Genomic DNA, 56,505 nt, shown 5'->3' with positions numbered 1-56,505 from the left:
GGTCGTGCTGGTGCTCGGCACCGACTACGCCGACACGAACCTGCCGGACGAGCTCGCGCTGAACGCCCGGATCGCCAACGAGCTGGGGGCCGTGGTCGTGCCCGTGGTGGGCGGTACGAAGCACTCCGCCGAGGCCGTCCGGGCCGAGGCCCGCAACGCCTACCGGGCGTACGAGGGCCTCGGCTGCCACGTGGTGGCCATGGCGGTCAACCGGGTCGCCGCCGAGGACCGGGACGTCATAGCCGAGTGGCTGGCCGCCCGCCTCCCCGTGCCCTGCTACGTACTGCCGGACGACAAGTCCCTCTCCGCCCCGACCGTCGCCGAGATCACCCGCGCGCTCGGCGGCGAGGTGCTGCTGGGGGACGACGCCGGGCTGGCGCGCGACGCCCTCGACTTCGTCTTCGGCGGCGCGATGCTGCCGAACTTCCTGGGCGCGCTGACCCCCGGCTGCCTGGTCGTCACCCCCGGGGACCGCTCCGACCTGGTCATCGGCGCACTGGCCGCGCACACCTCCGGCACCCCGCCGATCGCCGGGATCCTGCTGACGCTGAACGAGCGCCCCGGCCGGGACATCCTGACGCTGGCCTCGAAGCTGGCGCCCGGCACGCCCGTGGTGTCGGTGGCCGGCAACAGCTTCCCGACCGCCGCGGAACTCTTCTCGCTCCAGAGCCGTTTGAACTCCGCGACCCCGCGCAAGCTGGAGACCGCGCTCGGCCTGTTCGAGCGGCACGTGGACACCGCCGAGCTGCGGGACCTGCTGTCGGTGGCCCGCTCCGAGCGCGTCACGCCGATGATGTTCGAGAACGAGCTGCTGGAGCGCGCCCGAGCCGAGCGCCGCCGGGTGGTGCTGCCCGAGGGCACCGAGGAACGGGTGCTGCGCGCCGCGGACGTGGTGCTGCGGCGCGGGGTCTGCGACCTGACCCTGCTCGGCGAGGAGCCGGCGATCCTCAAGAAGGCCGCCGACCTGGGCATCGACATCTCGGGCGCCCAGCTGATCGACCCGGCGACCTCCCCGCTGCGGGAACGGTTCGCCGAGTACTACGCGAAGGCCCGGGCCCACAAGGGCATGACCGTCGAGCTGGCCAACGACGTGGTGACCGACGTCAACTACTTCGGCACCCTGATGGTCCAGGAAGGCCTGGCCGACGGCATGGTCTCCGGCGCCGTGCACTCCACCGCCGCGACCATCCGCCCCGCCTTCGAGATCATCAAGACGGAAGCAGCCGCGCGAAGCGCGTCAGGCAGGGTGGCGGCGGGCGACGGGAGGGCCAAGCCGGAAGCGTCCATCGTCTCCTCCGTCTTCTTCATGTGCCTGGCCGACCAGGTCCTGGTCTACGGGGACTGCGCGGTCAACCCGGACCCGGGCGCCGAGCAGCTCGCCGACATCGCCGTCCAGTCCGCCGCCACCGCCGCCGCCTTCGGCGTCGAGCCGCGGATCGCGATGCTCTCGTACTCGACCGGCACCTCCGGCACCGGTGCGGACGTGGAGAAGGTCCGCAAGGCCACCGAGATCGTCCGCGCGCAGCGGCCCGACCTGCTCATCGAGGGGCCGATCCAGTACGACGCCGCGGTCGAGCCCTCCGTCGCCGCGACGAAGCTGCCCGGATCGGAGGTGGCCGGGCGGGCGAGCGTGCTGATCTTCCCGGACCTCAACACGGGCAACAACACGTACAAGGCCGTCCAGCGCTCGGCCGGCGCCGTGGCGGTCGGTCCGGTGCTCCAGGGGCTGCGCAAGCCGGTCAACGACCTGTCCCGCGGCGCCCTGGTCCAGGACATCGTCACGACGGTGGCGATCACCGCGATCCAGGCCCAGTCGCCCGCCCGGCCGCAGCCGTCGGCCGGCTGACCCGTACCTCCCCTCCGCCCCCAGTGAAGAAGGCATCCGCACCTGTGACCGCATCACGCATCCTCGTCCTCAACTCCGGCTCCTCCTCGCTCAAGTACCAGCTGCTCGACATGGCGGACTCCTCCCGGCTCGCCGTCGGCCTGGTCGAGCGCATCGGCGAAGGGACGTCCCGGCTCGTGCACGAGCCGCTGACGGGACCCGGCGCCGAGGGCGGCAAGCGGGAGCAGGCCGGCCCGATCGCCGACCACGGGGCCGCGCTCAAGGCGGTCGCGGCGGAGCTGACCGCCGACGGGCTGGGCCTGGATTCCCCCGAACTGGCCGCCGTGGGACACCGGGTGGTGCACGGCGGAATCCGGTTCACCCGGCCGACGGTGATCGACGACGAGGTGCTGGCGGAGATCCGCAGCCTGATCCCGCTGGCCCCGCTGCACAACCCGGCCAACGTGACGGGGATCGAGGTGGCCCGCTCGCTGCGCGCCGATCTCCCGCAGGTCGCCGTCTTCGACACGGCCTTCCACTCGACGATCCCGGAGTACGCGGCCCGGTACGCGATCGACGCCGAGACGGCGCGGAAGTACGGCATCCGGCGGTACGGGTTCCACGGCACCTCCCACGCCTACGTCTCGCGGGCGACGGCCGCCCTGCTGGGCAGGCCGGTGGCGGACGTCAACGTGATCGTGCTGCACCTGGGCAACGGCGCCTCGGCCTCCGCCGTCCGCGGCGGGGTCTGCGTGGAGACGTCGATGGGCCTGACCCCGCTGGAAGGGCTGGTCATGGGAACCCGGTCGGGAGACCTCGATCCGGCCGTGATCTTCCACTTGGCGCGGGTAGGCGGCCTCTCGGTGGATGAGATCGATTCGCTCCTGAACAAGAAGAGCGGTCTGCTGGGCATGTGCGGGGACAACGACATGCGCGAGGTGCTGCGGCGCGCGGGCGAGGGGGACGAGGCGGCGGCGACGGCGTTCGCCGCGTACGTCCACCGGCTGAAGAAGTACATCGGCGCGTACTCGGCGGTGCTCGGGCGGGTGGACGCGGTGACGTTCACGGCCGGGGTCGGCGAGAACGCCCACCAGGTCCGGGAAGCTGCGGTGGAGGGGCTGGCCGGGCTGGGCCTGGCGCTCGACCCGGAGAGCAACGCGGTGCGCTCGTCGCAGCCGCGGCTGGTCTCGGCGCAGGACGCCCGGGTGGCCGTGGCCGTGGTACCGACGGACGAGGAGCTGGAGATCGCAACTCAGGCCTACGCATTGGTTACCCGGTAGTCACTTTGGACTTTCCACCAGACGGAATATTCCGCTACGAAACAAACCGATAGGATCCGCTCCATGCGCCGTTCCAAAATCGTCTGCACGCTGGGCCCCGCCGTCGACTCGTATGAGCAGCTGAAAGCGCTCATCGAGGCAGGCATGAACGTGGCCCGATTCAACTTCAGCCACGGATCCCAGGCAGAACACCAGGAGCGGTACGACCGCGTCCGGAAGGTCTCCGAGGACACCGGGCGCGCGGTCGGCGTGCTCGCCGACCTCCAAGGCCCGAAGATCCGGCTGGAGACCTTCGCCGAGGGTCCCGTCGAGCTGGTGCGCGGTGACGAGTTCACCATCACCGTCGAGGACGTCCCGGGTGACAAGTCCATCTGCGGCACGACCTACAAGGGCCTGCCGGGCGACGTGGCCAAGGGCGACCCGATCCTGATCAACGACGGCAACGTCGAACTCCGGGTGATCGAGGTCGACGCCGTGCGCGTCAAGACCATCGTCATCGAGGGCGGTGTCATCTCCGACCACAAGGGCATCAACCTGCCCGGCGCGGCCGTGAACGTGCCGGCCCTGTCGGAGAAGGACATCGACGACCTGCGCTTCGCCCTGCGGATGGGCTGCGACATGGTCGCCCTGTCCTTCGTGCGCGACGCCAACGACGTCAAGGACGTCCACAAGGTGATGGACGAGGTGGGCCGCCGGGTCCCCGTCATCGCCAAGGTGGAGAAGCCGCAGGCCGTGGAGAACATGGCCGCCGTGGTGGACGCCTTCGACGCGGTCATGGTGGCCCGTGGTGACCTGGCCGTCGAGTACCCGCTCGAAAAGGTCCCGATGGTGCAGAAGCGGCTCATCGAGATGTGCCGCCGCAACGCCAAGCCGGTGATCGTCGCGACCCAGATGATGGAGTCGATGATCACGAATTCCCGCCCCACCCGCGCGGAGGCGTCCGACGTCGCCAACGCGATCCTGGACGGCGCGGACGCGGTCATGCTGTCGGCGGAGTCCTCGGTGGGCGCCTACCCGATCGAGACCGTCAAGACGATGTCGAAGATCGTCGCAGCGGCGGAGGAGGAGCTGCTCTCCAAGGGCCTCCAGCCGCTGGTCCCGGGCAAGAAGCCCCGTACCCAGGGCGGCTCCGTCGCCCGCGCGGCCTGCGAGATCGCCGACTTCCTCGGCGGCAAGGCGCTGATCGCCTTCACGCAGTCCGGTGACACCGCCCGGCGGCTCTCGCGCTACCGCGTGCAGCAGCCGATCCTGGCCTTCACCACGGACCAGAACACCCGCAACCAGCTCACGCTGAGCTGGGGCGTCGAGTCCTACATCGTGCCGCACGTGGACACCACGGACGCCATGGTCGACCTGGTCGACGGCGAGCTGCTCAAGCTCGGCCGCCACAACCCCGGCGACACCATGGTCATCACGGCCGGTTCTCCCCCCGGCGTCCCGGGCACGACCAACATGGTCCGTGTCCACCACCTCGGCGGCGCCACCGCCTGACCCGCCCCGCTCCCCTCTGCCGCACAGAGACCGAGGGCGGCGCCCACCCCCGCTCGGGGAACCTGGGCGCCGCCCTCGGTGTACGGGGGCGCACCGCGGGCCGGTGGCCCGTTCACGACCGCGGCCCGCACCCCCTTCCGGGGGCGCGGGCCGCGGTCGTGTACGGGGCGGGCTACTCCGGCGGGCCGACGTAGTTGTGCAGGCCCGGGACCGTGAGGTTGCCGCCGAACTGGCCGGCCTGGACGACCTTGACGTTCGTGAAGAACGCGAAGGGGACGTTCAGGGGCGGCGGGGAGTTCGGGGTGAACTCGATCGGGATCAGCCCGAAGAGGTTGCCCTTGAGGCTCTCGGTGTACATCGTCACCTTGCCGCCGCGGATGGTGGACGTCGAGCCGGGGCGGGACTTGAGGTGGGCGACGTTGCCCGTCTTGCCGACCGTCTGGTAGAGGTCCTTGATGTCCAGGGAGTCCGCCGTGAACTTGAGGACCTTCTTGGTCTTGCCGCCGGCCGTCTTCACCTCCACGATGCCCGCGTAGTCCAGGCCGTAGAGGGTCAGCAGGGAGCTGTCGAGGTACCACGGCTCGTCCGGCAGCAGCGGGATGCCCTGTTCCAGGGAGGCGTCGGCGAGGGCCTTGGCGTCGTAGGTCGGGCAGGGGAAGGGTTCCTTCCCGTCCGCGTCCTTCGTCGGCGAGGGGGATCCGGACGGGGAGGGCGAAGACGTCGGTTCGCCGTCGGCCGCCTTGCCCGCCTTGCCCGTCTCGTCCTTCGGCGTCTTGGCGGTGTCCTTGACGTCCTGCGGCAGTTCCTGGACCGAGGCGCCCGCCTTCTTGGCCGCGTCGCGGATCGCGTCCGCGGAAGGGTCCGGGGCGGGCGTGGCGGTCTTGGCGGGCGCGGGAGTCGCCGGGGTGGCCGGCTTGGCCGCGTCCTGGAGGGGCTTGGTGAGCCCGCCGACGAGGCCGGAGAGCGCGTCCCCCACACCCAGCGGGTCCAGCGGGTTCTTCGGCTTCGCCGCCGGCGCGGAGGCCGAGGGCGCGGTCGAGGCGGCCGGCGTCGGGCTCTGCTTCGTCGCGGGCTTCGAAGGCTGGGCGGCCGGCTTCGACGCCGACGGGGTCGGCCCGGGCTTCGGTGCCGCGCTCGCGCCGGGCGAGGCGGACGCGCCCGGCGAGGGCGAGGCGGAGGCGGAGGGCGAGCCGGACGGGGTCGGGGACTCCGAGGGCGTGGGCTCGTCGGAGCGGGTCACGCACGGGCCGGGCGCGAAGGGGATGTCCTTGTCGTCGGCCAGGGCCAGCTTGGGGGCGAGGCCCATGCCGACGAACACGGCCGTCGGCATCGCCGCCAGCGCCATCGTCTTGCCGACGGGTATCTGGATCTTGTTCAGCAGCGACTTCCGGGGCGCCGCGTGCCGCGGGCCCCTTCTTTCGCGGGACTGCGCGTCAGGGGCCACGCCCTGCTGCGTCTCGTCACCCCGCACTGTTCCTCCCGCCATCGGCGTGGGCAGTCGTCTCGCTCTGGTAAGCCGTTTCCATACCGCGCGGGCCGGGGACGCCGCCCATGGGGGCGTCCGCGTACGCCTGGGCGTGGTCCGGCACGCCGTCCTCTTCGGGCTCGGCCGGCCTGTCCGGCGCCCACGAGAGCGCGAGCGCGCCACCCAGCAGGGAGAACAGGAAGCCGATGAAGAAACCGCCGAGGTTGGACACCGGCAGGGACACCAGGGCGAGGAGGATCGACGCCACTCCGGCGAAGACCCGGATGCCCTGCTGGAACCAGAGGGCCACGCCGAGGGTCATCAACAGGATGCCGATGATCAGCGAACCCGCGCCGGCGGTGGTCGCCATGGCGATGGTGATGTTGCCCAGCCGGAGGTCCGCGTAGGGGAAGTACGCGATGGGAAACCCGCCGATGAGAGTGAAGAGGCCCGCCCAGAAGGGCCGGCCACCCCTCCAGGCGCGGAAGCGGTAGTACACCACGGTGAGCCAAGCGTCGTCTGCGGCGCGAACCGGGGCCTGGGGGTTCATGGACAACAGCTCCCTGGAAACGGTGGTACGGAAAACTCTGTGGCGCTCGGCGGGACGGGCGGCGACGGCAGCCACCGCCCGCCTCTGCCGGTCACCTGCCAGGAGTGACTACTTCTCGTCCTGGTAGCACGGCTGGTCACCGCTGAGCAGACGCAGCTTGAGGTCGGGCAGCGTGAAGGTGCCCGCCGTCGTCGCCCACGCCTTCTGGCGCACGTTCGTCAGCACGGCCTTCTTGGCGCGCTGGGAGAACAGGGCGCCGTTCGCCACCGTGCCGGCCTGCGGCGCGGTGGGGTGGGCGGCGTCGGCCGCCGCGTCCACCGCGACACCGATGTCGAGGTTGGTGAAGGTGGCGTCGGTGTCGAGCTCGGCGACGTCCAGGTAGATGTTCTCCGCGACCGCCGGCTTGCCCTTGTTGCCGGTCTGGAGCTTCATCGTGATGGCGCCGAGGCCGGGGATCGGCGTGACCAGCGACTGGCACATGTTGGTGATCTCGGCGTGCCGGAACCCGGAGATCGTGACCGGGTGCGCCGCGTCCTTGCCGTCGAGACCCTTGCCCTTGGCGACGCTGCCGTACTGCAGCAGGTCGTCACCGTCCAGCTTGTCGGCCGAGACCTTGAAGTCCTGGCCGGAGACGCTGAAGGACGCCGCGAGGGCACCCTGCGCCAGACCGACACCGACCGCGGCCGTGGCCGCGATGCTCGGCACCATGACGAGCGCGAAGCGCTTCCATCTGGTCCCGCCACGAACCTGAGAACTCATCTTGTTCCTCCTTCTCGGACGTACATCTCCGGTCCGGGCCGTGCCCGTCCTGGGATGGGAGAAGTGCTACGTCCTCGGGAAGGAGCGCAGGCGGCCGAGCCGCGGCGGAGCCGCGTCGCGTACACCGGCGTTCACCCCCGAGCGACAACCACTGGGCCACGCGTTCGCGCAACCAGGAGGACAGGCTCCGCCGGTGCGGCGAAGACCCCCCTGTCCTACGGCCGGTGCCACTGCCACCGGCCGGCTCGGTGGGGACCCTCCACCGCGGCTCCGGATGAGCGGCTCTGCGGGAAGGACCGAGCGTCGCCGATCGTGGTCCATTCCAGGCCGGTGCACAAGGGGGTTCGTTACTGGCGGGTAACGGCTGGATAACCGCGGTGGGGCAGGCCGTCGTCGGGCGGCAACACAGGGTGTTACCCAGGGCCACGACAATGAGGAGGAAAGAGAACCAACCGGACAGATCACGGGGTTCGATTTACTCGGAGTAACAGCAGCCGCGATTACCAAGTTTTGGCAAAGTGCGGCCGCTGTTTACCTCCGTGTCAACAAATCGCCGGTGGCCCACCGCCCACGGCGACCCGCCTAGAAGAGCACCCGCGCCAGCGCCGTCCGGGCCGCCGACACCCGCGGGTCGTCCGCGCCGATGACCTCGAACAGCTCCAGCAGCCGCAGCCGCACGGCGTCCCGGTCATCACCGAACGTGACGCGGACGGTGTCCACCAGACGGCTGAACGCGTCCTCCACGTGCCCGCCGACCAGGTCGAGGTCCGCAGCGGCGATCTGCGCCTGCGGGTCCTTCGGGTTCCCGGCCGCCGCCGCGCGCACCGCCTGCGGGTTCATGTGCTGGACCCGGGAGAGCAGCTCGGCCTGGGCCAGGCCCAGCTTCGCCTCGATGTTGCCCGGGTCGTCGACCAGTACGTTCTTGTACGCCTGCACCGCTCCGGCCAGGTCACCGGCGTCCAGCGCCACGACCGCCGCCTCCAGCAGCGCGTCGTACGGACCGGCGGCGGGTTGGGCGGCAGCAGCCGCGGCCGCCGCCGGGGCGCCCTCGGCGGCCGGGTCCACCTGGAGTCCGAGCAGACCGAAGCGCTCCTCGGCGACCTGGACCAGCTGGGCCAGCGTCGCCCGGATCTCCTGCTCCGGGGCCGCGCCCTGGAACAGCGGCAGCACCTGGCCGGCCACCACGGCGAAGACCGCCGGGATGCCCTGGATGCCGAACTGCTGCATCAGCATCTGGTTGGCGTCGACGTCGATCCTGGCCAGCACGAGCCGGCCGTTCGCCTCGACGGTCAGCCGCTCCAGCAGCGGGCCGAGCTGCTTGCACGGCTCGCACCACTCGGCCCAGAAGTCGAGGACGACCGGAACCTGGTCGGAGAGGCGGATGACGGTGTCGTCGAAGGCGGCCTCGTCTACGTCGATGACGAGTGCGGAGGGCGGTACGGCGCCGGCGGTCGCGGCGCCCGCGCCGCCACCCTGCCGGGCCGCCTCGGCGCGCGCCTGCTCGGCCTTCGCCTTGGCGTCGGCGGCCGCCTTCACCGCGGCGAGGTCTACGACGCCGCTCATGGACATGTTTCTGGGCTGCATGCGTACATCCTCCCCCGTGTGCGCGCCCCGACGAAAAAGATCGGACAAGCCGGCCCGGAAATTCCCGCGCCGGTGTTCCGCCGTGCGGCGCCGGGTCCCCACCTGGCGCCTGTAGCTTCGCGTGGTTGTCGCTCTTACGCTACGAGCCGTAGCGTAACTCCCCGCCCACTGCTCCTGACTGCCCGGGGGCCGTGATCTGAACCACAGCGATCGGGGTCCCGGGGTCTTGCCTACTGACGGGTATGGTCTCGGCCATGCGCAACCCCAGCCCCGGCACCAGCTCCCCGCCCGGCCGCACCGGCCGCCCCCGCAGCGCGGCGGCGGACGCCGCGATCCTGGCGGCGACCCGGGACGCACTGGTGGAGCTTGGCTGGTCGAAGCTGACGATGGGCGACGTCTCGGCCCGGGCCGGCGTCGCGAAGACCACCCTCTACCGGCGCTGGGCGGGCAAGAACGAGCTGGTGGTGGACGCGGTCGCGGAACTCTTCGACGCGCTCGAACTCCCCGACCGGGGATCGCTCGAAGCCGACATCGAGTACGTGGTGCTCCAGTTCGCGGAACTGCTGAGGCGCCCGGAGGCACGTACGGCCCTGATGGCGGTGGTCGCCGAGTCCACCCGGGACGCGGCGCTGCGCGACCGGATCCGGTCGGCGATCGTCGACCGGCAGAAACGTCTCGTCGTACTGGGCCGCGAACGCGCCCAGGCGCGCGGGGAACTCCCGTACGAGGAGGACGAGTCCCTCACCGGGCACACCACCGACCTGATATTCGACGTGATCGCGGGCACGGTGGTGCACCGGGCGCTGGTCAGCTGCGAACCGGTGGACGAACTCTGGGTGGCCACCTTCACCGCCCTGCTGATGCACGGCCTGCGGGGCGCGCCCGGGGAGTGAGGCCCGTACGGGGAACGGCGAGGCCGGTCGTCCCGGCACCGGCTGGGCGGGGACGACCGGCCTGACGGGCCGTTGCGGCGGGCCTAGAACCCGGGCGGCTCGGTGTAGGTGCCCCACTCGTCCCGCAGCGCGTTGCAGATCTCGCCCAGCGTGGCCTCGGCGCGTACCGCCTCCAGCATCGCCGGGATCATGTTCGAGCCGTCCCGCGCGGCGGCCAGCATGGCCTGGAGCGACCGCTCGACCTTCGCCGCGTCGCGCCGCTCCTTGCGCTCCGCCAGCTCGTGCACCTGGACCCGCTCGACCTCGTGGCTGACCCGGAGGATCTCCAGGTCGCCGGTGACCGAGCCGTGGTGGACGTTGACGCCGACGACCCGCTTGTCGCCCTTCTCCAGCGCCCGCTGGTACTGGAACGCCGACTCCGCGATCTCGCCGGTGAACCAGCCGTCCTCGATGCCGCGCAGGATGCCCGAGGTGATCGGTCCGATCGGGTGCTGCCCGTCCGGGTGGGCGCGCAGGCCGCGTTCCTTGATCTGCTCGAAGATCTTCTCCGCGTCGGCCTCGATGCGGTCGGTGAGCTGCTCGACGTACCAGGAACCGCCCAGCGGGTCCGCCACGTTGGCGACCCCGGTCTCCTCCATCAGCACCTGCTGCGTGCGCAGGGCGATCTCGGCGGCCTGCTCGCTCGGCAGCGCGAGGGTCTCGTCGAGGGCGTTGGTGTGCAGCGAGTTGGTGCCGCCGAGGACTGCCGCGAGGGCTTCGACGGCGGTCCGTACGACGTTGTTGTACGGCTGCTGGGCGGTGAGGGAGACGCCGGCGGTCTGGGTGTGGAAGCGCAGCCACATCGCCTTCTCGGACTTCGCCCCGTACACCTCCTTCATCCAGCGGGCCCAGATCCGGCGGGCGGCGCGGAACTTGGCGATCTCCTCGAAGAAGTCGAGGTGCGCGTCGAAGAAGAAGGAGAGCCCGGACGCGAAGTGGTCCACGTCCAGCCCGCGGGAGAGGCCCAGCTCCACGTACCCGAACCCGTCGGCGAGGGTGTACGCCAGCTCCTGCGCGGCCGTCGCCCCGGCCTCGCGGATGTGGTAGCCGGACACCGACAGCGGCTTGTAGGCCGGGATGCCGTTCGCGCAGTACTCCATGAGGTCGCCGATGAGGCGGAGGTGCGGCTCCGGTTCGAAGAGCCACTCCTTCTGGGCGATGTACTCCTTGAAGATGTCGGTCTGGAGCGTGCCGTTGAGCAGGGCGGGGTCGACGCCCTGCCGCTCGGCGGCGACCAGGTACATGCAGAACGCGGGCACGGCCGGTCCGCTGATGGTCATGGACGTGGTGACGTCGCCCAGCGGGATGTCCTTGAACAGGACCTCCATGTCGGCGGCGGAGTCGATGGCGACCCCGCAGTGGCCGACCTCGCCGAGTGCGCGGGGGTCGTCCGAGTCGCGCCCCATCAGGGTCGGCATGTCGAAGGCGACGGAGAGCCCGCCACCGCCGGCGGCCAGGATCATCTTGTAGCGCTCGTTGGTCTGCTCGGCGTTCCCGAACCCGGCGAACTGCCGGATGGTCCAGGTGCGGCCGCGGTAGCCGGTGGCGTGCAGGCCGCGGGTGAAGGGGTACTCCCCCGGCCAGCCGATGCGCTCGAACCCCTCGTACGAGTCGCCGGGGCGGGGCCCGTAGACGGGGTCGACGTCATCTCCGGAGAGCGTCGTGAAATCGGCCTCGCGCTTGCGGGCCTTGTCATACCGGGCCTGCCAGCGGCGGCGGCCCTCCTCGATGGCGTCAGCGTCCATACCCATGAATTTACTAGGACGTCCTAGTAAATGTCGATGGCAAACCCCCGGGAGTCGTCCCGGAGGCAGGCGGATCAGTCGTGACGCGAGCGGAGCCCTAGCCAGGGGGTGTCCCGGCGGGTGCTACGCGCGGGCGGTGGCCAGACCGTCGGTGACCAGGGGCTCGATCTCCGCGCGGACCTTGCGCTCGACGAAGAACGCGGCCAGCGGGATGGTGCCGCTGGCCAGGACCCAGATCATCTTGCCGAACGGCCACTTCGCCTTGGAGCTGAGGTCGAAGGCGAAGACCAGGTAGATCATGAAGAGCACGCCGTGGACCTGGGAGACCACCAGGGTCAGGTCCGCGCCCTTGTCGAATCCGTACTTGAAGATCATGCAGGTGCAGAGCACCAGCAGCATGACGGCGGTGGCGAAGGCCATCACCCGGTACCGGGTCAGCACGCTCTTTTTCATGCCAACGAGACTAGCCGTCCGATATGCGCGATCTTGACCGGGGGCCCCGAGCCCGCGCTGTGACACCGGGCACCCCGCGCGGCCTCATTTCTCGTCGAAGTCCCCGGCCGCCACCCGCAGCGGCCGCAGCAGTGCGAAGATCTCGGCGCACTCCTCGGAGTCGTACGCGCCGAGCCCGAAGTCGATCTCCATCAGGTCCCGGGTCGCGGCCTCGACGACCTCGCGGCCCTTCTCGGTGATGGAGGCGAGCGTCCCGCGGCCGTCGTTCGGGTTCGGGCGCTTGTCCACCAGCCCGGAACGCACCAGACGGTCGACGGTGTTCGTCACCGAGGTCGGGTGGACCATCAGGCGCTCGCCGATCTTCGACATCGGCAGCTCGCCCGCCTGCGAGAAGGTGAGCAGCACCAGTGCCTCGTAGCGGGCGAAGGTCAGGCCGTACGGCTTCACCTTGGCGTCGACCTCGCCGAGCAGGATCTGGTGCGCCCGCATGATCGAGGTGATGGCGGCCATCGAGGGCACCGGCCCCCAGCGCTGCTGCCAGAGCTCGTCGGCGCGGGCGATGGGATCGAAGGGAAGGCTGAGCGGCTTGGACACCCAGCAGACCCTACCGGGCGGTCATTTGGCGGTCAGCCCCGTCTCACGCTTCGGCCCCCGCACGGGGTCCGCCGTCGCCCGCAGCCGGGCGAGGAGCAGCAGGACCACGGCCGTGCCGAGTACGCCCGAGGCGGTCACGACGACGTGCACCGGCCAGAACTCGGCGGCCACCCCGGCCAGCGCCATGCCCACCCCCTGGAAGGTCATCAGCCCCGTGCTGAGCAGGGTCATCGCCCGGCCGCGCAGTTCGTCCGGCACGGCGTCGAGGTACATCCGGTCGAGGCCGAGGGTGTACGCGTGCGCCAGCCCGGCCGGCAGCAGCGCCACCAGGACGCCCGTCACCCCCGGCCGCAGCGCGTACCCGAGCAGCGGCAGCAGCCCGACGGAGGCGAGCGGCGCCGTGATCCGCGAACGCGTACGGGCGGTGAGCGCGGAGCCCGCCCACAGCTCACCCGCGATGGTGCCGACCGGCAGCGCGCACAGCATCAGCCCGAGCAGCGCCGGGCCGGCGCCGATGCCGTCGGCGTAGGGGGCGAGCAGTGCCTCGGGGACGACGACGAAGACCGGCGGCAGCCAGAACAGCAGGATCAGCACCCGCCTGCGGCGGTTCCCGAAGACGGCGCCGAGTCCGGCGAGCGGCGTGCTGCGGGCGGTACGCGCACCGGTGCGGGCGGGCCGGTCCGCGGTGCCGAAGCGCAGCAGCAGCGCGGAGGCCAGCAGTCCGGCGGCGGTGAGGGCGAGCGCCCCGCGCGGGGCGAGCACGGTGAGCAGGAGCCCGCCGAGCCCGAAGCCGACGAGCTGTGCGCTCTGGGCCACCATGCGCAGCAGCGAGCGGCCGAGCACGAACGCTTCGCCGGGTCCCAGGACGTCGGCGAGGGAGGCGTTGCGGGTGCCCTGGAACAGCGGTGCGACGAAGGCCATGGCGCAGCGCAGGACGAGGAGCCCCGCGACCGGGGTGCCCGGCAGGACCATGGCCGCCGCGCAGGCCGCGCAGACGAGGTCGCAGGTGACGAGCACCCTCCGGGCGGGGTGGCGGTCGGCGATCCCGGCGAGCAGGGTCCCGCCGAGGACGTAGGGCAGGAAGCCGAGCGCGAAGGTGAGCGCGCTCATCAGGGGCGAGCCGGTGACTCGGTAGACGAGGACGGTCAGGGAGATCTCGGCCACGACGAGGCCGAGCACGGACATCAGGTGCGCGGCGAAGACGGCGCGGAACTCGCCGCCCGCGAGGACGGAGCGGTAGCCGGGGGCGGTGGTCTGGTCGACGGATGCCATGCGCACACCCTGGCCGGTGGCGACCCGCGCCGGCAGGGATTCGGCCGGGCCCGAATCCCGGGGAGGTCTGAGAGGGAACCGGGACACTGGGCAGATGGCCTACCGCTTCCGCTTCGACCCCGTGGACCTGCTGCGCTGCCGGTTCTCGCTCTCCCCCCGCTGGGAGACGCAGGAGGCGGTGCGGGTGCTGCGAGACGCGCGCCGCCAGGCGTACCACCTGCCCTGGCTGCGCCGGATCCGGGCGGCGGCGGACGCGCTGGACCTACGGCCCCTGTGGCTGCTGATGCCCCGCAAGGGACACCATCCGGACTTCCTCAGTCCGCCGCCGCTCGGCCCCTCGGTCACCATCGGGGACGAGCTGGCCCGGGTCCGCGCCACCGATCCCGAGGCGGCGGGCGAAGAGCTGCGGCGCTCCCTCGCCTGCACCCCGGGCGCCCTGGACAGCGAGCTCGGGCGGCGGATGCTGGAGGATCCCGCACGGGCCGTCCAGGAGCTGGCCGACCTGCACGAGCGGGCCTGGGAGGCGCTGGTCGCCCCCCACTGGCCGCGCCTGCGGGCCCTGTTGGAGGCCGACATCCTCTTCCACACGCGGCGGCTGGCGGCGGGCGGCCTGGAGGCGCTGTTCGACGGGCTGCACCCCGACCTGAGCTGGGCGGACGACACCCTCACCGTCGAGCGCGGCGCGCACCACGACCGCCGCCTGGACGGGCAGGGCCTGTTGCTGATGCCGAGCGCGTTCGTCTGGCCGGAGGTCGTCGGCGGCTACGACCCGCCGTGGCAGCCGACGCTGGTCTACCCCGCCCGCGGGATCGGCGCGCTGTGGTCGGCCCCGACGGAGGTCACCCCGAGCCCCTTGGCCGCCCTGCTCGGACGGGCGCGGGCCGACATCCTGTGCGCCCTCACCGAACCCGCCTCCACGACGACCCTCGCCGTCCGGCTGGGCCTGGCCCCTTCCAGCGTCTCCGCGCACCTCGGGACCCTGCGGGCGGCGGGCCTGCTGATCGCGGCCCGCCACGGCCGGCAGGTGCTCTACGAACGCACCCCCCTGGCCATCGCCCTGACGGGAGGCGGCCCGACCTGATCGCCGGCGGAAGTGTCGCACCCCGGCCGTCCGGCAGCGGCACTGGTCAGCTACCGGGTCCGCTGCGGCAGCCGGGCGGTGTTGCGGAAGACCGGGTGGAACGCGACGCCGGTGCCGGGTTCGGCGGGTACCCCGGGACCGGGTCCGGGCGACCATCGTGGCGTGGGCGATCGACACCACGTTGACCGGCGTGAACAGCATGATCAGCCCGACGGAGCCGAGCACCACAGCGTCGGGGCCTTCCGGCCGCACGGTCCCTCCAGTGCTCGGTCCCGGTGTCCCGACGGGCTGCTGCCACCACGAAGGGGTGACGGACCACCGGTGTGCGGACCGGGCTCCGCCGACGGGCCGTTCCGCGGCGGACGGCCGGTCCGGGGCCGTACGCGCGGCGGCGCGGGCGGCACCGGGGCATGCGAACGCCCCCGGCCGGTGGGCCGGGGGCGCGGGCGCGGGCGGGGAGGAGGCCGGATCAGCCCTCGGCGAGGTGCCGTTCGACCGTCGCCACCTTGGAGGTCATGCCGTCGGTGACCCCGGGGCGGACGTCGGCCTTCAGGATGAAGGAGACCCGGGGCGCGCGCGCCTCCACGGCCGCGACGGCGCGCCTGACCACGTCCATCACCTCGTCCCAGTCACCTTCCACGGTGGTGAACATGGCGTCGGTCCGGTTCGGCAGCCCGGATTCCCGTACGACGCGGACAGCGTCGGCGACGTACTCGCCGACTTCCTCCCCCACGCCCAGAGGCGTCACCGAGAACGCGACGATCATGCCTTCGCCGCCTCGCGCGCCCGGGCCGCTACCACGCTTTCGGCCTCGTCGCGCTTGAGGATCCGGTCGCCGAAGAGACCGCCGAAGGGCACCAGGGCCAGCAGGAAGAAGAGCGCGGCCTTCTTCAGCGGCCACTTGGCCCGGTTCCACACGTCCAGCAGGAAGATCACGTACAGGACGAAGAGGATGCCGTGCAGGGCGCCCAGCGGCATCACCAGGTTGATGTCCGAGATCCGGCTGAGCAGCGAACCGAAGATCAGCAGGGCCGGGAACGACAGCGCCTCCGGTACGGAGACGAGGCGCAGCCGGTGCAGGGCGGAGGCGGTCTTGATGTCCACGGGGAACCTTCGGGGGGATCGAGGCATGGTCCGGACCAGTCTCTCAGCCGGCCGGGGAGATCTTGACCCGGCCCCCGGCCGCCCGGGGAAAACGGCCCGGTGTGGCGGATGTCGGGCAGGGCGCCCTGTTCGGCCCGGCCCGCTGCGGATACCTTCTCCCCGTGGCTCAGTTCCGACTCCAAGGCAGCAAGGTGCTCGCCGTCGACCTGACCGGGGACGCCGTGAAAGCGAAAAACGGCTCCATGGTCGCGTACGACGGCCAGATGGCCTTCAAGAAGATGTCCGGCGGCGGCGAAGGCCTGCGCGGCATGGTGACCCGCCGGCTGACCGGCGAACAGATGTCCGTGATGGAGGTGCAGGGGCACGGCACCTGCTTCTTCGCCGACCGGGCGAGCGAGATCAACCTGGTCAGCCTGCGCGGCGAGAAGCTCCACGTCGAGGCCAGCAACCTGCTGGCCACCGACGCCGGACTGCGCACCGGCACCACCTTCACCGGGCTGCGCGGCGGGGCGACGGGCAATGGCCTGTTCACCACCACCGTCGAGGGCTCCGGCCAGGCGGCGATCATGTCGGACGGCCCGGCGGTGGTGCTGCGGGTCAGCGCCCAGTACCCGCTCTCCGTGGACCCGGGGGCGTACGTCGCGCACACCGGCGACCTCCGGCAGTCGTTCCAGTCGGGGATCAACTTCCGCACGCTGATCGGCGAGGGCTCCGGCGAGTCCTTCCAGATCCGCTTCGAGGGCGAGGGCCTGGTGTACGTGCAGCCCAGCGAGCGCAACACCATCGGCGGTGACCTCTGATGCCGTTCCGCGAGATCAACTCGAAGATGGTCGAGGCGCAGGTGCTGCCCGGGCAGACGATGTACAGCCAGCGCGGGGCGATGCTCGCCTACCGCGGCGACGTGTCCTTCACCCCGAGCGTCACCGGCGGCCAGGGCGGGGTCATGGGCATGATCGGGCGCAGGGTGGCGAACGAGCAGACCCCGCTGATGACGGTCGAGGGCAGCGGCACCGTGATGTTCGGTCACGGCGGCCACCACATCCAGGTGATCAGCCTGTCCGGCGAGACCCTGTACGTCGAGGCGGACCGGCTGCTCGCGTTCGACGGGACCCTCCGGCAGGGCACCATGTTCATGGGCTCGCAGGGCGGGGTCATGGGCATGGTGCGCGGCCAGGTGACCGGGCAGGGCCTGTTCACCACCACCCTCAAGGGCCACGGCTCGGTCGCCGTGATGGCCCACGGCGGAGTCATCGAGCTGCCCATCACGCCCCAGCGGCCGGTCCACGTGGACCCGCAGGCGTACGTCGCCCACCACGGGGACGTGCGCAACAAGCTCTCCACCGCGCTCGGCTGGCGGGACATGGTCGGACGCGGTTCGGGCGAGGCGTTCCAGCTGGAGCTGTCCGGCCAGGGCGCGGTGTACGTACAGGCCTCGGAGGAGAAGCTGTGACCTACCAGTCAGGAACGAGCGGTCCCGTGACCGGTGGCCCGACGGTCTTCGACCCGTACACCCTGCCCTCCGACGACAACGTGAACGCGTACACCTTCTGCGTGGAGCTCAAGGGCAGCCAGTGGTTCCTGCAGAAGGGCAAGATGATCTCGTACTACGGGAGCATCGAGTTCAACGGCGTCGGCAACGGCCGCTTCGACCGGCTGCTGCGGACGAGCTTCCACTCGCCAATGCACGCGAGCGACTGGGTGGTGGCCGAGGGCCAGGGCAAGATGCTGCTGGCCGACCGGGCCTTCGACGTGAACTCGTACGACCTGGACGACGGGAACCTGACGATCCGGTCCGGGAACCTGCTGGCCTACCAGCCCACCCTCGCCCTCAAGCAGTCGATCGTCCCCGGCTTCCTGACCCTGATCGGAACCGGGAAGTTCGTGGCTGCGTCCAACGGGCCGGTGGTGTTCATGGAGCCGCCGCTGCGGGTGGACCCGCAGGCGCTGGTGGGATGGGCGGACTGCCCCTCGCCGTGCCACCACTACGACCACAAGTACATGTCCGGGGTGATCGGGGGCCTGCGCTCGCTGACCGGCATCGGCGGCTCCTCGGGCGAGGAGCACCAGTTCGAGTTCGTCGGGGCGGGGACGGTGCTGCTGCAGTCATCGGAGACGCTGATGGCCGAGCAGGCGGTCGGGGCCGTGGGCACCGGCGCCGCCGGCGGCGAGAACCACGGCGTACCGGGGGCGGGCCAGGGACCACTGGGACAACTGGGCGTACCGCGGATGCCCGGGCAGCTGGGTGATCTGCAACGCCGCTTCGGGCTGTGACGGCCCGGGGGCGGCTTCCGGCGGCCGCCGGGGCACGGCGGCTTCCACGATCGTCGTATTTTTGTACGTAATTCAACTTTTTAGGTAGAGTTCAGTCATGGAGACCATGGAGACCGATACGGCCACGCGCTGGCTCACCGACGCGGAGCAGTGCGCCTGGCGCACTCACCTGGACGTCAGCAGGCTGCTGATGCACCAGCTGGAAAAGGATCTCCAGCCCTTCGGACTGACCAACAACGACTACGAGATCCTCGTGAACCTCTCGGAGTCGGACCACCACCGGATGCGGATGAGCGACCTCGCGACCGCCACCCTGCAGTCGAAGAGCCGGCTCTCCCACCAGATCACCCGGATGGAGGCGGCCGGCCTGGTCACCCGGGTGAACTGCGAGTCCGACCGCCGCGGCCTGTACGCGGTGCTCACCGACGAGGGCATGGAGACCATGCGCAAGGTCGCCCCGCACCACGTGGCGTCCGTACGGCAGCACTTCATCGACCTGCTCAGCCCGCAGGACCTCGCGGCGCTGCGCGCCTCCCTGGGGCCGGTGGCCGAGCACCTGCGCGACCAGCGCGGCAAGGTCTGACGCGCGAGCCGCGCCCCCCCGTACGGCGGGGCGCGGCTCGCGTGGTTCACGGGCGGACCGGTCAGGCGTTGGGACGCTTGCCGTGGTTCGCCTTCTTCTTCTTGCGGGCCCGCTTCTTGTTGCCGCGCTTGGCCATGACGCCACTCCCTTCGCGGGGCACCCCGAAACCGCCGGGGCGCCTTCGAGGCATACCGGACGCGGCCAGCTTAGAGCTGCCCGGGGGCCGGCGCCTCCGTATCGGTGAGGGTGGCCAGCAGGGCGTCGGAGGCCGCGTACGGGTCCAGCTCGCCGGAGGCGACCTTGGCGGCGAGGCTGCCGAGGTGCGCGTCACCGTGCAGGTCCGCCATCCGGGCCCGCAGGGCGGTCACCGCGATGGTCTCCACCTCCCGGGCGGCCCGGGCGGTCCGGCGCTCGGCCAGCACCCCCCGCTCGTCCATCCACGCCCGGTGCTTCTCCAGCACCTCGACCAGCTCGTCGATGCCCTGGCCCCGGGCGGCGACCGTCTTGACGATCGGCGGCCGCCAGTCGCCCGGCCCGCGGGACTCCCCGAGGCCGAGCATGTGGTTCAGCTCGCGGGCGGTCGCGTCGGCGCCGTCCCGGTCGGCCTTGTTGACCACGTACACGTCGCCGATCTCCAGGATGCCTGCCTTCGCGGCCTGGATCCCGTCGCCCATGCCCGGCGCCAGCAGCACCACCGAGGTGTCGGCCTGCGAGGCGATCTCCACCTCCGACTGCCCGACCCCGACCGTCTCGACCAGGATCACCTCGCAGCCGGCCGCGTCCAGCACCCGGATCGCCTGCGGCGCCGCCCAGGCGAGACCGCCCAGGTGGCCGCGCGTGGCCATGGACCGGATGTAGACGCCCGGGTCGGAGGCGTGGTCCGACATGCGCACCCGGTCGCCGAGCAGGGCGCCCCCGCTGAACGGCGACGACGGGTCCACCGCGAGCACGCCGACCCGCTTGCCGGCCTTCCGGTAAGCCGAGACCAGGGCCGACGTGGACGTGGACTTGCCCACGCCCGGGGAACCCGTGAGGCCCACCACGTACGCCCCGCCGGTCAGCGGGGCCAGGGCGGCCATCACCTCGCGCAGGTGCGGGGACGCCCCCTCGACCAGGGAGATCAGCCGGGCCACGGCCCGCGGGCGGCCTTCTCGGGCCTGGGCCACCAGCGTGGGGACGTCCACCGTCGTCATGCTCGTGCTACCTACGCCTTCGTGCCGTTGCCGGGGACGCGGACGATCAGGGCGTCACCCTGGCCGCCACCGCCGCACAGGGCGGCCGCGCCGACTCCGCCGCCGCGCCGGGACAGCTCCAGGGCCAGGTGCAGCACCACGCGCGCGCCGGACATGCCGATCGGGTGGCCCAGGGCAATGGCCCCGCCGTTGACGTTCACCTTTTCCGGGGTCACGCCGAGGTCCTTCATTGACTGGACGGCGACCGCCGCGAACGCCTCGTTGATCTCGATCAGGTCGAGGTCGGCGACCTCCAGGCCCTCCTTCTTGAGGGCGTGCAGGATGGCGTTCGAGGGCTGCGACTGGAGCGAGTTGTCCGGTCCGGCCACATTGCCGTGGGCGCCGATCTCGGCGATCCACTCCAGACCCAGCTCCTCGGCCTTGGTCTTGCTCATCACGACCACGGCGGCGGCACCGTCGCTGATCTGCGAGGAGGTCCCGGCGGTGATCGTGCCGTCCTTGGCGAAGGCGGGGCGCAGCTTGCCGAGGGACTCGGCGGTGGTCTCCGGGCGGATGCCCTCGTCGTGCGCGAAGATCACCGGGTCGCCCTTGCGCTGCGGGATCTCGACCGGGGTGATCTCGGCCTCGAAGACGCCGTTCTTCTGGGCGGCCGCGGCCCGCTGGTGGGAGGCGGCGGCGAACTCGTCCTGCGGGGCCCGCTCGATGCCCAGGCGGGTGTTGTGCTTCTCGGTGGACTCGCCCATCGCGATGTTCTCGAACGCGTCGGTGAGGCCGTCGTAGGCCATCGCGTCGAGCATCTCGATGGCGCCGTACTTGAACCCCTCGCGGGACTTCGGCAGCAGGTGCGGGGCGTTGGTCATCGACTCCTGGCCGCCGGCGACCACGATGTCGAACTCTCCGGCGCGGATCAGCTGGTCCGCGAGGGCGATGGCGTCCAGGCCCGAGAGGCACACCTTGTTGATGGTGAGCGCGGGCACGTTCATGGGGATGCCGGCCTTGACGGCGGCCTGGCGGGCGGGGATCTGGCCCGCGCCGGCCTGGAGCACCTGGCCCATGATCACGTACTGGACCTGGTCGCCGGAGATCCCGGCCCGCTCCAGCGCGGACTTGATGGCGAAGCCGCCGAGGTCGGCGCCCGAGAAGGACTTCAGCGAACCGAGCAGGCGCCCCATGGGCGTGCGGGCCCCGGCGACGATCACGGACGTGGTGTTGTTCGTTCCGGACATGAGGCACAGCCCCTTGGATGAGAGGAGTGAACGAGGGTTTACCCGAATGTACTGAGCGGTACCCGCCCCGTCACCGGGCAGTCGGTGTGATCGCTGGCACGTTGCGTGACCACCCTCCTCAGCTGTGCACTGTTCCCATGCTGACAAGAATCGACCACATCGGGATCGCCTGCTTCGACCTCGACAAGACCGTCGAGTTCTACCGTGCCACGTACGGCTTCGAGGTGTTCCACACCGAGGTCAACGAGGAGCAGGGTGTGCGCGAGGCCATGCTCAAGATCAACGAGACCTCCGACGGCGGGGCCTCGTACCTCCAGCTCCTGGAACCCACCCGCGAGGACTCGGCGGTCGGCAAGTGGCTGGCCAAGAACGGCGAGGGCGTCCACCACATCGCCTTCGGCACCGCCGACGTCGACGGCGACGCCGAGGCCATCCGCGGCAAGGGCGTCCGCGTCCTGTACGACGAGCCCCGCATCGGCTCGATGGGCTCCAGGATCACCTTCCTGCACCCCAAGGACTGCCACGGCGTGCTGACCGAACTGGTCACCTCCCGCCCGGAGCACTGACGGCCCGCTTCCCCGAGCGCCGGACCCGCACCACCAAATGGCCTCAAATGGTGAAACCGGCACGGCCGCAGCGGCTTGCGCACCGCGCACCGGGCCGGCTTCCGGGAAAACCCGCGCCCCGCACCGCGCACCAGGTCCTGAGCGGTCCTCACCCTGACGGCCGGGCCATGCGGCAGGCCACAGGTAGAGTGGCCATGGCTCGGCCGGGGTTCGGTGCGGAGACGGGGTCGGGGCCTGTGACCCCTGCCCCGGTATCTGACACCATTCCCCGGGGGCGTCGTTCAGCGGGCGAGCGATGCTCAATTGGGAGAGAGCTTGCGACCAGGGGACGGATGGGACCGCGCTGTGCGGGGCTACGAAAGCCAGGAGAGCCATCAGGCCGAGGCCGACCATCTCTCGCGCTTCGAGGCCGAGATGGAGCGGCTGAAGAAGGAGCGCGGGAAAGCAGTCCAGCACGCCGAAGACCTGGGGTACCAGGTCGAGGTGCTGCGCGCCAAGCTCCATGAGGTACGCCGCAATCTCGCGTCCCGCCCCGCGTACGACGGTGCGGACATGGGATACCAGGCGGAGCAACTGCTGCGCAACGCCCAGATCCAGGCCGACCAGATGCGCTCCGACGCCGAGCGCGAACTGCGCGACGCCCGGGCGCAGACCCAGCGCATCCTCCAGGAGCACGCCGAGCACCAGGCGCGCCTCCAGGCCGAACTGCACGCCGAGGCCGTCAACCGGCGCCAGCGGCTGGACCAGGAACTCAACGAGCGCCGCCAGACGGTCGAGGCGCACGTCAACGAGAACGTCGCCTGGGCGGAACAGCTGCGGGCACGCACCGAGTCCCAGGCCCGCCGGCTCATGGACGAGTCCCGCGCCGAGGCCGAGCAGGCCCTGAACGCCGCGCGTGCCGAGGCCGCCCGGCACGCCGCCGAGGCCACCCGCCGGCTCGCCGCCGAGGCCGAGGCCACCCGCGCCGAGGCCGAGGCGACGCTGCTGCGCGCCCGCAAGGAGGCCGAGCGGCTGCTGGCCGCCGCCTCCGCGCAGGCGCAGGAGGCCACCGAGCACGCGGAGCGGTTGCGTACGAGCACGACCGCCGAGGCCGAGCAGACCCGGCAGCAGACCATCGACCTGGGCCGGGTCGCCGAGTCCCGGGCCCAGGAGGCCGACAACGCGCTGCGCACCGCGCGCGCCGAGGCCGAGAAGGTGCTAGCGGAGGCCAAGGAGAGCGCCGCCCGCCAGCTCGCCTCGGCGGAGTCGGTCAACGAGCAGCGCACCCGCACCGCCAAGGAGCAGGTCGCCCGGCTGGTCGGCGAGGCCTCCAAGGAGGCCGAGGTCCTCAAGGCCGAGGCCGAGCAGGCCCTGGCCGACGCCCGCGCGGAGGCGGAGCGGCTGCGTACCGAGGCCGGCGCGCAGGCCCGTACGGCCGCCGCGGAGGAGATGGCGGCGCAGCTGGCGAAGGCCGCCCGTACCGCCGAGGACGTACTGAACAAGGCCTCGGAAGACGCCCGGGCCACCACCCGCGCCGCCTCCGAGGAAGCCGAGCGGATCCGCCGCGAGGCCGAGGCGGAGGCCGAGCGGCTGCGCGTCCAGGCCGCGGCCACGGCCGATGAGCTCAAGGGCGCCGCGAAGGACGACACCGAGGAGTACCGCGCCCGTACGGTCGAACTCCAGGAGGAGGCCCGGCGGCTGCGCGGCGAGGCCGAGCAGCTGCGCGCGGAGGCCGTCGCCGAGGGCGAGCGGATCCGCGGCGAGGCGCGCCGCGAGGCGGTCCAGCAGATCGAGGAGGCGGCCCGGACCGCCGAGGGGCTGCTGGGCAAGGCCAAGGCCGACGCGGACGAACTGCGCGGCGGGGCCGCCGCCGAGAGCGAGCGGGTCCGCGCGGAGGCCGTGGAGCGGGCCACCACGCTGCGCAAGCAGGCCGAGGAGACGCTGGAGCGGACCCGCGCCGAGGCCGAACGGCTGCGCGCCGAGGCCGAGGAGCAGGCCGAGGCCGTACGCGCCGAGGCGGAGGCCGCGGCCCTGGCCCGGCGCGAAGAGACCGAACAGGCCCTCGCCGCCAAGCGGGCGGAGGCCGACGAGGAACTGGTCCGGCTGCACTCGGACGCGGAGAACCGGCTGACCACGGCCGAGATGACGCTGCGCGACGCCCGGACGGCGGCGGAGAACATCCGCCGGGAGACGACGGAGGAGAACGACCGGCTGCGCGCCGAGTCGGCGGAGCGGATCCGCACCCTGCAGGCGCAGTCGGAGGCCGAGGCCGAGCAGCTGCGCACGGAGGCGGCGCAGGACGCCGGCCGGGTCCGGGCGGAGGCCGAGCAGGTCGCGGTACGGCTGCGCGGCGAGGCCGAGGCCGAGGCCGAGCGGGTGCGCACGGAGGCACAGGAGACGGCGGACCGGCTGCGCGCCGAGGCGAAGGCCGCCGCCGAGCGGGTCTCCGAGGAGGCCGCGGAGGCGCTGACGGCCGCCGCGGAGGAAGCCGCCCGGCGCCGCCGGGAGGCGGAGGAGACCCTCACGTCGGCCCGTACGGACGCCGACAACGAGCGGGCGCAGGCCCGCGAGCAGAGCGAGGAGTTGCTGGCGCAGGCCCGCAAGCGCTCGGAGGAGGCGCAGGCCGAGGCGGCCCGGCTCACCGAGGAGGCGGAGCGGCGCGCGTCGGAGCTGGTGACGGCGGCGGAAGCCACCGCCCAGCAGGTCCGGGACGCCGTGGCCGGACTGCACGAGCAGGCCGAGGAAGAGGTCGCCGGGCTGCGCAGCGCGGCCGAGCACGCGGCGGAGCGCACCAGGACGGAGTCGCAGGCCGAGGCCGACCGGATCCGCGCCGACGCCCACGCGGAGCGGGAGCGGGCCGCCGAGGACGCCGCCCGCCTGCGCAGCGAGGTCCGGTCGGAGACGGACGCGGCGAAGGCGCTGGCGGACCGCACGGTCGGCGACGCGATCGCCGAGGCCGAGCAGTTGCGGGCCGACACCGCCGAGTACGCGCAGCGGGTGCGTACGGAGGCGACGGACGCACTGGCCGCCTCCGAGCGCGACGCGGCCCGGACCCGGGCGGACGCCCGGGACGACGCGAACCGGATCCGCGGCGAGGCGGCGGAGTCCCTGGAGGCCGCGCGCGCCGAGGGCGGCCGGATCGTCGCGGAGGCGACGGCGGAGGCCGAGCGGCTCACCGAGGAGACCCTCGCGGCCAACTCGGCGACGGTCGCCGAGGCCGAGGCGGCGGCGGAGGAGACCCGCACCGAGGCTGCGGGCACGCTGGACGAGGCCCGGGTGGAGGCCGGCCGGCTGCGTACCGAGGCCGCCGAGCAGGCGGACCGGCTGCTCACGGAGGCGATCTCCGAAGCGGAGCGGCTCACGGAGGAGACCCGCGCGGCCACCCAGGCGGCGCTGGCCGAGGCGACGGCGAAGGCCGAGCGGCTCACCAAGCAGGCGGCCGACACCCTGGCCGCGGCCGAACGGGACGCCGCGCGCGTCCTGGTCGACGCCCGCACCGAGGGCGACCGGCTGGTCGAGGAGACCCGGACGGCCAACGAGGCCACGGTCGGCGAAGCCGCGGCGGAGGCCGAGCGGCTGCGTACGGACGCGGCGCGGACCCTGGAGGAGGCGCGCGCGGAGGGCGGCCGGGTCATCGGCGAGGCCACCGCGGAGGCCGAGCGGGTCACGGCCGCGGCGGCGGAGACGCTGGCGAGCGCCGAGCGGGAGTCGGAGCGGTTGCTGGACGAGGCCCGCGAGGAGGCCGGCCGGCGCCGTACCGAGGCCGCCGAGCAGGTCGACCGGCTCATCACCGAGGCGGCGGCGGAAGCCGACAAGCTCGTCGAGCAGACCCGCAAGGACAACGAGCGCACGGTCGGCGAGGCCGCGACGGAAGCCGAGCGGCTGCGCGCCGAGGCCACCGAGGCGCTGTCCTCGGCGCAGGAGCACGCGGCCCGCACCCGGTCCGAGGCCGAGCGGGTCAAGGCACAGGCGGCGGGCGAGGCCGAGCGGGTGCGCTCCGAGGCCCGCGCCGAGTCGGAGCGGCTGCTCGACGAGGCCCGCGAAGAGGCCAACAAGCGCCGTACCGAGGCCGCCGAGCAGGTCGACCGGCTCATCACCGAGGCGGCGGCGGAAGCCGAGAAGCTCACGGCCGACGCGGCGCAGCAGGCCCTGGCGGCGACCACGGCCGCCGAGGAGCAGGCCGACGCGATGGTCGACGCGGCCCGCAAGGAGGCCGCGCGGATCACCTCGGAGGCGACCATCGAGGGCAACTCCACGGTGGAGAAGGCCCGTACGGACGCGGACGAGTTGCTCGTGGGGGCGCGTACGGACGCCGCCGCCATAAGGGAGCGGGCGGAGGAGCTGCGCGCCCGGGTGGAGTCCGAGGTGGAGGAGCTGCACGAGCGGGCCCGCCGGGAGTCGGCCGAGCAGATGAAGTCGGCCGGCGAGCGCGTGGACAAGCTGGTGCGCGCGGCGACGGAGCAGAGCGTCGAGGCCGAGGCGAAGGCCAAGGCGATGCTGTCCGACGCGAGCAGCGAGGCGAGCAAGGTCCGTATCGCCGCTGTCCGCAAGGCGGAGGCGCTGCTCAAGGAGGCCGAGCAGAAGAAGGCCGACCTGGCGCGCCAGGCGGAGCAGGCGCTCGCGGAGGCCAAGGCCGAGGCGGAGCGGCTCGTCGATGAGGGCCGTCGTGAGCTGGAAGTCCTCGTGCGCAGGCGGGAGGACATTCAGGCGGAGATCTCCCGTGTCCAGGACGTTCTTGAGGCGTTGGAATCATTCGAGGCGCCTTCGGGCGGCGGAAAGCCGGCGGTCGGCGGCCAGGGCGCGGGGGGCATGAAGGCCGGAGCTACAGCGGGTTCCACTCGTTCGGGTGGTAAGTCGTCAGAGGGCTAGTCAGCGTGAAGGAATGTGTGCTCCTGATGAAGGTTCATCCGAACGAGTGACAAGCATTCTGTCGCCTTGCCACTCAAAAGGGGTGTCATTGTCCAGAGCAAACGTGGATTGACTCGATGACACGCCGCTCGGGCGCCTAGGATTCCCCTAACACCTCACGTAGCACCTCATCGGTCTCATTCGACAGGAACCCTATGAGCGACACTTCCTCCCCCTTCGGCTTCGAGCTCGTGCGGCGTGGTTACGACCGCGGTCAGGTGGACGACCGCATCACCAAGCTGGTCTCCGACCGCGACAGCGCCCTTGGACGTATCAACTCTCTGGAAAAGCGGATCGAGGAGCTGCACCTCGAAACGCAGAACGCCCAGGCCCAGGTGAGCGACGCGGAGCCGTCGTACGCGGGTCTGGGCGCCCGGGTCGAGAAGATCCTGCGCCTGGCCGAGGAGGAGGCGAAGGACCTGCGCGAGGAGGCCCGTCGCGCGGCCGAGCAGCACCGTGAGCTGGCCGAGTCGGCTGCCCAGCAGGTGCGCAACGACGCCGAGTCGTTCGCCGCCGACCGCAAGGCGAAGGCGGAGGACGAGGGCGTCCGCATCGTCGAGAAGGCCAAGGGCGACGCCACGACCCTGCGCGCCGAGGCCCAGAAGGACGCGGCCTCCAAGCGCGAGGAGGCGGACGCGCTCTTCGAGGAGACGCGCGCCAAGGCCGCCCAGGCCGCCGCCGACTTCGAGACCAACCTGGCCAAGCGCCGTGAGCAGTCCGAGCGGGACCTGGCCTCCCGTCAGGCCAAGGCCGAGAAGCGGCTCGCGGAGATCGAGCACCGCGCGGAGCAGCTGCGCCTGGAGGCCGAGAAGCTCCGTACGGACGCGGAGCGCCGCGCCCGCCAGACCGTGGAGACCGCGCAGCGCCAGGCCGAGGACATCGTGGCCGACGCCAACGCCAAGGCCGACCGGATCCGCAGCGAGTCCGAGCGCGAGCTGGCGGCGCTCACCAACCGCCGCGACTCCATCAACGCCCAGCTGACCAACGTCCGCGAGATGCTGGCGACGCTGACCGGCGCCGCCGTCGCCGCCGCCGGCTCCCCGATCGACGACGAGCCGGTCACCCGCGGCGTCCCGGCGCAGCAGACCCGCTGACCCGGTCGCGGCGTCCGGCGCGTACACCCCCGATACTCGCCGGTCGGACCGCGGCTCGCGGCGCGTGCACGACGAGGGCCCTGTGCCGCCTTTCGAGGTGGCGTGGGGCCCTCGGGCGTTCTAGCGTGGCCGCATGATCGAGCTCGAGGGACTTACCAAACGATTCGGCGCCAAGACCGCCGTGGACCACCTCAGCTTCCAGGTCAGACCGGGGGTGGTGACCGGCTTCCTCGGCCCCAACGGGGCGGGGAAGTCCACGACCATGCGCATGATGCTCGACCTCGACAACCCGACCAGCGGCACGGTCCGGATCGACGGCAAGCACTACCGGGACCTGCCGGAACCGCTGAAGCACATCGGGGCGCTGCTGGACGCCAAGTCCATGCACGGCGGACGCAGCGCCTACAACAACCTCCTCTGCCTGGCCCAGGCGAACCGGATCCCCGAGCACCGGGTGTCCGAGGTGCTGGATCTCGTCGGGCTGACGCCGGTGGCGCGGAAGAAGTCGAAAGGATTTTCGCTCGGCATGGGGCAGCGGCTGGGAATCGCCTCCGCGCTGCTCGGCGATCCGGAGATCCTGATGTTCGACGAACCCGTCAATGGTCTGGACCCAGAGGGAATTCACTGGATCCGCAATCTGATGAAGAGGCTGGCGTCGGAAGGCAGGACGATCTTCGTTTCCTCGCACTTGATGAGTGAAATGGCCTTGACCGCAGACCATTTGATCGTCATCGGGCAGGGCAGACTGCTCGCCGACTTGTCGATGGCCGATTTCATCCACCAGAACTCGCGCAGCTACGTCCGGCTGCGCTCGCCGCAGCAGGAGCGGCTGAGGGACGTCCTGCACCAGGCCGGCATCAACGCCGTCAGCGTTCCCGCCACCGGCGCCCTGGAGATCGACGGCGTGGGGCCGGAGCGGCTCGGCGAACTGGCCGCCCAGCACCAGATCGTGCTGCACGAACTCAGCCCGCAACGGGCGTCACTGGAAGAAGCGTTCATGCGCATGACGGCGGACTCCGTCGAGTACCACGCCCACGCAATGGGGATGCCCGGCATCCCGCCGGGCACCGGCAGTCCGGCGCGGCCGGCCGATGTCCCCGCCTGGGGCGCCGGTTTCGACGCGACCCGCAAGGGCGGTGAGTGACCGTGGCCTTCCCCGCCGTTCTCACCTCCGAGTGGACGAAGATCCGTACGGTCTCCTCCACGGTCTGGACCCTCGTGGCGGCCCTGGCCGTCACCGTCGGCGTCAGCGCCGGCCTGTGCGCGGTCGCCAGCGCCACCTTCGGCGACATGCCGCCCCAGGAGCAGGCGACCTTCGACCCGACGCTGGCCAGCTTCGCCGGGATGAACCTCGGACAGCTGGCGATGATCGTCTTCGGCGTCCTGGTGGTCGGCACCGAGTACAGCTCGGGCATGATCCGCACCTCGCTGGCGGCCGTGCCGCGCCGGGCCGAGTTCCTCTTCGGCAAGCTCGTCGTGGCCACCGCCCTGGCCCTGGTGGTGGGACTGGTCACCAGCTTCCTGTCCTTCGGCCTCGGACAGGCGATCCTGGGCGGGCGGAGCATCGGCATCGGCGAGCCGAACGTACTGCGCGCCGTGATCGGCGCCGGGCTCTACATGGCCGTGATCGCCCTGTTCTCCATGGGCATCGCCACGATGCTGCGCAGCTCGATGCTCTCCCTCGGCATCCTGATGCCGTTCTTCTTCCTGATCTCGAACATCCTCGGCTTCGTCGACGCGACCCGGAAGGTGGCCCAGTACTTCCCGGACCAGGCCGGCTCCGCGGTCATGCGGGTCGTCCCCGACGCCATGGGGCGCGAGGCACCGCCCTACGGGCCCTGGGGCGGCTTCGGGATCATGGTGCTGTGGGCGCTGGCCGCCGTACTCGGCGGCTACCTGGTGCTGAAGAAGCGCGACGCGTAGGGGGTGCCCGGCGCTCCGGTGTCCGTCGCACGACGGACACCGGAGGTCGTACGGGGAAACCGGGGGTCCGGATCAGGGGGAGATCAGGGATCCGGGAGGGGACGGAACCGTAGGCCACTCGATATCCTCTTAACCCTTACAGGGGCGAGAGCCGTCCCGGGCCTGCCGGCCTGTCGAGGGGCAGAACCATGATCGAGGCAGTCGGCCTGACCAAGCGCTTCGGCGCCAAGACCGCCGTCGACCAGCTGTCCTTCCAGGTCAGGCCTGGTCACGTCACCGGATTCCTCGGGCCCAACGGGTCGGGGAAGTCCACCACCATGCGCATGGTCCTCGGACTCGACCGGCCCACCGCCGGCCGTGTGACGATCAACGGACTCCCCTTCCGGGAGCTGCCGAACGCACAGCGGCACGTCGGCGCCCTGCTCGACGCGAAGGCCGTGCACGGCGGCCGCCGGGCCCGCACCCACCTGCTGTCCATCGCCCAGCTCTCCGGCATCCCGGAGAAGCGGGTGGACGAGGTGCTGGCGGTCGTCGGGCTCCAGGACGCCGCCCGGCAGCGGACGAAAGGGTTCTCCCTCGGCATGGGCCAGCGGCTCGGCATCGCCACCGCCCTGCTCGGCGATCCCCGGGTGCTGCTGTTCGACGAACCCGTCAACGGCCTGGACCCGGAGGGCATCCTCTGGGTCCGGAACCTGATGCGCCAGCTGGCCGCCGAGGGCCGCACCGTCTTCGTCTCCTCGCACCTGATGAGCGAGATGGCCCTGACCGCGGACCACCTGATCGTGATCGGGCGGGGCCGGCTGCTGGCCGACATGAGCACCCAGGAGTTCATCACGCACAATTCGGCCGGATTCGCTCGGGTGCGCGTGGCCGGCACGGACCCCGGTGCCCGGGACGGGTTCGCGGAGCTCCTCCGCAAGGGCGGCGCCCGCGTCCTCCAGGAGCCGGACGGCGCCCTGCGCGTGACCGGCCTGGAGCTGCCCCGGATCTCCGACCTGGCCCACGAGGGCGGCCTGCGGCTGTGGGAGCTGTCCCCGCACCGGGCCTCGCTGGAGGAGGCGTACATGCGGATGACCCGGTCCTCCGTCGAGTACACCTCCACCGAGGACCCCCGGGCCCAGCTGTGGGAGCCCGATCCGCTGGCGCTCCCGGAGTGGCCGCAGGGCCCCGCGGCCCCCGAAATCCCGCAGCCCGGCTTCTTCGCACCCCCGCCGCCCGGCGAGGGCGGCGCGGCGTTCCTGATGCCCAGCGAGCCCGGCGAGCTCGCCGCCTCCGTCCAGAACAACCCCGAGGCCTCCCGATGACCGGCGCGCAGACCGACCCCAGGACCGCTGCCGCAGGCACGGCCTCCAGCTCCCCGCTGGAGAACCGGCGCCCGCACCTGGGGCACGCGCTGGCCTCGGAGTGGACCAAGCTCGTCTCCGTCCGCTCCACCCTGTGGACGCTCGGCTCCCTCGTGGTGGTGGTCGTCGGCATCGGCATCCTGTTCATCGCCCAGACCTCCTCGGGCGACTACGCGAGCATCCCCTTCACCACCCCGGCCCTGATCGGCCTGCTCGTCGGACAGCTCGCGGTGATGGTGCTCGGCGTGCTCACGATCACCTCCGAGCACGGCACCGGCCTGGTGCGCACCACCTTCACCGCCGCGCCCGACCGGTACCGGGTCCTCACCGCCAAGTACCTGGTCTTCGGCCTCACGGCCTTCCTCACCTGTGCTGGCTCCGTCTTCGTGGTCGGCACGGCGGCGGCCATCGCCCACAACGGCCCCGCCGCCGGGAGCCACTCGGCGGGCGAATGGGCCGGGGCGCTCGCCGGCAGCTTCTACGTCACCCTGCTCGGCCTGCTCGCCCTGGCGATCGGGGCCCTCGTACGGCACTCGGCCGGGGCGGTCGCCGTCATGATCGGCGTCGTGACGCTGCCGCCGGTGGCCGGGGCGATGCTCAGCATCTGGGAGGCCTCGGCTCCCGTGGGGCGGGTGGTGCTCCAGCACAACGCGCCGGTCGCCCTGATGCAGCTGTTCGGGATGCCGACGGGTACCACCCCGTCCGGCTCCCCCCAGGCGATGCCCGCCGACCTGACGCAGATGGCGCTGATGCTGCTGGTGACGGGCACCGCGGTGGCGGCCTCCTACGTGGTGGTCGGCCGCCGCGACGTGTGACGGACCCCCGGCCGGCTGCGGGACCAGGGGGTGTCCGGCGGATCATGACCGGATACCGCCTAGTACCTCGGCGCGTTCCTGGACCGCTGCACCCGCGAGGTGCGGCGGTCCTTCGCGTTCCAGCAGGCCTTGTGCCAGTGCCGGCGGTCGTCCACGCCGCCGTACTGGGGCCAGGCCACCAGGTGCGGGGTGCCGGAGGGGATCTCCTGGTCGCAGCCGGGACACCGGTAGCGCTTGCCCGCCGCGCTCGCGCCCGCGACGTGCCGGACCTTCCACTCCTCGCCGAGGTACTCCTCGGTCTGCTCCAGGCCGAACCGGTCCAGACCCCCCGAACCGGAACCGGACCCCGTGCCCGGACGGTCGGCTGGATTCCCGCCGCCCCTGGGGCGGTTGTGGCGCGGTGACACGTATACCTCACGGATGCGCGGACGGCAGTGACTTTCTCCCAGACTACGCGCAGCGAGCCCGGGTACCCGCAGTGTGTCCGAGGAGAGGGCTCGTTCTCGAGCACTGGCCTGACAATCCCAATAACTTTGCTTCCGGGCCGTGCCCTTGACACGTGTCGGACGTTGTTGCCATCAGACGTTGATGTCATGAACGTCGGAAAGCCGGTCCACCTGGGGAGGCCGCGTCAGCCGCGAGGAGGCTAAGCGCGATGCGCGTAGGAGCGTTTGTAGTGGGGGCCCAGTTCCCCGGCCAGGGACCGGGGGAGGCGCTGCACCGGGCGGTGCGGACCGCCGTCGTCGCCGAGGAGGCCGGGCTGGATGCGGTCTGGCTCGCCGAGCACCACTTCGTGCCGTACGGGGTCTGCCCCTCAGCGGTGACCCTGGCGGCCCTGCTGCTCGGGCGGACCGAGCGGCTCCACGTGGGCACCGCCGTGAGCGTACTGCCGAGCACGCACCCGGTGGCCCTGGGCGAACAGGCGGCCCTGCTGCACCTGACGTCCGGCGGCCGCTTCATGCTGGGCGTCGGCCGCGGCGGCCCCTGGGTCGACCTGGAGGTCTTCGGCGGGGGCCTGGAGGCGTACGAGACCGGTTTCCCGGAAGCCCTGGACCTGCTGCGGCGCTGGCTGACCGAGGCGCGGGTGGGAGCGGCCGGCGAGCGGTACGACTTCCGCGAGGTGGCCGTCGTACCGCGTCCCGCGGAGGCGCTGGACGGTGACGGGAAGGGGCCGGAAGTGATCGTCGCCTGCACCTCCGCGGCGTCCGTACGGCTGGCCGCCGAGCGCGGTCTGCCGATGCTGCTGGGCATGCACTGCGGGGACGAGGAGAAGGCGGACATGGTCGCGCTGTGGCGGCGCACCGCCCGGGCCGCCGGGCACGCGCCGGACGCGGCCCACGTGTCGGCCGGGGTCTGCCAGCTCGCGGACCGCACCGCGGACGCCCGGGAAACACTGGTGAAGGCGATGCCGGGCTGGCTGCGCCAGGGCCTGGACGCCCACGTGACGGTGGACGGCCGGGAGCGCGCGATGCGGGACCCGGTGGCCTACACGGAGCTGCTGTGCGCGCTGCACCCCGTCGGAACCCCGCGGTTGGCGGCGGACCGCCTCGCGGCCACCTCGGAGCGCACCGGGATCACCCGCTTCGCCCTGCTGACGGAAGGTTCCGGCGACCTCGCCGCGACGGAGGAGAACGTACGGCGCATCGGCGCCGAGGTCCTGCCCCGCCTCGGCTGAGCCCCGGACCCGGGCTGCCGCTCCGGCCGGTCGCGCCTCCTGCGACACGGAGCGGCAGCGGGAACTCCCGCAGGGACTAGCAGTCCCGCAGTCCCGGCGACTGGTTGAGCAGCTGGCCGCGGATCGAGGTGAACTTGGCAAGCCGGTCGTCCACCGCGGGGTCCAGCGGGAACACCGCTACACGGTGGCAGTTCTGGAATGCCAGGCGCACCCCGAAGTGCCGCTGCAGGGCACCGCGTATCGCGTCACTCGCGAGCGCGCGCAGCAGTTGCCCGCGCGCCTGCTCGTCCGGCGGCGGCGTCTGGTTGTCGGCGAATTCTCCGCCCTCAACCTCCAGCTGGGCCACCAGCGAGCTGACCATCTCCCATGCGTAAGGCAGGGAGGTCCGGACGCAGTCGACGAAAGCGGCTTCGTCGACCTCGCCTCGCTCGGCCTGTTCGAGTAGGGCCGGTGAGACGTCGAGCGACATGGGTTCTCCTCTCGTGACCCCGGCAGATTTGGTGTCCGGAGTCCTACGGGCAGGGAAGGCGGCCGCGACGCAGCGTGCGCGCTCGACGACCACCCGCTCACCACGGTAGGCGCCCCCGGGTTGCCGCACCAGGAGAATGCGCATACAACGCGCCATCGACGAAGGGGGCTTTCACGGGCGAATCGCGTGGAGGCCTGTCGGTCGAGTAGCGTTGCCGACCATGCGTCTCGTCATTGCCCGCTGCTCCGTCGACTACGCGGGCCGGCTCACCGCCCATCTGCCCTCCGCACCCCGTCTGATCCTCGTGAAGGCCGACGGGAGTGTCTCGATCCACGCGGACGACCGGGCGTACAAACCGCTCAACTGGATGTCTCCTCCGTGCACCCTCAAGGAGGGGACCGGCGCCGAGGAAGGCGTCTGGACCGTCGTCAACAAGGCGGGCGAGAAGCTCATCATCACCATGGAGGAAGTGCTGCACGACTCCTCCCACGAGCTGGGCGTCGACCCGGGCCTGATCAAGGACGGCGTGGAAGCACACCTCCAGGAGCTGCTCGCCGACCGCATCGACACGCTGGGCGACGGCTACACGCTGATCCGCCGCGAGTACATGACGGCGATCGGCCCGGTGGACATCCTGTGCCGCGACGCCTCGGGGGCGACCGTGGCCGTGGAGATCAAGCGGCGCGGCGAGATCGACGGCGTGGAACAGCTCACCCGCTACCTGGAGCTCCTCAACCGCGACCCGCACCTCGCGCCGGTGCGCGGTGTGTTCGCGGCCCAGGAGATCAAGCCGCAGGCCCGGGTCCTGGCGACGGACCGCGGCATGGACTGCGTGGTGCTGGACTACAACGCGATGCGCGGCATCGAGGACGACAAGCTCCGCCTGTTCTGACCCGCGGGCCGCGTCGTCACTGCGTGGACGACGGGGCCGCCCCGGACGCGGACCCGGTGGTGCCCGGGTCCGTGGGCGGGTCCGTCGACGGACTCGCCGAAGGCGATGACGAGGTGGCCGGCGGGACGACGACCGGCGGCGTCGCAGGGCTCGGTGCCTTGGTGCCCGGCGCGGGCGGCGCGGGCTTGTGCGACGGGGCCCGGCCGCTCGACGTGGGCCGCGGGCCCGGCGTGGTGCCGGGCCGTGGCTGCGCCTCCGGCTCGCCCGGCTGGGACTCCGCCGGGCCGGACGCGGCCGCCGACGGGTCGGACGTGGCGGGCTCCGGCGCGGCGGCGGGATCGCTCCCGCCGGTCTCGGTGCTCGGGTCGGCGTCGGGCGTCGACGACACCGACGGATCCTTCGGCGCCTGCGGGTCCGAGCCGGACACCGCCAGGCCCACCACCGTCCCGATCACGGCCACCGCCAGGGCGCCGGCCGCGGCGAGGAACGCCGTCCTGCGCCGCGACCCCGGCTCCCCCACGACCGGCCGGCCCGGGGCGGGCGCCGGACCGCGGCCCGTCACCGGCACCGGCGCCGTCACCGGCTCCTGCTCGGGTGCGGGCGGGAAGGCCTTCTCGAACACCTCGGACAGGGTCGTCGGCGTCGTGGGCGCATCGGGCCGCCGGACCGCCGACACCACCTGGGTCACCGCCTCGGAGCCGGCCGGAGCCACCGCAGGTGTCACCGGACGGGCCAGGGGACGAGTCAGGGCGGCAGCCGCCGACGGGGTCGCCGGCCGGGCCGTGGGACGGGTCACGGCGGCAGCCGCCGACGGGGCCGCCGGCGGAGTCGTCGGAGCCTCCAGCCGCAGCGGCGGCGACACCGCCACCCCCGCTGCCTCCCGGTCGGTGACGAGCGCCAGCGCCCGCCGCCCCGCGACCGTGCCGCGCTTGTCCGCGAGCGCGCCCCGCAGCCCGATCGAGGCCTCCAGCTCCGCCCGCGACCGCTCCAGCCGCCCCTCGCACAGCGCGAGCACGCCCAGCTCGTGGTGGAAGTACGCCTGCTCCGCGACCTCCCCGGCCTTGCGGGCGGCCTCCGCGCCCGAGCGCAGCACCCGCTCCCACGCCTCCCAGTGCAAGGACGCCGCCAGGGCCGGAGCCGCCGTCCGGGCGAGCATGACGGCGGCCACCACGTCGGCGCCCGCCAGGGCCGCCAGCACCGCGTCCGCCTCGGCCGCGACCCGCTCGGGGGTCACCGAGGCGTGCCCGGTCCACCAGGCGTAGTGCCGGGCGGCGGTACGGGCCTCCTCGGCGGCGCTGTCCCCGTACCCGGCCTCCTCCAGCTGCCGCGCGACGCCGTGGGCCAGCCGGTAGCGCGGGCCGACGGGGGTGAGCAGCCCGCAGTCCAGCAGTTCCGCGACCGCCGCGTCGGCGTGCGTGTCGCCCACCAGGGCCGGCAGGTGCGCGTGGTGCGGCATCTCCCCGCCGAGCGCGCAGGCGATGCGCAGGGCGGCCCGCGCCGACTCGCTCGCCCGGGAGGCCAGCAGTTCCGCGGGCGCCGCGCCCTCGGCCAGCGTGGGCAGCGGTACGTGGGCGGGCTCGCGCGGGCGTCCCTCGAAGACGCCGGGCTCGTCCTCGTCGTCCCGCTCGTCGCGGTGGTTCAGCTCGTCGCGCCGGCGCAGCAGCGCGGCCGCCTGTACGAAGCGCAGGGGCAGGCCCTCGGCGGCGAAGCGCAGGTCTCCCGCCCAGGCCGTCTCCTCCTCCGTCAGGGGGCGGCCGGTGAGGGTTTCCAGGAGCAGGACGCATTCGGCCCGGCCGAGGCCCCCGAGGAAGACCTCCTCCAAGTGGGAGTTGTCGGACGGGGCCTTGGTGTCGGGGGTGGCGGCCAGCAGGTAGGCGCACTCGGGGGTGGCCCGCAGGAGTTCGTCGAGCGCGGCTCCGCCCAGTTCCAGGTCGTCGATGAGGACGATGGCGCCGATGTCCCGTGCGCGCGCGAGGAGTTCGCCGCGGTCGGGCCGTTCGTCGGTGGTCTCGTAGACGGCCGCGTGCAGTGCGTGCAGCAGTTCCAGCGGCTGCTGCTGACCGTATCCGCTGAGCCGGACGACCCCGTCGGGCGCGAGGCCGGCGCACGCGGCGGCCACCGAGTCGAGCAGCACGGACCGGCCCGAACCGGCCGGTCCGGTCAGCCGTACGGAGCGGCCGCGGCCCAGCAGCCGTTCGAGCCGCTCCCGTTCCTCCTCGCGCTGGAGCAGCGGGCGGGCGGGGGCGGTGGGGCCGGGGAGGGCGGGCGGCCGGGCGGCGGCCTCCCGGGCGGCGCGGGAGGCCGGCCCCCGCTTGGCGGGGCGCGGCGTCCCGGTGCCGGGGCGCAGCGGTTCTATCTCGCTGCCGTCGACGGGGTTGACGGTGAGGGCGAAGTCCCCTGCGGTCAGGGTGACGACGCGGGCGACGCCGCCGGTGGAAGCGGCGCCGGCGGCCGGTCCCGCCGCTCCGGGCGTCCCGGTTCCGGCAGTGCCGGTCACGCCGGTCCCCTTGGCGCCGGGGGCCGAGGGCCCGGACCCCGCTGCCCCCGCAGGCCCCGCCTGCGCGGACCCAACGCCCTTGGAGCCGATGCCCTTGGACCCCGCGGCCTGACGTGCCGAGTCCGCGCCGGACTGCCCTTGAGTACGGTCCATGACCAAGTCCCCCGATCGCGTCGCGCGCTGCGCCGCTGCCGCCGTCGTACCGCCCGGCCTTCGCACGCACACGCCGCTGTCGCTACTGGTCCGGTTTCCGCCCGGAGCCTAGACCGTGGCCGGTCGCGCGGGAACCGTCGGGGGGCCTTCACCACCGGAACGTTACGTTTCCGCAGGAAAAAGCGGCCCGTTGTCAGACCCTCGGCAGGGATTCCGCTTCCAGTCCGCCCTCGATGGCGAGGATCCGGTGCAGCCGGGTCGCCACGAGCAGCCGCTGCATCTGCGCGGGCACCCCGCGCAGGACGAGCCGGCGCCCGGAGCGGCCCGCCCGCCGGTGGGCGCCCATGATGACGCCGAGGCCGGTCGCGTCCCACGAGTCGAGCGCGGTGAGGTCGAGCACGAGGTCGCCGTGGCCCCGGTCGAGGGCCGTGTGGAGGGCCGTACGGGCGTCCGCCGCGCTGCGCACGTCGAGGCGGCCCCCGACAACGAGTTCGGCGTGGTCGCCCCTGATGTGCATATGGTCTCCCGCAGTCCCGCGTACGTGCCGCGTACGTATGGTCCGACTGGTCCGTGGTCGGCAACTCTCACTGCAACTGACTGCCCCGGGGGCGGTGAAGTTGCCGACTGTGAGCGAACCGATACTCTCATTCACACCAACGGGTGAAGGCGTTCGAACGATGGCGCTCAGTGCTTGTAGAAGCCCTGCCCGCTCTTGCGGCCGAAGTCGCCCGCGTCCACCATGCGGCGCATCAGCTCCGGCGGGGCGAACTTCTCGTCCTGCGACTCGGTGTAGATGTTGCTGGTGGCGTGCAGCAGGATGTCGATGCCCGTGAGGTCGGCGGTGGCCAGCGGCCCCATCGCGTGCCCGAAGCCCAGCTTGCAGGCGATGTCGATGTCCTCGGCGGTGGCGACGCCCGATTCGTAGAGCTTGGCGGCCTCGACGACCAGCGCCGAGATCAGACGGGTCGTCACGAAGCCGGCCACGTCGCGGTTGACGACGATGCAGGTCTTGCCCACGGACTCGGCGAACGCCCGGGTGATGGCGAGGGTCTCGTCGCTGGTCTTGTAGCCGCGGACCAGTTCGCACAGCTGCATCATCGGGACGGGCGAGAAGAAGTGCGCGCCGACGACCCGCTCGGGGCGCTCCGTCACCGCCGCGATCTTGGTGATCGGGATGGCGGAGGTGTTGGACGCCAGGATCGCGTCGTCCCGCACCAGCTTGTCGAGCGCGCGGAAGATCTCGTGCTTGACTTCGAGCTTCTCGAAGACGGCCTCCACGACGATGTCCGCGTCCGCGACCGCGTCGAGGTCGGTGGTCGTGGTGATCCGGCCGAGCGCCGCCGCGGCGTCCTCGGCGGTCAGCTTGCCCTTGGAGACGAACTTGTCGTACGAGGCCTTGATCCCGTCCGTACCGCGGGTCAGCGCGGCATCGGTGACATCGCGCAAGACGACGTCCCACCCCGCCTGAGCGGAGACCTGCGCGATCCCGGAACCCATCAGTCCGGCACCGATGACGGCGAGCTTCCCAGCCACTGCACACCCCTCGTTCTCGCTACGGCCCAGTCTCGTAGCCTCTCCGGCGGAGACTAGCGTCCGTGAGGGACGGTGTGACCGCGAAGTAACACGCGTCACGTCTCAGCTGACGGACATCACACTGATACGGCCCAGCGCCGCGCCGGGGCACCGCAGTTGGCCCGTGCGCAGCTTTGTCCGGGTACGCGCCTTCCTCCCGGGGCCGTCCCGCCGGCCCTTCACTAGGCTGGACGCATGGTGAACCTCACGCGCATCTACACCCGCACCGGCGACAAGGGCACGACCGCCCTCGGCGACATGAGCCGCACGCACAAGACGGACCTGCGGATCTCCGCGTACGCCGACGCCAACGAGGCCAACGCGGCCATCGGCACGGCGATCGCGCTCGGGGCCCTGTCCGAGGACGTGGTGAAGGTCCTGGTCCGGGTACAGAACGACCTGTTCGACGTCGGGGCCGACCTGAGCACCCCGGTCGTCGAGGACCCGCAGTACCCTCCGCTGCGCGTCGAGCAGTTCTACATCGACAAGCTGGAGGCGGACTGCGACCGCTTCAACGACGAGCTGGAGAAGCTGCGCAGCTTCATCCTGCCGGGCGGCACCCCGGGAGCGGCCCTCCTGCACCAGGCCTGCACGGTCGTCCGGCGGGCCGAGCGCTCGACGTGGGCGGCGCTGGAGGCGCACGGCGAGGTGATGAACCCGCTGACGGCCACCTACCTCAACCGCCTCTCGGACCTGCTCTTCATCCTGGCCCGCACCGCCAACAAGGAGGTCGGCGACGTCCTCTGGGTGCCGGGCGGCGAGCGCTAGGGGCTGTCCGGCCCTGATCCCCCTAGGCCCGGTCGCTCCCGGGCGCCGGGGCCTTGCGGGGGAAGAGCGTGTACGTCGCGGCGACCACGGTGTGGACGGCGAACACCCGCAGGACGGCGAACTGCCAGGGGCGGACGGCGCCGGTGCCGGCCGCGCCCCCGGCGTACGCGGCCACGGCCTGGAGCAGCGCGAGCGCGACGACGGCCGCGACCAGGGTCCGCAGCCACAGCCGCCACTCGTGGCGGGCCCGGTCCTTGCCGTACCCCGGGCCGGGCGGCTTCGGTGCCCCGCTCAACCGGTGCGCGGCGTGCCGGTCGAGCCACTTGACGGTGTAGTGCCCGTACCCGGCGGTGTAGCCGAGGTAGAGGGCCGCCAGACCGTGCGTCCAGTCAGGTTCGCCGCCCGCGCGCAGGTCCACGGCGGCGGCCACCAGCAGGAGCAGTTCCAGCAGCGGCTCGCACAGCAGGACCGCGGCCCCCAGCCGGGGCATGCCCGCGAGGTAGCGCAGGGCCAGACCACCGGCGAGCAGCGCCCAGAAGCCGATTTCGCAGGCGACGATCAGGGAGACGAGCACGGGCCCCTCGCTTTCGCTGGTGCGGCCGGATGTCCGGTACTCCAGAGCTCCGCTTCATCCACATGCTTCCGCCCGATCCGCGCGTCCTCGTCCTCACCGGTGACGAACCGCGGCTGCATCCTTCGGTGCAGTGCGGCGGCTCCGTCCTCCGCCCCCGCGCCGACGTCCGGGCCGGCGCCGCCGTGTTGGATGGGACCGTGATCCCGAAGAGCCCGCTCCCCCACCGCGACGACGTGCTGCTCTGCACCGTGAGCGTGCTGGCCGGACTCGCCCTGTGGTGCCTGGGCGTGTACTCCAACGGCAGCCGGCACCTCTTCCCCGCATGGGCGGCGCTGGTCCCGCTGCTGGTCCTCGGCGCGCTGGAGCTGGTGCGCCGCACCCGTCCGCGGGCGGCGCTGCTCATCGGCACCGCGGCGGTCGTCGCCGACCAGTTCACCGTGGGCAGCCTGGCGTCGGTGCTGATCTTCACGGACCTGATGTACGCCGCCGTGGTCTACGGGGGCCCGGCCCTCGCCCGGCGGCTCCCGGTGAGCACCGGCCTGCTCACGGTGGCCGTCACCATCACGGCGGTGGCCTGGCTGCGCACGCCGCAGGCCCTGCTGATCGGGGTGGTCACCGGCATCGTCGGCTTCGCCCCGGCCCTGACCGGCGCGACCCTGCGCAACCACCGGGAGGCCGCGGAGGCGGCCCGGCTGCGCGCCGGGCAGACGGCGCTGCTGGCCGAAATGGACCGGGCGCAGGCGGTCGTCGCGGAGCGGGCCCGGATGGCCCGGGAGCTGCACGACATGGTGGCCAACCACCTGTCGGCCATCGCCATCCACTCCACCGCCGCGCTGTCCATCGACTCCCCCGCCACGAGCCGCGAGGCCCTCGGGGTGATCCGGGAGAACAGCGTCCAGGGGCTGGCCGAGATGCGCCGCCTGATCGGGCTGCTGCGCGAGGCCGGCGCCGAGGAGGAGGCCGTGGCCACGCCGTCGCTGGACGGGCTGGCGGCGCTGGTCGGCCTGGCCCGGGCGAACGGCGCCGCGAGCGGGCTGGAGTTCGTACTGCGCGACGAGCGCGGGCCGGCCGGGCCGCTGCCGGCGCCGGTGGAACTGGCGGCGTACCGGATCGTGCAGGAGTCGCTGACCAACGCCCTCAAGCACGCCTCCCCGGGCACGGTCACCGTGCGCCTGGCGCGCGCGGACGGCCTGGTGACCGTCGGCGTGGACTCGCCGCACGGGGACCGGCCGGGCCCGCGCGCACCCGGCTCGGGCGCGGGCCTGACCGGGATGCGCGAGCGCACGGAGCTGCTCGGCGGGGAGTTCACGGCGGGCCCGGCGGGCCCGGTATGGCGGGTGCGGGCGGCACTGCCCGCCGAGGAGGGGGCGGTGGACGGATGACCATCCGGGTCGTGGTGGCGGAGGACCAGGGCGCGGTGCGCGCCGGGCTGGTGCTGATCCTGCGCAGCGCGGGCGACATCGAGGTGTGCGGTGAGGCGGCGGACGGCGAGGAGGCGGTCCGTCTGGCCCGGGAACTTCGGCCGGATCTGGTCCTCATGGACGTGCAGATGCCGCGTCTGGACGGGGTGTCGGCCACCCGCCAGGTGGTGGCCGAGGGCCTGGCGGACGTACTGGTCCTGACCACCTTCGACCTGGACGAGTACGTGTTCGGGGCGCTGCGCGCGGGCGCGGCGGGCTTCCTGCTGAAGAACGCGGAGGCGGCCGAGCTGATCGGGGCGGTCCGGACAGTGGCGGGCGGCCAGGGGCTGATCGCCCCGGCGGTGACCCGCCGCCTCATTGCCGAGTTCGCGGCGCCCCGGCCGGTACGGGCCCCGGTGCCCGAGCGGACCGCGGCGGCGGTGGAATCGCTGACCCGGCGCGAGCTGGAGGTGCTGGGGTGCCTGGGAGAAGGGCTCTCGAACGCGGAGATCGCGGGGCGACTGCGGATGGCCGAGGCGACGGTGAAGACACACGTCAGCAGGCTGCTGGGGAAGCTGGAACTCCGCAGCCGGGCGCAAGCGGCCGTATTGGCCCGGGAGTTGGGGCTCTGACGGCCCACCGGACGGGAGGTCTGGACCTCTTGACGGTTGGTCCAGACCTTTCTACGCTCACCGGAACTGTGGTGAGCATGCCATGACAAGCAGGCTCACGGGCGGCGCAGGTCCCACCCCCATGCCGAAGTCGGCCCCGCGACTTCGACGGACCTACGGAGGACGACCTTGAGCACAGCACCCCCACCCCGCACCCGTCTCTTCAGGAGGCTCGCCGCCACGGTGGCCGCCTTCGCCCTGCCGGCAGCGGGACTCGTCGCCCTGGCCGGCCCCGCCCAGGCCGCCGGCTCCGCGACCGCGACGTACACGAAGGTCTCCGACTGGGGCTCCGGCTTCGAGGGCAAGTGGACGGTGAAGAACACCGGCACCACCACCTTGACCAGCTGGACCGTGGAGTGGGACTACCCCTCCGGCACCACGGTCACCTCCGCCTGGGACGCCACCGTCACCAGTTCCGGCACCCACTGGACGGGCAAGAACGTCGGCTGGAACGGCACCCTCTCCCCCGGCGCGACCATCAGCTTCGGGTTCAACGGCGCCGGACCCGGCGCGCCCAGCGGCTGCAAGATCAACGGCGCCTCCTGCGACGGCGGATCGACCCCCACCGACTCCCCGCCGTCGGCCCCCGGTACCCCTACAGCCAGCGGGGTCACCGACACCTCCCTGACCCTCGGCTGGAGCGCCGCCACCGACGACAAGGGCGTCAAGAACTACGACGTCTTCCGCGGCGGAGCCAAGGTCGCGACGGTCACCGGCACCAGCTACACCGACTCCGGACTGGCCAAGGGCACCACCTACAGCTACACCGTCACGGCCCGTGACACCGCCGACCAGACCGGCCCCTCTTCCGGCGCCCTCTCCGTCACCACGACCGGCGGCGGCACCACACCCCCGCCGGCCGGCGGCCCGGTCAAGCTCGGCTACTTCACCGACTGGGGCGTCTACCAGCGCAACTACCACGTGAAGAACCTGGTCACCTCCGGCACCGCCGCGAAGATCACGCACATCAACTACGCCTTCGGCAACGTCACCGGCGGCAAGTGCGCGATCGGCGACGCGTACGCCGACTACCAGAAGACGTACGACGCCGCGTCGAGCGTCGACGGCACCGCCGACACCTGGGACCAGCCCGTCGCCGGCAACATCAACCAGCTGCGCGAGCTGAAGAAGAAGTACCCCGGCATCAAGGTGCTGTGGTCCTTCGGCGGCTGGACCTGGTCCGGCGGCTTCGGCCAGGCCGCGGCCAACCCGGCCGCGTTCGCCGACTCCTGCTACAGCCTGGTCGAGGACCCCCGCTGGGCGGACGTCTTCGACGGCATCGACATCGACTGGGAGTACCCGAACGCCTGCGGCCTGTCCTGTGACACCAGCGGCGCCGCCTCCCTCAAGAACCTGCTCTCCGCGCTCCGCACCAAGTTCGGCGGCAGCAACCTGATCACCGCCGCCATCTCCGCCGACGGCTCCAACGGCGGCAAGCTCGACCTCGCCGACTACGCGGGCGCGGCCCAGTACGTCGACTTCTACAACGTCATGACCTACGACTTCTTCGGCGCCTGGGACGCCAAGGGCCCGACCGCCCCGCACTCCCCGCTCACCTCCTACGCGGGCATCCCGATCGCCGGCTTCAACTCCGAGGCCGCAATCACCAAGCTCAAGGGCAAGGGCATCGCCGGCTCCAAGCTCAACCTGGGCATCGGCTTCTACGGGCGCGGCTGGACCGGCGTCACCCAGGACACCCCCGGCGGCGCCGCCACCGGCCCGGCGCCCGGCACGTACGAGCAGGGCATCGAGGACTACAAGGTGCTCAAGAGCAGCTGCCCGGCCACCGGCACCGTCGCCGGGACCGCCTACGCGAAGTGCGGCAGCAACTGGTGGAGCTACGACACCCCCGCCACCATCGCCGGAAAGATGGCCTGGACCAAGCAGCAGGGCCTGAGGGGCGCCTTCTTCTGGGAATTCAGCGGCGACACCGCGAACGGTGAACTCGCGAGCGCCATCCACACCGGTCTCCAGTAACCCCCGCGCGGCAGGCCGGTGAAAGACGAAGCCGGGGAGAAGGGTCCGCCCCCCTCTCCCCGGCTTCTTCCACGTGTGCGGGCGGCCCTCAGGCCACGTTCACCCTCTGCCCGGGAGGAGCCGCCTCCAGCCAGGCCAGGAAACCGGTCAGCGCGTCGTCGCTCATCGCCAGCTCCAGGCGCGTCCCGCGGTGGGAACAGCCGAGCACGACGGCGTCGGACAGCAACGCCAGCTCCTCCTCGCCCTCGGGGGCGCGCCGGGCCAGCACCTCGATGGAAGAACGCTCCAGCAGTCGGCGCGGCCGCGGCGAGTAGCTGAACACGCGGAACCACTCGATCCGGTCACCGCTGTAGCGGGCGACGCCGTACACCCAGCCCTTGCCGGAGACGTCGGGCTCGTCGGTCACGCCCCAGCGCAGGCTGCAGTCGAAGGTGCCGCCGGACCGCTGGATGAGTCTGCGGCGCAGCCCGAAGACAAAGAGCCCGATCACCACCAGGGCTACGACCAGGCCGCTCACAAGCAGAGCGAGGAGCATCTTCACCGACCTCCTCGCTCATCGAATACAGCACACGAAAAACTGATCCGCATCGCCTCAGCCGCGACCCGCTCCGGAAAACTCCGGAACGGACCGCGGCTGAGGACGCACACTGTTCGGTACGGGGCTCAGTGCCCCGTTACCGCGCGCAACCGGACATCGGCGCGACGCTCGGCGGCCGCATCGGCCTCCGCCTTCGCGCGCTCCAGTGCCCGCTCCGCCCGCTGGACGTCAATCTCGTCCGCGAGCTCGGCGATCTCGGCCAGCAAGGACAGTTTGTTGTCCGCGAACGAGATGAATCCGCCGTGCACCGCGACGACGACGGTGTTGCCGTCGCTGGTACGGATGGTCACCGGGCCCGATTCCAGCACACCGAGAAGCGGCTGGTGACCGGGCATGACGCCGATGTCGCCCGACGTGGTGCGCGCGACAACAAGGGTGGCCTCGCCGGACCAGACATTGCGGTCCGCCGCGACCAGCTCGACGTGCAGCTCAGCAGCCAAGGTGGCTCCTCGGGTCACCACCCGGCGGGTCTGCCGGGTGTTGGGTCAAATTCTAATGGGCGTGGGGAGAGGGACGGGACGCACCCGCCCCTCTCCGTAAATCAGCTCTGCTCGCGAGGAGCGGGGCTTCAGGAGACGCCCAGCTCCTTGGCGTTGGCCTTCAGGTCCTCGATGCCACCGCACATGAAGAACGCCTGCTCGGGGAAGTGGTCGTAGTCACCGTCGCAGATCGCGTTGAACGCGATGATCGACTCCTCGAGCGGAACGTCCGAACCGTCCACGCCGGTGAACTGCTTGGCGACGTGGGTGTTCTGCGACAGGAAGCGCTCGACGCGACGGGCACGGTGGACGACGAGCTTGTCCTCCTCGCCCAGCTCGTCGATACCGAGGATCGCGATGATGTCCTGGAGGTCCTTGTACTTCTGCAGGATCCCCTTGACACGCATGGCGCACGCGTAGTGGTCCGCCGCGATGTACCGCGGGTCGAGGATGCGGGACGTCGAGTCCAGCGGGTCCACGGCCGGGTAGATGCCCTTCTCGGAGATCGGACGGGAGAGCACCGTCGTCGCGTCGAGGTGGGCGAAGGTGGTGGCCGGCGCCGGGTCGGTCAGGTCGTCCGCGGGGACGTAGATCGCCTGCATCGAGGTGATCGAGTGACCGCGGGTCGAGGTGATGCGCTCCTGCAGCAGACCCATCTCGTCAGCCAGGTTCGGCTGGTAACCCACTGCGGACGGCATACGGCCGAGCAGCGTGGAGACCTCGGAGCCGGCCTGGGTGTAACGGAAGATGTTGTCGATGAAGAAGAGCACGTCCTGCTTCTGCACATCGCGGAAGTACTCCGCCATGGTCAGACCGGCGAGCGCGACGCGAAGACGGGTGCCCGGGGGCTCGTCCATCTGGCCGAAGACGAGCGCCGTCTTGTCGATGACGCCCGAGTCGCCCATTTCCTCGATGAGGTCGTTGCCCTCACGGGTACGCTCACCGACGCCCGCGAAGACCGACACACCGTCGTGGTTGTTGGCGACGCGGTAGATCATTTCCTGGATCAGAACGGTCTTGCCGACACCGGCACCACCGAACAGACCGATCTTTCCACCCTTGACGTACGGGGTGAGGAGGTCGATGACCTTGACGCCGGTCTCGAACATCTCGGTCTTCGACTCGAGCTCGTCGAAGCTCGGCGCCTTGCGGTGGATCGGCCAGCGCTCGGTCACCTCGGAGTTGGCCTCCGGGTAGTTGAGCACCTCACCCAGGGTGTTGAAGACCTTGCCCTTGGTGAAGTCGCCGACGGGGACGGTGATGCCCTCGCCCGTGTCGGTCACCGCGGCCTGGCGGACCAGACCGTCGGTCGGCTGCATCGAGATGGTACGGACGAGGCCGTCACCCAGGTGCTGCGCGACCTCGAGGGTCAGGGTCTTGAGCTTGCCGTCCTCGGCCGGGTCGGCGACCTGGACCTTGAGGGCGTTGTAGATCTCGGGCATGGCGTCGACGGGGAACTCCACGTCGACGACCGGGCCGATGACCCGGGCGACGCGGCCCGTGGCGGCGGCCGTCTCAACAGTGGTCGTCATTACTTGTCACTCCCCGCGGTCGCGTCAGCCATGGCGCTCGCGCCACCGACGATCTCGCTGATTTCCTGGGTGATTTCGGCCTGGCGGGCCGCGTTGGCAAGCCGGGAGAGGCTCTTGATGAGGTCCCCGGCGTTGTCGGTGGCCGACTTCATCGCGCGGCGGCGGGCGGCGTGCTCGGAAGCGGCCGACTGCAGCAGCGCGTTGTAGATGCGGCTCTCGACGTAGCGCGGCAGCAGGGCGTCGAGGACGTCCTCCGCCGACGGCTCGAACTCGAACAGCGGAAGGATCTCGCCCTTCGCACGGTCTTCGTCCTGCGCCCCAGCGGATGTCTCCGCGAGGCTGAGCGGCAGCATCCGGCCGTCCACGGCGCTCTGCGTCATCATCGACACGAATTCCGTGTAGACGATGTGCAGCTCGTCCACGCCGCCTTCGGCCGTCTCCGTCTGGATGGCCTCGATCAGCGGCGCGGCGACGCGCTTGGCGTCCGCGTAAGCCGGGCTGTCGGTGAAGCCGGTCCACGAGTCCGCGACCTTGCGCTCGCGGAAGCCGTAGTAGGCGACACCCTTGCGGCCGACGATGTAGGCATCGACGTCCTTGCCCTCAGCGCGCAGCCGCTCGGTGAGCCGCTCCGCCTGCTTGATGGCGTTCGAGGAGTAGCCGCCGGCCAGACCGCGGTCGCTCGTGATGAGCAGGACCGCGGCGCGGGTCGGCGCCTCGACCTCGGTGGTCAGGGCGTGCTTGGTGTTCGAACCGGTCGCCACCGCGGTCACCGCACGGGTGAGCTCGGTCGCGTACGGCATCGATGCCGCCACCTTGCGCTGCGCCTTGACGATGCGCGAGGCGGCGATCATCTCCATCGCCTTGGTGATCTTCTTGGTCGCCGTGACGGCACGGATGCGACGCTTGTAGACCCGGAGCTGCGCTCCCATGAGTCAGGTCCCTTCCGTCGTCACTTGGAGACGTTGACGGCCGGAGCGTCCTCGCCCAGGAGCTTGCCGTCAGACGTCTCGAACTGCTGCTTGAAGGCAGCGATGGCGTCCGCGATCGACGTCAGGGTGTCGTCCGACATCTTGCCGCCCTCGGCGATCGAGGTGAGGAGGTCCTTGCGCTCGCGGCGCAGGTGCTCCAGCAGCTCGGACTCGAAGCGGCGGATGTCGTTGACCGGGACGTCGTCCATCTTGCCGGTGGTGCCGGCCCAGACGGAGACGACCTGCTCCTCGACGGGCATCGGCTGGTACTGGCCCTGCTTGAGCAGCTCGACCATGCGCTTGCCGCGCTCCAGCGAAGCCTTCGACGCGGCGTCCAGGTCGGAACCGAAGGCGGCGAACGCCTCCAGCTCGCGGTACTGGGCCAGGTCCACGCGCAGACGGCCGGAAACCTGCTTCATGGCCTTGTGCTGCGCGGAACCACCGACGCGGGAGACCGAGATGCCGACGTTCAGCGCCGGGCGCTGGCCCGCGTTGAACAGGTCGGACTCCAGGAAGCACTGGCCGTCGGTGATGGAGATGACGTTGGTCGGGATGAACGCCGACACGTCGTTCGCCTTGGTCTCGACGATCGGCAGACCGGTCATCGAACCGGCACCCATCTCGTCGGAGAGCTTCGCGCAGCGCTCCAGCAGACGCGAGTGCAGGTAGAAGACGTCACCCGGGTAGGCCTCACGGCCCGGCGGGCGGCGCAGCAGCAGCGAGACGGCGCGGTAGGCGTCGGCCTGCTTCGACAGGTCGTCGAAGATGATCAGGACGTGCTTGCCGGCGTACATCCAGTGCTGGCCGATGGCGGAGCCGGTGTACGGCGCCAGGTACTTGAAGCCGGCCGGGTCGGACGCCGGGGCGGCGACGATCGTCGTGTACTCGAGCGCGCCGGCCTCTTCCAGCGCGCCGCGAACGGACGCGATGGTCGAGCCCTTCTGGCCGATGGCGACGTAGATGCAGCGGACCTGCTTGTTCACGTCGCCCGAGCGCCAGTTGTCGCGCTGGTTGATGATCGTGTCGACGGCAAGAGCGGTCTTGCCGGTCTGACGGTCACCGATGATCAGCTGACGCTGGCCACGGCCGATCGGCACCATCGCGTCGACGGCCTTGTAGCCGGTCTGCATGGGCTCGTGCACCGACTTGCGGACCATGACGCCCGGGGCCTGCAGCTCGAGGGCGCGGCGGCCCTCGGTCGCGATCTCGCCGAGGCCGTCGATCGGGTTGCCGAGCGGGTCGACAACGCGGCCGAGGTAGCCCTCGCCGACACCTACGGAGAGAACCTCACCGGTGCGCTGCACCGGCTGGCCCTCCTCGATACCGCTGAATTCGCCGAGGACGATCGCACCGATCTCGCGCTCCTCGAGGTTGAGGGCGAGACCGAGGGTGCCGTCCTCGAACTTCAGCAGCTCGTTCGCCATGGCGGAGGGCAGACCCTCCACCTTCGCGATGCCGTCGCCGGCAACGCTGACCGTTCCGACCTCCTCGCGCGAGGCCGCGTCCGGCTGGTACGACTGGACAAAGTTCTCCAGTGCGTCCCGGATCTCCTCCGGCCGGATCGTGAGCTCCGCCATCTGGGTTCCCTGCTCTCCTTGTTGGGCCTGAAGCTTCTTAGGGGTCTGGGGGCGACCCCCAGGAATCTTCTGCAAGTTCTGCACGGCCCAACCGGGCCGCTAGGAATGCGTTGTTCTATTGGTGGCTGGTCAGCCGGCCATGCGGCGGGACGCCTCGGCGAGGCGGTCCGCGATGGTGCCGTCGATGACCTCGTCGCCGACCCGCACCGAGATCCCGCCGAGGACCGTGGGGTCCAGGTCGAGGTTCAGGTGCATCTGGCGGCCGTACAGCTTGGCCAGCACCGCGCCGAGACGCTGCTTCTGCACGTCGCTGAGCGGAACCGCGCTGGTCACGGTGGCGACCATGCGGTCACGGCGCTCGGCGGCGAGCTTGGAGAGGGACTCGAGTCCCGCTTCCAGGCTACGTCCACGCGGATGCGTGACGAGACGGATGATCAGACGCTCCGTGGTGGCGTTCACCTTGCCGCCGAGCAGTCTGCGCAGCAGCTCGCTCTTGGCGGAGGCGGTCGCCGCACGGTCGGTCAGCGCGGAGCGCAGCTCGGTGCTGGAGGAGACGATCCGGCCGAACCGGAACACCTCGTCCTCGACGTTGTCGAGCGCACCCGCCCGCTGGGCCGCCGTGAGGTCGGCGGTGGCCGCCAGCTCCTCCAGCGAGTCGACCAGGTCACGCGACTGCGACCAGCGGGACCGGGCCATGCCGGACACCAGGTCGAGGGTTTCCCCGCTCACCTGGCCGCCCAGCAGGCGGCCCACCAGCTCGGCCTTGGCCTCGCCGGACTGCGACGGGTCCGTGAGGACCCGACGCAGCGAGACCTCACGGTCGAGCAGCGCGGTGACGGAGGCCAGCTCGCCGGCGAGCTCCGCCGCGTCGACGGACGTGTTGTCCGTCAGCGCGTCGAGACGCTCGCGCGCGGAGGCCAGCGCCTCGCGGCTCGCTCCGTTCATCGGGCGGCCTCGGCCTTCTCCTCAAGCTCGCTGAGGAAACGGTCGATGGTGCGGCTCTGCCGGGCGTTGTCCTCGAGGGACTCGCCGACGAGCTTTCCGGCCAGGTCGGTGGCGAGCTTGCCCACGTCCTGACGGAGCGCCTGCGCAGCGGCCTTGCGGTCGGCCGCGATCTGGGCGTGGCCGGCAGCGATGATCTCCTCACGCTGCCGCTGGCCCTCTGCGCGCAGTTCTTCCTTGAGCGCAGTGCCCTGCTCCAGCGCTTCCTGGCGCAGGCGCGCGGCCTCGTGCCGGGCTTCGGCGAGCTGGGCCTTGTACTGCTCCAGCACGCTCTGGGCCTCGGTCTGAGCGGCCTCAGCCTTCTCGATACCGCCCTCGATGGCCTCGCGTCGCTCGTCCAGAACCTTGTTGATGTTCGGGAGGAGCTTCTTCGCGAGGAAGCCGAAGACGATGACGAAGGCGATCAGACCGATGACGAGCTCGGGGATCGGCGGGAAGAGGGGGTTTTCCGCCTCTTCGGCCGCGAGAACCAGGAGGTTCACATCAGTGCCTTTCGTCTAATGGGCTGTTCGTCGAGACCGAAGATCAGGAGCTCGGGTAAACGAACGGCATGACCAGACCGATCAGGGCGAGCGCCTCGCAGAAGGCGAAGCCGAGGATCTGGTTGGCGCGGATCAGGCCGGCAGCCTCGGGCTGGCGGGCGAGGGCCTGGGTGCCGTTACCGAAGATGATGCCGACGCCGACGCCGGGGCCGATGGCCGCGAGACCGTAACCAACGGAGCTGAGGGAACCGGTGACGGCGGCAAGGGTCTGGGACATGCCAGTTCTTCCTTCTCTTTCACGGACCGGTGGGGGTTGGCCACCGGACGAAATGGGGGCTGAGCGGGGCGGGCCTGGCTCAGTGGTGCTCGGCGAGCGCGCCCTGGAGGTAGCTGCAGGCCAGGAGGACGAAGACGTACGCCTGGACAGCCTGGATGAAGAGCTCGAAGGCGGTCATCACGATCACCATCACGAACGAGACGCCCGCGTAAGCGATGCCGATGCCGTTCAGCAGGTACCAGCTGGCGATCGTGAAGAGCAACAGCAGGGTGTGACCGGCGAACATGTTCGCGAACAGTCGGACCGCGTGGGTGAACGGGCGGACCAGGACGTTCGAGAAGAACTCGATGACCATGACCAGGGGGAGGACGCCGCCCAAGCTCTTGTCGTAGCCCGTCAGGTTCTTGAAGCCGCCGACGAAACCGTGGCGCTTGAAGGTGACCGACATCCACGTGACGTAGACGAGGAGGGCCAGGATCGCCGGGTAGGCGATGATCGCGGTCACCGGGAACTGCGCCACCGGGACGATCGACCAGACGTTCAGGATCCAGACGAAGAAGAACAGCGAAACCATGAAGGGGACGTACTTCTCGCCCTCCTTCTTGCCCAGCGTCTCGTACACGATGCCGCGGCGCACGAAGTCATACCCGGACTCGGCGACCATCTGCAGCTTGCCGGGGACAACCTTCGGCTTGCCGAAAGCGGCCCAGAAGAAAGCCACGATGACGATGCTGCCCAGAAGGGCGAGCAGCATCGGCTTGTTGAAGTAGGCGTTGGTCAGGCCGGCTTTGCCCCACAGCGGCTCGAAGAGGAACGAGTGCAGGCCCGGGCCGGGGAAGCCACATCCGTCGAAGATGTGACAGTCGGTCTCGAAGGCGAGCACCTGCGTCGGGTCAGGACTCACCGCGGGCTCCTTCAGCGTGGCGCATGGGTACGGCAACCTCGTTGTGTCGGCGCGGCGCGCAGCCGCGGTTCGGCACTGGACTGGTGTAACGGATGTGGGGGCGGCGGTCAGGCATCGCGCCTCGCGATGGAACAGGCGTCAGCTCGGATGCCCGCGCCCGCAGTGCCGCAGTTTGAACCGGACGATAGCAGCATCTCGAACGCACACTTATCCCGGCCCTACCCCTCACGGCTTCGACCCCGGATTTCCGGGCTTGTCGCCCTTCGTGGAATCGGGTTCGACGTAAAGAATCTTGGCCTTCATGTGGGCTCGCGTCTGCGCACCGATCCACACGAGGGTGGTGACGACGAGCGTGATCGCGAACGCCCGGGGGTGGAACAGCGTCGTGTTCTTGAACACGGCGAGAAAGACGAAGAGCAGCAGGATCTGGGCCGCGTAGAGCATGAGGCCCATCGCCTGGAACAGGTGCGGCAGGGATTTCGCCGTGCGCTGCAGGATCACGAACCCGAGACCCATGAAGAGGATCACCACGACCGTCGCGATAACCGCTCCGACCGCACCCTTGCCTCCGACGACGACACCGCTGATGACGGCGGCTACAGCGCCGGCGACAGCCGTGGGTACGGCGGTTTGCAGGAGGGATCGGACGTCATCTGACCGCATGGCGGTTTGCTCCGCGTGGTGGTGGGGGCACGGACTCGTACGGAACTCGTACGGGGACGAGCGTAAGCCCGGTCCGAGGCAGCGCCTCGGGCCAATGGACCGTCGCACTACGGTCCTTCGGCTCTGTCGCCGGGTTTAGTGAACGGTATCACAAAGTATTTGATGAGAGCTTTACCCGGGGAGTGTGCTGACTGTCACACATGAGGGCTAAGCCGCCCGTGTGTGCAAGACAACAGGGCACCTTGTCTGGTAAAGGGTGTTCATGTCGGACATGCGCACGAGGCGTCAGCGGGACGATCCCGCCTTACGCCGGTCGGGGAAGCGCGAACGGGGGCCAATGGCGGTCGCCCCGTTGACGCCCGAGACGCCCACCGCAATCGGCCTGGCCGGCTCCGGCTCCGTGCCCGAGGCATCCAACGCGGCCGCCTCCGCCGCCCGTTCGGCGTGCCGGTAGCGCGGCGGGACCAGCGCCTGCGCCCAACGCGGGGCGCGCGGGGTGAACCGCGGCAGGAGGAGCAGTACGAGGCCCAGGGCGCTCAGGCCCGCGATGCCGAGCACGATCCACATCGAGGTCGAGTGCACCGAGTAGGCCACCGCCCCGAAGGCGATCAGGCCCGACCAGAAGTACATGATGAGTACGGCGCGGCTGTGGGAGTGCCCGAGTTCCAGCAGCCGGTGGTGCAGGTGCCCGCGGTCGGCCGCGAAGGGCGACTGGCCGTTCCAGGTGCGCCGGACGATGGCCAGGATCAGGTCCGCCATCGGGATCGCGATGATCGTCAGCGGCAGCACCAGCGGGATGAACACCGGCAGCATCGCGTGCGTGGCGTTGCGCTCACCACCCGCGAAGAGGGCCAGCGTGTCCGGGTCCACCTGCCCGGTGATGGAGATCGCGCCGGCGGCCAGCACCAGGCCGATCAGCATCGATCCCGAGTCCCCCATGAAGATCCGGGCGGGGTGCATGTTGTGCGGCAGGAAGCCCAGGCACATGCCCATCAGGATGGCGGCGAACAGCGTCGCCGGCGCCGCCGACTCGATCCCGTAGCCGAACCAGATCCGGTACGCGTACAGGAAGAACGCGGTGGCGGCGATGCAGACCGTGCCGGCCGCCAGGCCGTCGAGGCCGTCCACGAAGTTCACCGCGTTGATCGTGAGCACCACGAGGGCCACCGTCAGCAGGTTGCCCTGCCACGGGGTGACCGAGACCGTGCCGATGAACGGCACCGGGATCCACAGGATCGTCAGACCCTGGATGACCATCACACCGGCGGCGATCATCTGGGCGCCGAGCTTGATCAGGGCGTCGATCTCGAACTTGTCGTCCAGCACGCCGATCAGCCAGATCAGCGCGGCGCCGGACAGCAGCGCCCGGGGTTCGTTCGAGCCGGTGAACACGCCGTTCAGGTTGCGCAGGTGGTCGGCCACGAGCAGCCCCGCGCACAGTCCGCCGAACATCGCGATCCCGCCGAGCCGCGGAGTCGGTTCCCGGTGCACGTCACGGGCGCGGATCTCCGGCATGGCCCCGACCGCGATCGCGAACTTCCGCACCGGCCCGGTCAGCAGGTAGGTCACCGCGACCGTGACGCACAGCGTCAGCAGGTATTCACGCACTGGCAGCCCCAGATGTATCGCCGGCCATCTCAGCCCCACACATTAGCCGCGATGTCACCGCTACCGAGGACGCGCGGGGTCGCTACCCCGGTTGCGGTACGCCCGGCTCATCCGCATTACACCCCATAAGGAGGAAATTCACTGGCCAGCTCGGCGACCTCCGTGCGGGCATGCGCCGTTTCCCCGCGCAGTGCGGCCCCGAACAGCCCGGCGATCCGGATCATCTCCGGCTCCCCCATGCCCTGGGTGGTCACCGCCGCGGTGCCCAGGCGGATCCCGCGCTCGTCCCCGTACGGCAGGACGCAGGTGTCCAGCACGATCCCGGCGGCCGCGAGCCGGCCGCGGGCGGTCGGACCGTCGATGCCGAGGGGGGCCGGGTCGGCGCAGATCAGGTGGGTGTCGGTACCGCCGGTCGTCACTGCGAGACCGGCGGCCTCCAGCGCCTCGGCCAGCGTCCGGGCGTTGGCGACGACCCGGTGGGCGTACGTGGTGAAGGCGGCTCCGGCGGCCTCGCCGAACGCCACGGCCTTGGCGGCGATCGTGTGCATCTGGGCGCCGCCCTGGGTGAAGGGGAACACCGCCCGGTCGACGCGCTCGGCCAGTTCGGCGGTGCACAGGACCATCCCGCCGCGGGGGCCGCGCAGCACCTTGTGGGTGGTCGCGCAGACGATGTCCGCGTACGGGACGGGGCTCGGGGCGGCCCCGCCGGCGACGAGCCCGATCGGGTGCGCGGCGTCCGCGATCAGGTACGCCCCGACCTCGTCGGCGACCTCCCGGAAGACGGAGTACTCGGGGTGGCGGGGGTAGCAGATCGAGCCGCACACGATGGCCTTGGGCTGGTGCACGCGGGCCAGTTCCTGCACCTGCTCGTAGTCGATCAGGCCCGTCTCGGCGTCCACGCCGTAGCCGACGAAGTCGAACCAGCGGCCGGAGAAGTTGGCGGGAGAGCCGTGGGTGAGGTGGCCGCCGTAGGAGAGCCCCATCGCGAGGACCGTGTCGCCGGGGCGCAGCAGCGCGGCGTACGCGGCCAGTACGGCGGAGGATCCGGAGTGCGGCTGCACGTTGGCGTGCTCGGCGCCGAACAGCGCCATGGCCCGCTCCACCGCGACGCGTTCGGCGAGGTCCGCGTACTCGCAGCCGCCGTGGTGGCGGGCGCCCGGGTAGCCCTCGGCGTACTTGTTGGCCAGCGCGGAGCCGAGCGCCGCGAGCACGGCGGGCGAGCAGAAGTTCTCGGCGGCGATCAGCTGGAGGGAGCCGGCCTGCCGCTGGGCCTCCCCCGCGAGCACGTCGGCCATCTCCGGATCCTGCTGCCGCAGCAGGTCCGTGGGCGGGGTGATGACGCTCATGGCGCGGCTCCTGGTGCTGTCCCGGATACGGCCACTGTAGGCCCGCCCCCGCGATCGCGCTCCCGGACGCCGCCGGGGCCCCGCCGGGCCGTCAGCGGGAAGACGGTGACGCCGCCCGACGGCCCCCGAACACGCCCCTCACACCACTCGGCCCCAAGGGGCCTCCCGGGCATCGGCCCGCTGCGCCGGCCTCCGGCCGCCGGGACACCCGACCCTCAACGGGAAGCCGTCACACCCGTCAGGGCCGTGACCACGGGATCCAGCGCCTGGCTGAGCCCCACCCCCGACGCGCCCCTCACACCACTCGGCCCCAAGGGGCCTCCCGGGCATCGGCCCGCTGCGCCGGCCTCCGGCCGCCGGGACACCCGACCCTCAACGGGAAGCC

At 71.5% G+C, this 56,505-nt stretch carries 53 protein-coding genes (1 of these 53 only partly in view); 22 read left to right on the top strand and 31 right to left on the bottom strand.

Annotated elements, in window-relative coordinates; all coding sequences use genetic code 11:
* The 3 genes from pta to pyk all read left to right on the top strand — a co-directional run.
* On the top strand, positions 1-1,846 hold the 3' portion of the coding sequence (gene pta / locus ACWGH1_RS18175; RefSeq protein ID WP_453355332.1) for a phosphate acetyltransferase. Its footprint begins 302 nt before the window's first position; only the last 1,846 of its 2,148 coding nucleotides appear in the window; its start codon lies beyond the left edge, outside the window; it ends in the stop codon at positions 1,844-1,846.
* A gap of 44 nt (positions 1,847-1,890) precedes the next feature.
* The gene (locus ACWGH1_RS18170; RefSeq protein WP_453355333.1) at positions 1,891-3,105 is read left to right on the top strand and encodes an acetate kinase; all 1,215 of its coding nucleotides are present in this window, start codon (positions 1,891-1,893) and stop codon (positions 3,103-3,105) included.
* Between the two features lie 63 nt (positions 3,106-3,168).
* Entirely contained in the window at positions 3,169-4,596 is a 1,428-nt protein-coding gene (pyk, locus tag ACWGH1_RS18165; RefSeq protein WP_453355334.1) for a pyruvate kinase, read from the top strand.
* 172 nt (positions 4,597-4,768) lie between these two features.
* Here pyk and ACWGH1_RS18160 read toward each other — a convergent pair whose 3' ends face one another.
* The 4 genes from ACWGH1_RS18160 to ACWGH1_RS18145 all read right to left on the bottom strand — a co-directional run bounded on the left by ACWGH1_RS18160 (position 4,769) and on the right by ACWGH1_RS18145 (position 8,954).
* Positions 4,769-6,067 (bottom strand): hypothetical protein, encoded by a 1,299-nt coding sequence (locus tag ACWGH1_RS18160; protein WP_453408817.1) that lies wholly within the window; start codon positions 6,065-6,067, stop codon positions 4,769-4,771.
* Complete coding sequence (locus ACWGH1_RS18155; RefSeq protein WP_453356356.1) at positions 6,057-6,611, bottom strand: DUF6114 domain-containing protein; 555 nt, start codon at positions 6,609-6,611, stop codon at positions 6,057-6,059. The genes ACWGH1_RS18160 and ACWGH1_RS18155 overlap by 11 nt, the downstream gene beginning before the upstream one ends.
* Before the next feature lie 108 nt (positions 6,612-6,719).
* Positions 6,720-7,370: a DUF6230 family protein gene (locus tag ACWGH1_RS18150; RefSeq protein WP_453356357.1), complete on the bottom strand. Its 651-nt coding sequence runs from the start codon at positions 7,368-7,370 to the stop codon at positions 6,720-6,722.
* Between the two features lie 582 nt (positions 7,371-7,952).
* Positions 7,953-8,954: a tetratricopeptide repeat protein gene (locus ACWGH1_RS18145; RefSeq protein WP_453356358.1), complete on the bottom strand. Its 1,002-nt coding sequence runs from the start codon at positions 8,952-8,954 to the stop codon at positions 7,953-7,955.
* A gap of 254 nt (positions 8,955-9,208) precedes the next feature.
* Between ACWGH1_RS18145 and ACWGH1_RS18140 the strand changes: the two genes are divergently transcribed.
* Complete coding sequence (locus ACWGH1_RS18140) at positions 9,209-9,847, top strand: TetR/AcrR family transcriptional regulator (protein ID WP_453356359.1); 639 nt, start codon at positions 9,209-9,211, stop codon at positions 9,845-9,847.
* Between the two features lie 83 nt (positions 9,848-9,930).
* Here ACWGH1_RS18140 and ACWGH1_RS18135 read toward each other — a convergent pair whose 3' ends face one another.
* The 4 genes from ACWGH1_RS18135 to ACWGH1_RS18120 all read right to left on the bottom strand — a co-directional run bounded on the left by ACWGH1_RS18135 (position 9,931) and on the right by ACWGH1_RS18120 (position 13,950).
* A complete protein-coding gene (locus ACWGH1_RS18135; protein WP_453408816.1) occupies positions 9,931-11,631 on the bottom strand; it encodes an acyl-CoA mutase large subunit family protein in 1,701 nt (566 codons plus the stop codon).
* Positions 11,632-11,754: 123 nt separating this feature from the next.
* On the bottom strand, positions 11,755-12,084 hold the full coding sequence (locus ACWGH1_RS18130) for a DUF3817 domain-containing protein (RefSeq protein ID WP_453354248.1): 330 nt from the start codon (positions 12,082-12,084) through the stop codon (positions 11,755-11,757).
* Between the two features lie 84 nt (positions 12,085-12,168).
* Positions 12,169-12,678 carry a MarR family winged helix-turn-helix transcriptional regulator gene (locus tag ACWGH1_RS18125; RefSeq protein ID WP_453354247.1) on the bottom strand — a complete coding sequence of 170 codons (510 nt, stop codon included), beginning with the start codon at positions 12,676-12,678 and terminating at the stop codon, positions 12,169-12,171.
* A gap of 21 nt (positions 12,679-12,699) precedes the next feature.
* Positions 12,700-13,950 (bottom strand): MFS transporter, encoded by a 1,251-nt coding sequence (locus tag ACWGH1_RS18120; RefSeq protein ID WP_453354246.1) that lies wholly within the window; start codon positions 13,948-13,950, stop codon positions 12,700-12,702.
* A gap of 94 nt (positions 13,951-14,044) precedes the next feature.
* Here ACWGH1_RS18120 and ACWGH1_RS18115 point away from each other — a divergent pair, with 94 nt between their 5' ends.
* Entirely contained in the window at positions 14,045-15,031 is a 987-nt protein-coding gene (locus ACWGH1_RS18115; protein WP_453354245.1) for a DUF5937 family protein, read from the top strand.
* A 469-nt stretch (positions 15,032-15,500) separates the two neighbouring features.
* On the opposite strand, the gene ACWGH1_RS18110 is transcribed toward ACWGH1_RS18115, so the two are convergent.
* Both ACWGH1_RS18110 and ACWGH1_RS18105 read right to left on the bottom strand, forming a co-directional pair.
* Positions 15,501-15,797, bottom strand: coding sequence for an MTH1187 family thiamine-binding protein (locus tag ACWGH1_RS18110; RefSeq protein WP_453354244.1), 297 nt, complete (start codon positions 15,795-15,797; stop codon positions 15,501-15,503).
* Complete coding sequence (locus ACWGH1_RS18105) at positions 15,794-16,135, bottom strand: DUF3817 domain-containing protein (RefSeq protein WP_453354243.1); 342 nt, start codon at positions 16,133-16,135, stop codon at positions 15,794-15,796. The genes ACWGH1_RS18110 and ACWGH1_RS18105 overlap by 4 nt, the downstream gene beginning before the upstream one ends.
* A gap of 161 nt (positions 16,136-16,296) precedes the next feature.
* Here ACWGH1_RS18105 and ACWGH1_RS18100 point away from each other — a divergent pair, with 161 nt between their 5' ends.
* The 4 genes from ACWGH1_RS18100 (at position 16,297) to ACWGH1_RS18085 (ending at position 18,989) form a co-directional block, all read left to right on the top strand.
* The gene (locus ACWGH1_RS18100) at positions 16,297-16,935 is read left to right on the top strand and encodes an AIM24 family protein (protein ID WP_453354242.1); all 639 of its coding nucleotides are present in this window, start codon (positions 16,297-16,299) and stop codon (positions 16,933-16,935) included.
* The gene (locus tag ACWGH1_RS18095; RefSeq protein ID WP_453354241.1) at positions 16,935-17,585 is read left to right on the top strand and encodes an AIM24 family protein; all 651 of its coding nucleotides are present in this window, start codon (positions 16,935-16,937) and stop codon (positions 17,583-17,585) included. The genes ACWGH1_RS18100 and ACWGH1_RS18095 overlap by 1 nt, the downstream gene beginning before the upstream one ends.
* The gene (locus tag ACWGH1_RS18090; RefSeq protein ID WP_453354240.1) at positions 17,582-18,406 is read left to right on the top strand and encodes an AIM24 family protein; all 825 of its coding nucleotides are present in this window, start codon (positions 17,582-17,584) and stop codon (positions 18,404-18,406) included. The genes ACWGH1_RS18095 and ACWGH1_RS18090 overlap by 4 nt, the downstream gene beginning before the upstream one ends.
* A 106-nt stretch (positions 18,407-18,512) precedes the next feature.
* On the top strand, positions 18,513-18,989 hold the full coding sequence (locus ACWGH1_RS18085) for a MarR family winged helix-turn-helix transcriptional regulator (protein ID WP_453354250.1): 477 nt from the start codon (positions 18,513-18,515) through the stop codon (positions 18,987-18,989).
* 61 nt (positions 18,990-19,050) lie between these two features.
* Here ACWGH1_RS18085 and ACWGH1_RS18080 read toward each other — a convergent pair whose 3' ends face one another.
* The 3 genes from ACWGH1_RS18080 to ACWGH1_RS18070 form a co-directional block, all read right to left on the bottom strand.
* On the bottom strand, positions 19,051-19,125 hold the full coding sequence (locus ACWGH1_RS18080; RefSeq protein ID WP_099895366.1) for a 50S ribosomal protein bL37: 75 nt from the start codon (positions 19,123-19,125) through the stop codon (positions 19,051-19,053).
* Between the two features lie 70 nt (positions 19,126-19,195).
* Positions 19,196-20,182, bottom strand: a complete 987-nt coding sequence (gene meaB, locus ACWGH1_RS18075; RefSeq protein WP_453356624.1) for a methylmalonyl Co-A mutase-associated GTPase MeaB — start codon at positions 20,180-20,182, stop codon at positions 19,196-19,198.
* A gap of 11 nt (positions 20,183-20,193) precedes the next feature.
* The gene (locus ACWGH1_RS18070; RefSeq protein ID WP_453356625.1) at positions 20,194-21,408 is read right to left on the bottom strand and encodes an acetyl-CoA C-acetyltransferase; all 1,215 of its coding nucleotides are present in this window, start codon (positions 21,406-21,408) and stop codon (positions 20,194-20,196) included.
* Positions 21,409-21,545: 137 nt separating this feature from the next.
* Between ACWGH1_RS18070 and mce the strand changes: the two genes are divergently transcribed.
* The 7 genes from mce (at position 21,546) to ACWGH1_RS18035 (ending at position 32,036) form a co-directional block, all read left to right on the top strand.
* Entirely contained in the window at positions 21,546-21,974 is a 429-nt protein-coding gene (gene mce, locus ACWGH1_RS18065; protein WP_451564672.1) for a methylmalonyl-CoA epimerase, read from the top strand.
* 345 nt (positions 21,975-22,319) lie between these two features.
* Positions 22,320-26,822, top strand: coding sequence for a polarized growth protein Scy (scy, locus tag ACWGH1_RS18060; protein WP_453408815.1), 4,503 nt, complete (start codon positions 22,320-22,322; stop codon positions 26,820-26,822).
* Between the two features lie 194 nt (positions 26,823-27,016).
* Positions 27,017-27,955, top strand: a complete 939-nt coding sequence (locus ACWGH1_RS18055; RefSeq protein WP_453356507.1) for a cellulose-binding protein — start codon at positions 27,017-27,019, stop codon at positions 27,953-27,955.
* A 133-nt stretch (positions 27,956-28,088) separates the two neighbouring features.
* Complete coding sequence (locus tag ACWGH1_RS18050) at positions 28,089-29,099, top strand: ABC transporter ATP-binding protein (protein WP_453356508.1); 1,011 nt, start codon at positions 28,089-28,091, stop codon at positions 29,097-29,099.
* Positions 29,096-29,878, top strand: coding sequence for an ABC transporter permease (locus tag ACWGH1_RS18045; RefSeq protein WP_453356509.1), 783 nt, complete (start codon positions 29,096-29,098; stop codon positions 29,876-29,878). The genes ACWGH1_RS18050 and ACWGH1_RS18045 overlap by 4 nt, the downstream gene beginning before the upstream one ends.
* A gap of 188 nt (positions 29,879-30,066) precedes the next feature.
* Complete coding sequence (locus tag ACWGH1_RS18040; protein WP_453355765.1) at positions 30,067-31,182, top strand: ABC transporter ATP-binding protein; 1,116 nt, start codon at positions 30,067-30,069, stop codon at positions 31,180-31,182.
* Positions 31,179-32,036: an ABC transporter permease gene (locus ACWGH1_RS18035; protein ID WP_453355764.1), complete on the top strand. Its 858-nt coding sequence runs from the start codon at positions 31,179-31,181 to the stop codon at positions 32,034-32,036. The genes ACWGH1_RS18040 and ACWGH1_RS18035 overlap by 4 nt, the downstream gene beginning before the upstream one ends.
* 59 nt (positions 32,037-32,095) lie before the next feature.
* Here ACWGH1_RS18035 and ACWGH1_RS18030 read toward each other — a convergent pair whose 3' ends face one another.
* On the bottom strand, positions 32,096-32,443 hold the full coding sequence (locus ACWGH1_RS18030) for an ATP/GTP-binding protein (RefSeq protein WP_453355763.1): 348 nt from the start codon (positions 32,441-32,443) through the stop codon (positions 32,096-32,098).
* A 248-nt stretch (positions 32,444-32,691) separates the two neighbouring features.
* Here ACWGH1_RS18030 and ACWGH1_RS18025 point away from each other — a divergent pair, with 248 nt between their 5' ends.
* Complete coding sequence (locus ACWGH1_RS18025) at positions 32,692-33,711, top strand: LLM class flavin-dependent oxidoreductase (protein ID WP_453355762.1); 1,020 nt, start codon at positions 32,692-32,694, stop codon at positions 33,709-33,711.
* 76 nt (positions 33,712-33,787) lie between these two features.
* Here ACWGH1_RS18025 and ACWGH1_RS18020 read toward each other — a convergent pair whose 3' ends face one another.
* Positions 33,788-34,180: an SCO5389 family protein gene (locus tag ACWGH1_RS18020; protein WP_453355761.1), complete on the bottom strand. Its 393-nt coding sequence runs from the start codon at positions 34,178-34,180 to the stop codon at positions 33,788-33,790.
* A 220-nt stretch (positions 34,181-34,400) separates the two neighbouring features.
* Here ACWGH1_RS18020 and nucS point away from each other — a divergent pair, with 220 nt between their 5' ends.
* Complete coding sequence (gene nucS, locus ACWGH1_RS18015) at positions 34,401-35,072, top strand: endonuclease NucS (RefSeq protein ID WP_190183452.1); 672 nt, start codon at positions 34,401-34,403, stop codon at positions 35,070-35,072.
* A 16-nt stretch (positions 35,073-35,088) separates the two neighbouring features.
* On the opposite strand, the gene ACWGH1_RS18010 is transcribed toward nucS, so the two are convergent.
* The 3 genes from ACWGH1_RS18010 to ACWGH1_RS18000 form a co-directional block, all read right to left on the bottom strand.
* Complete coding sequence (locus ACWGH1_RS18010; RefSeq protein ID WP_453408814.1) at positions 35,089-37,569, bottom strand: ATP-binding protein; 2,481 nt, start codon at positions 37,567-37,569, stop codon at positions 35,089-35,091.
* A gap of 346 nt (positions 37,570-37,915) precedes the next feature.
* The gene (locus tag ACWGH1_RS18005; protein ID WP_453352008.1) at positions 37,916-38,239 is read right to left on the bottom strand and encodes an STAS domain-containing protein; all 324 of its coding nucleotides are present in this window, start codon (positions 38,237-38,239) and stop codon (positions 37,916-37,918) included.
* Positions 38,240-38,406: 167 nt separating this feature from the next.
* Positions 38,407-39,255: a 3-hydroxyacyl-CoA dehydrogenase family protein gene (locus ACWGH1_RS18000; protein ID WP_453352009.1), complete on the bottom strand. Its 849-nt coding sequence runs from the start codon at positions 39,253-39,255 to the stop codon at positions 38,407-38,409.
* Positions 39,256-39,489: 234 nt separating this feature from the next.
* Between ACWGH1_RS18000 and ACWGH1_RS17995 the strand changes: the two genes are divergently transcribed.
* On the top strand, positions 39,490-40,062 hold the full coding sequence (locus ACWGH1_RS17995) for a cob(I)yrinic acid a,c-diamide adenosyltransferase (protein ID WP_453352010.1): 573 nt from the start codon (positions 39,490-39,492) through the stop codon (positions 40,060-40,062).
* A 22-nt stretch (positions 40,063-40,084) separates the two neighbouring features.
* On the opposite strand, the gene ACWGH1_RS17990 is transcribed toward ACWGH1_RS17995, so the two are convergent.
* On the bottom strand, positions 40,085-40,636 hold the full coding sequence (locus ACWGH1_RS17990) for a hypothetical protein (RefSeq protein WP_453352011.1): 552 nt from the start codon (positions 40,634-40,636) through the stop codon (positions 40,085-40,087).
* Positions 40,637-40,821: 185 nt separating this feature from the next.
* Here ACWGH1_RS17990 and ACWGH1_RS17985 point away from each other — a divergent pair, with 185 nt between their 5' ends.
* The 3 genes from ACWGH1_RS17985 (at position 40,822) to ACWGH1_RS17975 (ending at position 44,684) form a co-directional block, all read left to right on the top strand.
* Positions 40,822-42,018, top strand: coding sequence for a sensor histidine kinase (locus ACWGH1_RS17985; RefSeq protein WP_453352024.1), 1,197 nt, complete (start codon positions 40,822-40,824; stop codon positions 42,016-42,018).
* Positions 42,015-42,668 carry a response regulator gene (locus tag ACWGH1_RS17980; RefSeq protein WP_453352012.1) on the top strand — a complete coding sequence of 218 codons (654 nt, stop codon included), beginning with the start codon at positions 42,015-42,017 and terminating at the stop codon, positions 42,666-42,668. Before ACWGH1_RS17985 ends, ACWGH1_RS17980 begins: the two co-directional genes overlap by 4 nt.
* 168 nt (positions 42,669-42,836) lie before the next feature.
* Entirely contained in the window at positions 42,837-44,684 is a 1,848-nt protein-coding gene (locus ACWGH1_RS17975) for a glycosyl hydrolase family 18 protein (protein WP_453352013.1), read from the top strand.
* A gap of 88 nt (positions 44,685-44,772) precedes the next feature.
* Here ACWGH1_RS17975 and ACWGH1_RS17970 read toward each other — a convergent pair whose 3' ends face one another.
* The 12 genes from ACWGH1_RS17970 to ACWGH1_RS17915 form a co-directional block, all read right to left on the bottom strand.
* Entirely contained in the window at positions 44,773-45,219 is a 447-nt protein-coding gene (locus ACWGH1_RS17970; protein WP_453352014.1) for a DUF2550 domain-containing protein, read from the bottom strand.
* Positions 45,220-45,347: 128 nt separating this feature from the next.
* Positions 45,348-45,722 carry a F0F1 ATP synthase subunit epsilon gene (locus ACWGH1_RS17965; protein ID WP_190183442.1) on the bottom strand — a complete coding sequence of 125 codons (375 nt, stop codon included), beginning with the start codon at positions 45,720-45,722 and terminating at the stop codon, positions 45,348-45,350.
* A gap of 128 nt (positions 45,723-45,850) precedes the next feature.
* A complete protein-coding gene (gene atpD, locus ACWGH1_RS17960; RefSeq protein WP_453352015.1) occupies positions 45,851-47,293 on the bottom strand; it encodes a F0F1 ATP synthase subunit beta in 1,443 nt (480 codons plus the stop codon).
* Positions 47,293-48,222: a F0F1 ATP synthase subunit gamma gene (locus ACWGH1_RS17955; protein ID WP_453352016.1), complete on the bottom strand. Its 930-nt coding sequence runs from the start codon at positions 48,220-48,222 to the stop codon at positions 47,293-47,295. Before ACWGH1_RS17955 ends, atpD begins: the two co-directional genes overlap by 1 nt.
* Positions 48,223-48,242: 20 nt before the next feature.
* Positions 48,243-49,838, bottom strand: coding sequence for a F0F1 ATP synthase subunit alpha (atpA, locus tag ACWGH1_RS17950; protein ID WP_190183439.1), 1,596 nt, complete (start codon positions 49,836-49,838; stop codon positions 48,243-48,245).
* Positions 49,839-49,967: 129 nt separating this feature from the next.
* Entirely contained in the window at positions 49,968-50,783 is an 816-nt protein-coding gene (locus ACWGH1_RS17945) for a F0F1 ATP synthase subunit delta (RefSeq protein WP_453352017.1), read from the bottom strand.
* On the bottom strand, positions 50,780-51,322 hold the full coding sequence (locus ACWGH1_RS17940; protein ID WP_453352018.1) for a F0F1 ATP synthase subunit B: 543 nt from the start codon (positions 51,320-51,322) through the stop codon (positions 50,780-50,782). The genes ACWGH1_RS17945 and ACWGH1_RS17940 overlap by 4 nt, the downstream gene beginning before the upstream one ends.
* Before the next feature lie 43 nt (positions 51,323-51,365).
* Entirely contained in the window at positions 51,366-51,599 is a 234-nt protein-coding gene (gene atpE / locus ACWGH1_RS17935; RefSeq protein ID WP_007266589.1) for an ATP synthase F0 subunit C, read from the bottom strand.
* Positions 51,600-51,678: 79 nt separating this feature from the next.
* The gene (gene atpB / locus ACWGH1_RS17930; RefSeq protein ID WP_453352025.1) at positions 51,679-52,518 is read right to left on the bottom strand and encodes a F0F1 ATP synthase subunit A; all 840 of its coding nucleotides are present in this window, start codon (positions 52,516-52,518) and stop codon (positions 51,679-51,681) included.
* A gap of 210 nt (positions 52,519-52,728) precedes the next feature.
* Complete coding sequence (locus ACWGH1_RS17925; protein WP_453352019.1) at positions 52,729-53,166, bottom strand: hypothetical protein; 438 nt, start codon at positions 53,164-53,166, stop codon at positions 52,729-52,731.
* Between the two features lie 285 nt (positions 53,167-53,451).
* Positions 53,452-54,786: an MraY family glycosyltransferase gene (locus ACWGH1_RS17920; RefSeq protein WP_453352026.1), complete on the bottom strand. Its 1,335-nt coding sequence runs from the start codon at positions 54,784-54,786 to the stop codon at positions 53,452-53,454.
* A gap of 104 nt (positions 54,787-54,890) precedes the next feature.
* On the bottom strand, positions 54,891-56,120 hold the full coding sequence (locus tag ACWGH1_RS17915) for a serine hydroxymethyltransferase (RefSeq protein ID WP_453352020.1): 1,230 nt from the start codon (positions 56,118-56,120) through the stop codon (positions 54,891-54,893).
* Positions 56,121-56,505: the final 385 nt, after the last annotated feature.

This window comes from Streptomyces sp. NPDC054883 (assembly GCF_053610645.1).
The sequence above is the reverse complement of the archived record's forward strand: the minus strand, read 5'-3'. Positions and strand labels throughout refer to the sequence as shown.

Coding starts and splice junctions, on each gene's coding strand:
- atpA (WP_190183439.1), bottom strand. CDS start 49,838: ATGGCGGAGCTCACGATCCGGCCGGAGGAGATCCGGGACGCACTGGAG.
- ACWGH1_RS18005 (WP_453352008.1), bottom strand. CDS start 38,239: ATGCACATCAGGGGCGACCACGCCGAACTCGTTGTCGGGGGCCGCCTC.
- ACWGH1_RS18110 (WP_453354244.1), bottom strand. CDS start 15,797: ATGATCGTCGCGTTCTCGGTGACGCCTCTGGGCGTGGGGGAGGAAGTC.
- atpD (WP_453352015.1), bottom strand. CDS start 47,293: ATGACGACCACTGTTGAGACGGCCGCCGCCACGGGCCGCGTCGCCCGG.
- ACWGH1_RS18020 (WP_453355761.1), bottom strand. CDS start 34,180: ATGTCGCTCGACGTCTCACCGGCCCTACTCGAACAGGCCGAGCGAGGC.
- ACWGH1_RS18120 (WP_453354246.1), bottom strand. CDS start 13,950: ATGGCATCCGTCGACCAGACCACCGCCCCCGGCTACCGCTCCGTCCTC.
- pyk (WP_453355334.1), top strand. CDS start 3,169: ATGCGCCGTTCCAAAATCGTCTGCACGCTGGGCCCCGCCGTCGACTCG.
- ACWGH1_RS18040 (WP_453355765.1), top strand. CDS start 30,067: ATGATCGAGGCAGTCGGCCTGACCAAGCGCTTCGGCGCCAAGACCGCC.
- ACWGH1_RS17915 (WP_453352020.1), bottom strand. CDS start 56,120: ATGAGCGTCATCACCCCGCCCACGGACCTGCTGCGGCAGCAGGATCCG.
- ACWGH1_RS17995 (WP_453352010.1), top strand. CDS start 39,490: ATGGTGAACCTCACGCGCATCTACACCCGCACCGGCGACAAGGGCACG.
- ACWGH1_RS17980 (WP_453352012.1), top strand. CDS start 42,015: ATGACCATCCGGGTCGTGGTGGCGGAGGACCAGGGCGCGGTGCGCGCC.
- ACWGH1_RS18085 (WP_453354250.1), top strand. CDS start 18,513: ATGGAGACCGATACGGCCACGCGCTGGCTCACCGACGCGGAGCAGTGC.
- ACWGH1_RS18095 (WP_453354241.1), top strand. CDS start 16,935: ATGCCGTTCCGCGAGATCAACTCGAAGATGGTCGAGGCGCAGGTGCTG.
- ACWGH1_RS18130 (WP_453354248.1), bottom strand. CDS start 12,084: ATGAAAAAGAGCGTGCTGACCCGGTACCGGGTGATGGCCTTCGCCACC.
- nucS (WP_190183452.1), top strand. CDS start 34,401: ATGCGTCTCGTCATTGCCCGCTGCTCCGTCGACTACGCGGGCCGGCTC.
- ACWGH1_RS17955 (WP_453352016.1), bottom strand. CDS start 48,222: ATGGGAGCGCAGCTCCGGGTCTACAAGCGTCGCATCCGTGCCGTCACG.
- ACWGH1_RS18070 (WP_453356625.1), bottom strand. CDS start 21,408: ATGTCCGGAACGAACAACACCACGTCCGTGATCGTCGCCGGGGCCCGC.
- atpE (WP_007266589.1), bottom strand. CDS start 51,599: ATGTCCCAGACCCTTGCCGCCGTCACCGGTTCCCTCAGCTCCGTTGGT.
- ACWGH1_RS18145 (WP_453356358.1), bottom strand. CDS start 8,954: ATGCAGCCCAGAAACATGTCCATGAGCGGCGTCGTAGACCTCGCCGCG.
- ACWGH1_RS18155 (WP_453356356.1), bottom strand. CDS start 6,611: ATGAACCCCCAGGCCCCGGTTCGCGCCGCAGACGACGCTTGGCTCACC.
- meaB (WP_453356624.1), bottom strand. CDS start 20,182: ATGACGACGGTGGACGTCCCCACGCTGGTGGCCCAGGCCCGAGAAGGC.
- ACWGH1_RS18135 (WP_453408816.1), bottom strand. CDS start 11,631: ATGGACGCTGACGCCATCGAGGAGGGCCGCCGCCGCTGGCAGGCCCGG.
- mce (WP_451564672.1), top strand. CDS start 21,546: ATGCTGACAAGAATCGACCACATCGGGATCGCCTGCTTCGACCTCGAC.
- ACWGH1_RS18115 (WP_453354245.1), top strand. CDS start 14,045: ATGGCCTACCGCTTCCGCTTCGACCCCGTGGACCTGCTGCGCTGCCGG.
- ACWGH1_RS18140 (WP_453356359.1), top strand. CDS start 9,209: ATGCGCAACCCCAGCCCCGGCACCAGCTCCCCGCCCGGCCGCACCGGC.
- ACWGH1_RS18050 (WP_453356508.1), top strand. CDS start 28,089: ATGATCGAGCTCGAGGGACTTACCAAACGATTCGGCGCCAAGACCGCC.
- ACWGH1_RS18055 (WP_453356507.1), top strand. CDS start 27,017: ATGAGCGACACTTCCTCCCCCTTCGGCTTCGAGCTCGTGCGGCGTGGT.
- ACWGH1_RS17970 (WP_453352014.1), bottom strand. CDS start 45,219: ATGCTCCTCGCTCTGCTTGTGAGCGGCCTGGTCGTAGCCCTGGTGGTG.
- ACWGH1_RS18035 (WP_453355764.1), top strand. CDS start 31,179: ATGACCGGCGCGCAGACCGACCCCAGGACCGCTGCCGCAGGCACGGCC.
- ACWGH1_RS18150 (WP_453356357.1), bottom strand. CDS start 7,370: ATGAGTTCTCAGGTTCGTGGCGGGACCAGATGGAAGCGCTTCGCGCTC.
- ACWGH1_RS17945 (WP_453352017.1), bottom strand. CDS start 50,783: ATGAACGGAGCGAGCCGCGAGGCGCTGGCCTCCGCGCGCGAGCGTCTC.
- ACWGH1_RS17925 (WP_453352019.1), bottom strand. CDS start 53,166: ATGCGGTCAGATGACGTCCGATCCCTCCTGCAAACCGCCGTACCCACG.
- ACWGH1_RS18025 (WP_453355762.1), top strand. CDS start 32,692: ATGCGCGTAGGAGCGTTTGTAGTGGGGGCCCAGTTCCCCGGCCAGGGA.